We start from the raw sequence: 57,671 nt of genomic DNA, 5'->3' as shown, positions 1-57,671 counted from the left end.
TGGCGCGTCCCTTCCTGGCCGATTCGGAGTTCGTCAACAAGGCCGCGCAAGGCCGCGCCGACGAAATCAACACCTGCATCGGCTGCAACCAGGCCTGCCTGGACCACACCTTCTCCAACAAGCGCGCCAGCTGCCTGGTGAACCCGCGCGCCTGCCACGAGACGGAACTGGTCTACGCGCCGACGGCCAAGAAACGCCGCGTGGCGGTGGTCGGCGCCGGCCCTGCCGGCTTGTCGGCGGCCACGGTGGCGGCGGAATGCGGCCATGACGTGACGCTGTTCGATTCCAGCGACAGCGTCGGGGGCCAGTTCAAGATCGCCATGCAGATTCCGGGCAAGGAGGAATTCGCCGAGACCATCCGCTACTTCCGCCGCAAGCTGGAACTGACCGGCGTGACCGTCAAGCTGGGCGTGCGCGTCACGCGCGAGCAGCTGATCGCCGACGGCTACGACGACGTGGTGGTCGCCACCGGCATCAAGGTGCGCCGTCCGCCGATCGAAGGCATCAACCATCCGAAGGTGCTGTCGTATATCGACGTCCTGCAGAACAAGGCGCCGGTCGGCAAGCGCGTGGCCATCATCGGCGCCGGCGGCATCGGCTTCGACGTCGGCGAATACCTGCTGCACGATCCGAAGCATCCGCTGCCGCTGGCGCTGGATGTCTGGGCCAAGGAATGGGGCGTGGACATGAAGGGCGACGCGCCGGGCGGCCTGACGACCGTCTCCGCGCCGGAACCCGTGCGCCAGCTGTATCTGCTGCAGCGCAAGGTGTCGAAACTGGGCGCAGGCCTGGGCAAGACCTCGGGCTGGGTGCACCGCGCGGTCCTGGCGCGCAACGGCGTGGTGATGCTGGCCGGCGTGCAGTACGACCGCATCGACGACCAGGGCCTGCACGTGACCATCGCCGGCGAACAGCGTTTGCTGTCGGTGGATAACGTGGTGGTCTGCGCGGGCCAGGACAGCCTGACCGAGTTGATGCCGTCGGAAGAGGAAGTCAAAGCCAACGCCAATTGGCCGCGTTTCCACAAGATCGGCGGCGCCGCGCTGGCCGCGGAGCTGGACGCCAAGCGCGCCATCAAGGAAGGCGCGGAGCTGGCGGTCAGCCTGTAGCGCTGCTTATCCGGCCGGCAGCTGGTCCACCATGCGGACCACTGCCTGCTCGAAGGTCTGCTTGCCGTTCATGTAGGGACGCCATTCGCTCTCCACCAGCGGTATGAGCGGGGACCAGTAGCCTTTGAACAGGCCGGCCTTGTCCGCGTAGGGCTGGTACTCCATGCCGTCGCGCCGTTTGTAGGCATCCTTCACCACACTGCCGATGGTGTAGAACTGCACCACGTGCCACAGGTCCGAATCGGGCTTGCGTTGCGTCGCCTTGAGGCGCGTTTCGATGGCCTCGTCCAGCTTCGCCGTCGATTCGACGTGCGAGATCTCGTGATACACCATCTCCAGCGACGCCAGGCCTTGATAGCTGGGGCGTCCGCCGGGGATCACGGCTTGCGTGTCGGTGTAGGCGCCCTGGCGCGTGCCGGTTTCCACCACGATGTCGACACGGATCGGCGTCAACGGGAACGGCGCTTGCAGATAGCGGGCGACGCCTTCCTGCACCTCGGCCCCGTAGCGCTCATTGAGCCGCTTCGCTTCGGCGATCCATTGCCGGTTGCTGGCGTCGTGCTGCGCCCAGATGCAGCGCGCGTACACGGGTGCCGCGCTGTCGATGGCTGCCGCCAGCTGCGGCGGCAGTTTCAGGCCGGTGGTATCGCGCCGCGTATCGGCGACGCTCAGCGCGATTTTGATGGACGCCATCTGCTCGTCGAACAGCAGGTCGCGCTTGGCGTAGTTGTCGCGATACCAGGCGACGGCGCTGCGCAGCGCCGCCATCTCGTCGGCGGAAGGCGTGGCCGTCCAGCCGATTTTTTCCAGCTGCTCCGGGCGCACGCCCAGGTTGAACAGGAAGTGGTGCAGGTTCATCAGGAACGCGCTGTGGAACTCCAGCTTGACCCGTGCCGGCGACGCGCTCGCGCCGGCAACGATGGTGGACAATGGCAGCGCCGCGGCGCAGCGCATCAATGCGCGTCTAGTGAGCATGAGAATCTCCGTTTTTTTTCAAATTGGTCAGCACGAACTCCGTCATTCCTTTGGCCAGTTCCTGCTCGCCGATGAAGATCTCCCCCGCGCGCTCGCCGCGCAGCAGTTCCGCCTCTTCGTCGCTATGGGTACGCACCACGGTCCTGATATTGGGGTTGAGCGCGCGCGCGGTCTCGATCATGGCCCGCACGTGGAAGGTGTCCGGCGTGGCGATCACCAGCATCGCGGCGCGCGCGATGTGCGCCTGGATCAGCACCGCCGGCTCGCCGGCATTGCCGGCCACCGCATGCGCTCCTTCCTTGCGCAACCGATCGACCAGTTCGCGATTCTGTTCGGCCACCACGAAGGGGACGCCGTGTTCGGTGAGCAAGGCGGCGATCCTCCGGCCCACCCGGCCATACCCGACCAGCACCACTTGTCCTGACAGATGCTCCTGCGGCACCGATGTCGGCAATTCCGCCAGCGGATCGGCGGCGCGCTCGAACTTGGCCGCCAGCGCCACGTTCTTGCCCAGCCAGCGTTCCAGCGGCTTGGTGATGCGGAACACCACCGGATTGAGCGCGATGGAGATGATGGCGCCGGCCAGTATCAGGCTTTGTCCTTCGGCCGGCATCAGGCCCAGGGACAGGCCCAGCGCCGCCAGGATGAAGGAGAATTCGCCGATCTGCGCCAGGCTGGCCGACACCATCAGCGCGGTCTTGGCCGGGTAGCGCAGCAGCAGCACCAGCAGAAAGGCGGCGACCGACTTGCCGACCACGATGATGGTCACCACCGCCAACAACTTGAGCGGCTGCTCGACCACGATCGACGGCTCGAACAGCATGCCGACCGAAACGAAGAACAGCACCGCGAACGCATCGCGCAGCGGCAGCGATTCCTCGGCGGCGCGGTGCGCCAGTTCGGATTCGCGCAGCACCATGCCGGCGAAGAAGGCGCCCAGCGCGAACGAGACGCCGAAATAGCGGGTCGACGCATAGGCGATGCCGACGGCGGCGGCGATCACGCACAGCGTGAACAGCTCGCGCGAGCCGGTGCGCGCCACCTGCCACAGGATCCAGGGGAACAGCTTGCGGCCGACCACCAGCATCAGCGCGATGAAGGCGCCCACCTGGCCCAGCGTGATCGCCAGCGTGGTCCACAGATTGACTTCGCCGGTGATCGCGACGCCGTGGCTGTCGAGCGCCGTGCCGCCCAGCGAGCCGGCCAACGCCGGCAGCAGCACCAGGACCAGCACCGTCACCAGGTCTTCCACCACCAGCCAGCCGACCGCGATGCGGCCGTTGAAGCTATCGAGGATGCCGCGCTCCTCCAGCGCCCGCAACAGCACCACCGTGCTGGCCACCGAAAGAGCGAGTCCGAATACCAGCCCGCCGCCCATGCTCCAGCCCCAGAAGTGCGCCAGCGCCATGCCGAGCGCGGTGGCGACCGCGATCTGCAACACGGCGCCCGGCAGCGCCACGCGCCGCACGGCCCACAGGTCGTCGAGGGAAAAATGCAGGCCGACGCCGAACATCATCAGCATCACGCCGATTTCGGCCAGCTGCCCGGCCAGTGCCGTATCGGCCACGAAGCCCGGCGTGGCGGGGCCGATGATGATGCCCGCAGCCAGATAACCCACCAGCGCAGGCAGCTTGAGGCGCGTTGCGAGATAGCCGAACAAAAGGCCGAAGCCCAGTGCGGCCGCGATGGTGGTGATCAGGCTGATATTGTGGGGCATGCGTGCGGGGCTCCTGCGCCAGGGTGGGTGAACCCTAGCGTAGCACAATCATGCCGGCGCGGATCGCATGGTTACAGTAGCTTGAGGATACGCTTGCCCAGTTCGCGCGCCCGCTGCGGCGTGTCGATGTTGGTGAAGGCCAGCAGCAGCGCCGACGACGCATGCGGCAGCAGCGTGCGCTCGGACAGCGCCAGCGCCGCCATGCCGTCCTGCCGCATGCGTTCGGCCAGGGCGCGGTCGGTGTGGCGGCCTTTCATGCGCAGCACCAGGTGCATGCCGCCCGGCTGCGGATCGATGCGCAGGTGCTTGCCCAGCACCGCATTCAATCCTTCCGCGGCGATCTGGCGGCGTTCGGCGTAGAGACGTCGCATGCGCTGGATATGGCGGGCGAAATGGCCTTCGTTCATGAAATCGCTGACGATGGTTTGCGTCAGCGCGGGCCCGCCGGCGGCGAAGGTATGGCAGGTCTGTTCGAAGCGCCTTACCTGCGCCTCCGGCACCACCAGATAGGCCAGCCGCACCGCAGGGAACAGCACCTTGCTGAAGGTGCCGGCGTACAGCACGCGGCCATCGTGGTCCAGGCTTTGCAGCGCCGGCAGCGGGCGGCTGGCGTAGCGGTACTCGCCGTCGTAGTCGTCTTCCACGATCCAGGCGTCGGCCTGCGTTGCCCAGTCCAGCAGCGCGAGGCGGCGCGGCAGCGACAGCGACACGCACAGCGGACATTGATGCGCCGGCGTGACGACGGCGGCCCTGGCGTGCGGCGCCGTGGCTACGCCGTGCGACACCACCAGGCCTTCCGCGTCGACCGCCACCGGGGCCAGTGTCATGCCGGCTTGTGTGAGCAGTGCGCCGGTGGCCGGGAAGCCGGGATCTTCCACCCACACGCTGTCGCCCGGTCGCAGCAGGGCGCGCACGACCAGCTCCAGCGTGTTGCGGTAGCCGGAAGTGACGAACACCTGCGACGGCGAGCAGTTGATGCCGCGCGAAAGCTGCAAGTAGGTGGCGATGGCCGCGCGCAGCGGCGCCTGGCCGGCGAAGGGCGGATAGACCATGTCGTCGGCCTGCGTGGCGCGGATCGCGCGCGCCGCCAGCCGCGCCCACACCTTGCGGGGGAAGGCGTCCAGCGCCGGCAGGCCCATTTGAAACGGCCGGTTCAGCGTTTCCTGCACCGGGGAGGGCTGTGCGCCGGCGGGCGCGCGGCGCGCGCGCATGGCCGGTTTCGATACCGCCGTCGCCGCGTGGCGCGCCAGCGTCGGCGTGACCACGGTGCCGGCCTGGCCGCGCGTTTCGACGTAGCCTTCGGCGGCCAGCAGCGAGTAGGCCGCTTCCACCGTGCCGCGCGCCAGGCCCAGCTCCAACGCCAGCGCGCGGGCCGACGGGATGCGGGCGTCCGGCAGCAGCAGGCCGTCGGCGATGGCGCTGCGGAAGCGGGTGTAGATCTGCCGGTACAGCGGTTCGGCGGCGGCGTTGTCGAGCTGGAGGAAGTCGGGCTTGGTTTTCATGGCCTAGTCGGGATGTCATTTTATGGCTCTGGAGATTATGCCATTGCAGCCATAAGATGGTGTTTTCAAAGGAGCGACCATGCATGACAAACTGAAGGATGTGGAGACGGTTGAGCAGCTGCGCGCCTGCTATCCGGTGATGAAGGAACTGCGTCCGCACCTGCAAACCGAAGAAGAATTCGTCGCGCGCGTGACGCGCATGAACCAGCGGGAAGGCTACCGCATCCTGGCCGCCTGGGAGGATGGCGAAGTGGTGGCGCTGGCCGGCTATCGCTTGGAGGAGAACCTGGTGTACGGCCGCTTCCTCTACGTCGACGACCTGGTGGCCGGCGAGAAGACGCGCGGCCAGGGCTGGGGCGCGCGGCTGCTGGAGCGCTTGACGGTGGTTGCCGATCAGGCGGAATGCGCCAAGCTGGTGCTCGATACCGGGCTGGCGAATGCACGGGCGCAGCGCTTCTACTTCCGCGAGGGGCTGATGACGGGCGCGATGCGCTTCGGCAAATTCCTGAAGGCGGGTGCGGCATGAAGATCCTGCACATCACCTGCAGCCCGCGCGGACAACAATCGGTGAGTTATCGCCTGTCCCAGCGCGTGATGGACCGGCTGCTGTCGCAGCATCCCTCCGCGCAGATCGTCACGCGCGACCTGTGGGCCGAACCGCTGCCGCATGTCGATGGCGAGTATGCGGGCGCATTGGGCGGTGCGCGGGATGGCGCGAAGCCGGCCATTGGGCGCGCCCTGTCCTCGCTGGCGTTGTCGGAGCGCCTGATCGCCGAACTGCGCGACGCCGATTGCTTGATCATCGCCACGCCGATGCACAACTTCACGGTGCCGTCGGCGCTGAAGGCCTGGCTGGATCATGTGGTGCGCATCGGCGTCACCTTCAACGTCACGCCGGAAGGCAAGATCGGCACGCTGGCCGACCGTCCGGTGTACATCGCCGTCAGCTCCGGCGGCTACCGCACCGGCGAGCGCGCCCGCCAGCCCGACTTCCTCGAACCCTATCTGCGCGCCATCCTGTCGACGATAGGCTTGAAGAACCTGAGCTTCTACTCGGTCGAGTCCACCGTCGCCGGCCCGGAAGCGGTCGAGCGGGAACTGAGCGAGCAGTTCGTGGCGGCATAGCATATCGCTGTTGAGCCGGGTCAGGTATCGTGCGCTTTTCTTGCGCTCCAGTTGGACTACAATGGACTTTCGATTCGGGAGACGATCATGACTGAGAGAACCGTGACGTTAGAGGTGCAGGTCGATGGGTATCGTAAAGCAGAGGCCGAAAAGGTTTTGCAGTCTTACGGCCTGACTATGTCGGTAGCCGTGAATGCACTGCTACGCCGCATCATTGAAGACCAAACGCTGCCCTTCGAGCTCAAAGTACCCAATGCCGAAACCCAGGCTGCCATCAGGGATTCCAGAAAGACGATGGCGGAACTGCGTTCCCACATGGATGCCGATGCTCTTGAAAAAGACAGCCCCGGCTAGGAAAGTGGTTCCCCCACGCCAGGTGGACTACAAAAAGCCCTTCTTGAAAAACTGGACCCGGCTTGAACGATCTGGGCGCTATGATTTGTCCCGATTAAAGCAGGCCATGATGTTGTTGATCGCCAATGACGAGCCCCTGGGGGCAGAGTGGCGAGAGCATGCTTTAAAGGGCGAATGGGCGGATTGTCGCGAGTGCCACATCGGTGGGATTTTCTGCTGATTTATCGGTTTGACGAATGCTCTATCAGCTTTATACGAACAGGTTCGCACGCGGAGTTGCTGGACATGTAGCCAGCGCTTGATGGCGCCGGCAAGTCCCTGAAACTTAAATTCGGCGCACCACCACGCAGCCGATCGAGTAGCCGGCGCCGAAGGAGCAGATCACGCCCAGCTGGCCGGGCGCCATGTCGTCCGAGTGCTTGTGGAAGGCGATCACCGAACCGGCCGACGAGGTGTTGGCGTAGGTGTCCAGGATCACCGGCGCTTCGCCCGGCTCGGCGTCGCGGCCCAGCACCATGCGGCTGATCAGCAGATTCATGTTCAGGTTGGCCTGGTGCAGCCAGTAGCGGTTCACCTGCGGCACTTCCAGGCCGGCGCCGGCGATGGTGGTCTTGATCATCTCGGCGGCCATCGGGCACACGTCCTTGAACACCTTGCGGCCCTGCTGGCGGAACAGTTTGTCCGGCTGGCCGATGCCGGCTTCGTCGAAGCGGTTCAGGAAGCCGAAGTTGTTGCGGATGTTGTTGGAGAAGCTGGTTTTCAGCTTGGTCTCGACGATTTCCCAGCGGTGCGAACCCTTGGCCGTGTCGGCCGCCTCGATCACCATCGCCGTGCAGGCGTCGCCGAAGATGAAGTGGCTGTCGCGGTCGCGCCAGTTCAGGTGGCCGCTGGTGATTTCAGGGTTGAGCACCAGCACCGCGCGCGCCTGGCCGCTCTGCACCGCCGCCACCGCCTGCTGGATGCCGAAGGTGGCCGACGAGCAGGCCACGTTCATGTCGAAGCCGTAGCCCTCGATGCCCAGCGCACCCTGCACCTCGACCGCCATCGCAGGATAGCCGCGCTGCATATTCGAGCAGGCCACCAGCACCATGTCGATATCGGCCGGCACGCGGCCGGCGCGGTCCAGCGCCTGGCGCGCCGCCGCCACGCAGATTTCCGCCTGCAGCGACAGTTCCTCGTCGGCGCGCTCGGGAATGCGCGACACCATGCGCAGCGGATCCAGGATGCCGGTTTTTTCCATCACATAACGCGATTTGATGCCCGACGCCTTCTCGATGAAGGCCACGCTGGACAGTTCCAGCGCCGTGACGGAGCCGTCCGCGATGGCGGCGGCATTGTCCGCGTTGAACTGTTCGGCGTAGGCATTGAAGCACTCCACCAGCTCTTCGTTGGAGATCGACTGGGCTGGCGTAAAGAGACCGGTACCGCTGATGACCGCTTGTTTCATGTTTAAACTTTCAAATTAAGCAATGGCTCATGCCAAGAATGAGGCAAATTCTACACAATGACTGCACGTTAGGCGAAAATAAAAGCGGCGCCCTTGAGGCGCCGCTGAGTTCGCTACAACAAACCCGGGGTCAAGTCTGACATTCGGACACGGGCTCTACCATAACGCACGTTAAGGTAGAGCCCGTGTCCGAATGTCAGACTTGACCCCGGGTTGCTTATTTCTTGGCCAGATCTTTCTTTACGCCGACCTGGGCCTGCACCACCGCGGTCTCGGGCTTGGCCAGTTGCACCGGCAGGCCTTTCAGGTGGTTCAGCGCCTGCGCCAGCTGGAAATCGTCGGCGCTGCCGTATTCCAGCGGCTTGCGTTTCTTTTCCAAGGCGACGATGCGCAGCTGCTCTTCCAGCTCGTCGCGCTTGCTCTTGGCGATTTCCTGGTCGCGGTCGTTCGTCAGATGCTTGTCGAGGTCGGCTTCGCGGGTGCGCAGCGCGTTCAGGCCGTCGCCGTCGGCGTTTTCATCCACCGCCAGGTCCGGCACGATGCCTTTGGCCTGGATCGAGCGGCCGTTCGGCGTGTAGTAGCGCGCCGTGGTCAGCTTGACGGCGGTGTCGGCCGTCAGCTGGCGGATGGTCTGCACCGAGCCCTTGCCGAAGGTCTGGGTGCCGATGATGTCGGCCCGCTTGTAATCCTGCAGCGCGCCAGCGACGATTTCCGAGGCCGAGGCCGAGCCGGTGTTGACCAGCACCGCCATCGGCACCAGCTTGATCGCGGCCGGCAGCTTGGCCAGCGCGTCGCTGTCGTTGCGCAGCGCGTAGTATTCGGGACGGCCGTAGAAGATCTGCTTGGAATCGGGCAGCTGGCCGTTGGTCGAGACGATGGCCGCGTCCTTGGGCAGGAAGGCCGCCGCCACGCCGATCGCGCCTTGCAGCACGCCGCCCGGGTCGTTGCGCAGGTCCAGCACCAGGCCCTTGATGTTCGGGTCCTGTTTGTACAATTCGATAATCTTGGCGGCCAGGTCGTCGACGGTCGGCTCCTGGAACTGCGAGATGCGCAGCCACACATAGCCCGGCTCGACGATCTTGCCCTTGACGCTCTTCTGGTGGATCTCTTCGCGCGTGATGTTGAACACCAGCGGCTCGGCCTCGCCCTTGCGCAGGATCGTCATGCTGACCTTGGTGTGCGGCTCGCCGCGCATCTTCTTGACCGATTCGTCTAGGCTCAGGCCCTTGACCGGCGTGTTGTCCAGGCGGGAGATCAGGTCGCCCGCCTTGATGCCGGCGCGCCAGGCCGGCGAATCCTCGATCGGCGCGACGATCTTGATGTAGCCGTCCTCGCTCTGGCCGATCTCGATGCCGAGGCCGACGAACTTGCCCTGCGAGCCTTCGCGCAGCTCGGCGTAGGCTTTCTTGTCCAGGTAGGCGGAATGCGGGTCCAGCGAGGCCACCATGCCGGAGATGGCTTCGGTCAGCAGCTTCTTGTCTTCGACTTTTTCAACGTAGTCGGACTTGATCAGGCCGAACACGTCGGCCAGCTGGCGCAGTTCCTCCAGCGGCAGCGGCGGGTCCACCGGCTTTTGCGCCATGGCGGAAAATTGCAGGGACACGGCGATACCGGCGATCACGCCCAGGCCGACCAGTCCGGAATTCTTTAATTTCTTGCCCATGTTTCACCTATCGAAGCTGTTGCCGACAGCCGTCGCCGGTGGGCCACCCCGCCGCAACGCGCTTGAGTTGAGTATAAACCTGATTCTCGGCAAACGTAGTAGCCGTCGCGAAATCATTTATACCTTTACGAGAATTTACAACGCTTGCCGTTGACATTTGAAGCACACCAGCGCCCGCTTGGCGTTGCGTCAAGTTTGCCGTTTTGTATGCAGTGTATCCTTCCTGTTCACGTCCGTAAGCAATTGTAAGAAGTCCTGTAACGGCGGGGGCCGCGGCCTAAACTGAACTCGTATTTCTCTCTACCCTGAAGTGGTTTTCGCCTGCGCCCCAAGCGCAGGCTTTTTTTTATCTACGGAGCTCCCATGCGTACTCATTTCTGTTCCACTTTGCAGCGCGTGACGGTCGCGCTGGCCCTGAGCGCGGCCTTGTTGCCGGCCTTCGCGCTGCCCGTCATGGAAATGCGCGCCGAGGATTTCCTGCCGATGGCGGCCGAGCTGAAAAAATCGCTGAACCTGAACGCCAATCAGCAAGTGCTGTGGCAGCAGACCGAAAGCAAGACCCGCAACCTGCTGCGCGAGCGCCAGTCGCGCCGCGAACGCCTGCAGGCGGCCACGCTGGAAGGCGCCAAGGGCGCCAATGTCGAGCTGCGCGACCTGGCCAAGGCGGTCGACGAGGAAACCACCGCCGGCGCGCTGGAGGAAAAGCTGATGCGCGCATGGTGGCTGACCGTCAACGATGCCTTGAATGAAACCCAGCGCCAGGCCGTGGTGCAGCTGGTCGGCGAGCAGCTGATGCGGGTGCCGGACAACGGCGCCCGCAGCGGTGGGGCGCCGCGCAAGGAAGAGGGCGGTGAGCAGCATCGCGGCGGCCGCAAGGGCGGCATGGGCGGCAGCATCGGCGGACCCGGCGGCGCCAGCATCAGCCTGCCGGGCGGCGGCGGCTGAGGGAGTCCCCTGGCTGGGGCGGGCCGGTGTGTATCGTAAAGTAAAAATCGGCCTGCTTGCCCTTTTGCCAGCAGGGCTGCCGGTAGAATGTGCAGCCTATGAGCAAACTGATTTCCTTCGCCTGCCTGGCCTTGCTGGGCGCCTCCGATATTTACGCACAAACGGACGCGGCGCCCGCCAAGCCGGCCCTGGGCCCGGACGGCAAGCCGGTGCCCCAGGTCAGCGTCAGCGGCGGCCGCGCCAGCGACATGGACGAGCGCCGCAACTCGGTGGCCGGCAAGCAGGTCTACGGCCGCGAGGAACTGGACCGTAACGGCGACAGCAACCTCGGCGACATCCTCAAGCGCCTGCCGGGCGTGACCATCGGCGGCCGACCCGGCCGTGGCGGCGACGTGCGCATGCGCGGCATGGGCAACGGCTACACCCAGGTGCTGCTGAACGGCGAACGGCCGCCGGCCGGCTTTTCGATGGAATCGCTGTCGCCCGACCAGGTCGAGCGGGTGGAAATCATGCGCGGCCCGATCGCCGAGCACAGCACGCGCGCCATCGCCGGCACCATCAACATCATCCTGCGCGACGGCTACCAGCAAAAGGACAATCAGCTCAAGTTCACCGACAGCATCGAGCAGGACCGCCATGCGCCGAATGTGTCGCTGTCGGTGCCGGGCAAGGCGGGCGGCCTGACCTGGCTGCTGACCGGTTCGGTCTTCGAGAACCGCCAGCACGACCAGAGCGCAAGCTACAACCGCGACACCCGCGCAGACGGCGTGGTGCTCAAGGACCAGAACGTCTTCGACGAAACCAAACGCAGCGCGCGCGGCATCCACCTGACGCCGCGCCTGTCCTATAAATTCGACAGCGGCGATACGCTGAACTTCCAGCCCTTCCTGATGGTCAACCGCAGCGACGGCAACGCGCGCAGCGACCTGACGCAGAATGTCGGCCTGGTGCCGCCGGCCTTGCAACAGCCGCCCGAATACAAGCTGGCGCTGACCGGCACCCATGCCGAATCGACTTTCTTTCGCGGCTTCGGCAATTGGGTGCACAAGCTGCAAGGCGGGTCCAAGCTGGACGTCAAGTTCGGCTTCGGCAGCGGCCGCAGCGACAGCGACTCGTTGCGCTTTCAGTTCGACAACGCCGGCAATCTGCTGCAACGCTACACCGACGACGCCGCCGTGCGCGACCGCAGCGCCAGCAGCGGCGGCAAGTACACCACGCCGATCGGCAAGGAACACTCGCTGGCGGCTGGCTGGGATGTCGAGCTGGGCAATCGTGCCGAGAGCAAGACTTCGCTGGACAAGAACGGCGTGTCGCAGTACGGCGATGCCGGCGACAACCTGAGCGCCGACACCCGCCGCCTGGCCGTGTTCGCGCAGGACGAGTGGGACATCAACCAGCAGTGGTCGGGCTACGCCGGCTTGCGCTGGGAAGGCATACGCACCACCAGCACGCGCGCCGGCCAGGACATCGGCAACAGCAGCAACGTGCTGAGCCCGTTGCTGCACGGCGTCTACCGCATCCCCGGGCACGACCGCGACCAGATCCGCGCCAGCCTGACCAAGAGCTACAAGGCCGCCAACATCCAGGACCTTATCGCCTTGCCGTCGCTGTCGCGCCTGAACAGCGCCACCCGGCCCGACCGCACCGGCAACCCCGACCTGAAGCCCGAACTGGCGACCGGCCTGGACTTCGCCTACGAGCACTACCTGGGCCGTGGCGGCATCATCACGGCCGACGGCTTCATCCGTGACATCAAGAACCTGATCCGCCGCGAGCTGAGCTTGCAGAACACGCCGACCGGCCCGCGCTGGGTGTCGACGCCGGCCAATATCGGCCACGCCCGCACCAGGGGCATCGAGCTGGAGGCCAAGCTGCAGTTGCAGGAACTGATCGCCGACGGCCCGGCGATCGACTTCCGCTCCAACTACAGCCGCTTCTGGTCCAGCGTGGACGGCATCCCCGGCCCCGACAACCGCCTCGACGCGCAACCGAAGCAGACCGCCAACGTCGGCCTGGACTACCGCCTGAAGCCGGTGCCGCTGACCCTGGGCGCCAGCCTGAACTGGACGCCGGCAACCGTCATCCAAAGTAGCACCGAGCAGGTGGTGAGCAGCAGCCGCAAGCGCTCGTTCGACGCCTACGGCCTGTGGAAATTCAACGCCCGCAATCAAGTCCGCATTTCCGCAAATAATTTAACGGCGGAAGACGCGCTGGGTAGTAATATCGTGACCACCAATGGCCTGGCACAACTGGCCAACACGATCAACCAGACTTACGTAGTCTGGAGCGTCAAATACGAAATGAAATTCTGACCAAGAAGGAAATGCAGTGAAACGATACTTGCTGAGCACGCTTACCCTGAGCCTGATGACCGCCTTTGCCGGCGCCGCCGTAGCCGCCGATTCTGCGCCGGTGTCCGGCATCGCCACCCAATACATCGACGCCAGCGTGCGTCCGCAAGACGACTTCTACCACTACCTGAACGGCGAGTGGCTGAAGACCACGCAGATTCCCGAAGACAAATCCAGCTGGGGGACCTTCGCCAAGCTGCGCGACGATGTGCTGCCGCAGTTGCGCGCCATCATCGAAGCGGCCGAGGCCGACAAGAGCCGCAAGGCCGGCAGCGACGCCCAGAAAATCGGCGACCTGTACGCCAGCTTCATGGACGAGAAAAAACTGGAAGCGCTGGGCGTCAAGCCGCTGGCCGGTGAACTGAACCGCATCCGCGCCATCAAGGACAAGAAAGCCTTCCCGATGCTGATCGCCCACCTGAGCGAGATCGGCGTCGGCGCGCCGTACGGCATCTACGTCAGCCAGGATGCGCGCGAATCGACCAAGTACGCGGTCGGCATCTCGCAAAGCGGCCTGGGTCTGCCGGACCGCGATTACTACCTGAAAAAAGACGACGCCAAGCTGGCCGACACGCTGGTCAAGTATGAGGCGCACGTGGCCAAGATCCTGGCGTTGGGCGGCGACAAGCAGGCCGCCGCCAGCGCCAAGGCCGTGGTCGCGCTGGAAGCCTCGCTGGCCCAGGCGCAGTGGACCAAGGTCGAGAACCGCGACCCGGTCAAGCGCTACAACAAGATGTCGATCGCCAAGCTGGCCGAGCTGGCGCCCGGCTACGACTGGCAGCACGCGCTGGCGGCGGCCGGCGTGGCGAACAAGATCGACTACGTCATCGTGAACCAGCCGAGCTACCTGGGTGGCTTTAACGCCGCGCTGGAAAAGACCGACCTGGCGACCTGGAAGTCCTACTTCGAATGGCAGCTGCTGCGCCGCGCCTCGCCTTACCTGTCGAAGGATTTCGCCGACGCCAACTTCGATTTCTACAGCACCGTGCTGACCGGCGTGGCCGTCAAGCCGCCGCGCTGGAAATCGGCGGTGAGCCTGGTGGAGGGCAGCCTGGGCGAAGTGCTGGGCAAGCTGTACGTGAGCCAGCACTTCCCGCCGGAGCGCAAGGCCCGCATGGAAGAACTGGTGAAGAATTTGCTGGCGTCGTACAAGGCCAGCGTCGATACGCTGGACTGGATGAGCCCGGAAACCAAGCAGCAAGCGCAAGCCAAGCTGGCCAAGTTCACGCCCAAGATCGGCTACCCGAACAAATGGCGCGATTACTCGTCGCTGGCCATCGTCAAGAGCGACCTGGTGGGCAACGCCATGCGCGCCTCGGTGTTCGGCCACCAGCGCATGGTCAACAAGCTGGGCAAGCCGGTCGACCGCGAAGAGTGGGGCATGACGCCGCAGACCATCAACGCCTACTACAACGCGACGATGAACGAGATCGTGTTCCCGGCGGCGATTCTGCAACCGCCGTTCTTTGACGCCAAGGCCGACGACGCCGTCAACTACGGCGCCATCGGCGCGGTGATCGGCCACGAAATCAGCCACGGCTTCGACGACAAGGGCAGCCAGTCCGACGGCGACGGCAACCTGCGCGACTGGTGGACCAAGGAAGACCGCGCCAACTTCAAGGCCAAGGCCGACGCGCTGACCAGGCAGTACGACGGCTACAGCCCGATCAAGGGCTACAACGTCAACGGTTCGCTGACCCTGGGCGAGAACATCGCCGACAACAGCGGCGTATCGATCGCCTACAAGGCCTACAAGCTGTCGCTGGGCGGCAAGGAAGCGCCGGTGATCGACGGCCTGACCGGCGACCAGCGCTTCTACATGGGCTTTGCGCAGGTATGGCGCAGCAAGACGCGCGACGCCCAGCAGATCGTGCTGATCAAGACCGATCCGCATTCGCCGGGCCAGTTCCGCGCCAACGGCACCATGGTCAACCAGCCGGGCTTCTACGAAGCCTTCGGCGTGAAGCCGGGCGACAAGATGTATGTTGCGCCGGAACAGCGCGTGATCATCTGGTAAGCGCTTAACCGCCGAAAAAACCCATAAAAAGGCCACCCAGTGTGGTCTTTTTGCTATCGTTGCAACAGCGGGGGTCAAGTCTGACATTCGGACACAAGCTCGACCGTATGCAATTACTACAGAAGAGGTCGTGTCCGAATGTCAGACTTGACCCCATTCGTTTGGAGAAAGACTTGAAAGCACATCTAACACAACGATCATGCGCGCTGGCGCTGGCGTTGCTGGCTTCGGCCGGCGTCCAGGCACAAGCACCCCAGCAAAAAATCTCGGGCGTGGACCTGGGCGATCTCAACGCCGCGATTCGCCCGCAGGACGATTTCTTCCTCAACCTGAACGGCAAGTGGCTGGACAAGACCGCCATTCCGGCCGACAAATCGAGCTGGGGTTCGTTTGAAAAACTGGACGACGACACCAAGCCGCAACTGCGCGCCATCATCGAGGCGGCCGCCGCCGATCCGAACAAGTCGCCCGGCTCCGACGCCCAGCGCATCGGCGATTTCTTCGCCAGCTATATGGACGAAGCCAAACTGGCGGAGCTGGGCCTGACCCCGCTGCGCGCCGAGCTCGACCGCGTGGCCGCGCTCAGGGACAAGAAGGAAATCCCGGCCCTGATCGCCCGCTTCAACCGCTACGGCGTGACCGCGCCCTACGGTTTCGTCATCCACCAGGACAACAAGGATTCGACCAGGTATGTGGCCGACCTGGTGCAGGACGGCCTGAGCCTGCCGGACCGCGACTACTACCTGAAAAAGTCGGACAAGAAGATGGCCGACACGCTGGCCAAGTACCAGCAGCACGTGACCAAAATGCTGACCCTGGCCGGCATCGCCAATCCGGCGGCCGACGCCAAGGCCATCGTCGCGTTGGAGACCGAGCTGGCGAAAGTCCAGTGGACCAAGGTCGAGCTGCGCGACCCGGTCAAGGCCTACAACAAGGTGGCGCTGGCCGACCTGTCCAAGCTGGCGCCGGGCTACGACTGGACCACCTGGCTCAACGACACCGGCATCGCCGGCAAGGTCGACTACGTCATCGTCAGCCAGCCCAGCTTCATCACCGGCTTCAACAAGGTGCTGAACCAGACCCCGCTGTCGACCTGGCAGGCGTGGTTCCGCTGGCAGGTGATCCACGCCAGCGCGCCCTACCTGGCGAAAGACTTCGCGCTGGAGAACTTCGCCTTCTACGGCACCGTGCTGAGCGACACCAAGGAACAGGAGCCGCGCTGGAAGCGCGCGGTCAACGCCACCGACGGCGCGCTGGGCGAGAGCCTGGGCAAGCTGTACGTGGAGCAGCATTTCCCGGCCGAGCGCAAGGCGCGCATGGAGGCGCTGGTGCGGAACCTGTTGGCGGCCTTCAAGCAAAGCATCAACACGCTGGACTGGATGGGCCCGGCCACCAAGGAACAGGCGCAGGCCAAGCTGGCCAAGTTCATGGTCAAGATCGGCTATCCGAACAAGTGGCGCGACTACTCGTCGCTGGTGGTGGTCAAGGACGACCTGGTGGGCAATGTACGCCGCTCGCGCGAGTTCGACTACAACAAGGAAGTGAACAAGCTCGGCAAGCCGGTCGACCGCGACGAATGGGGCATGACGCCGCAGACCATCAACGCCTACTACAACCCGGAGCTGAACGAGATCGTGTTCCCGGCCGCCATCCTGCAGCCGCCGTTCTTCAACGCCGACGCCGACGACGCGGTCAACTACGGCGCCATCGGCGCGGTGATCGGCCACGAGATCAGCCACGGCTTCGACGACCAGGGCGCCCAGTACGACGGCGACGGCAACCTGCGCGACTGGTGGACCAAGGCCGACCACAAGAACTTCGCCGCCAAGAGCAAGATGCTGGTCAGGCAGTACAGCGCCTTCAGCCCGGTCAAGGGCTACCACGTCAACGGCGAGCTGACCCTGGGCGAGAACATCGCCGACAACTCCGGCGCGGCGATCGCGCTCAAGGCTTACCAGATTTCGCTGAACGGCCAGCCTTCGCCGGTGATCGACGGCCTGAGCGGCGAGCAGCGCTTCTACATGGGCTTTGGCCAGGTGTGGCGCAGCAAGATCCGCGACGCCCAGCAAATCGTTTACCTTAAATCCGACCCGCATTCGCCGGACCAGTTCCGCGCCAACGGCACCGTGCGCAACCAGCCGGGTTTTTACAACGCTTTTGGCGTCAAACCGGGCGATAAAATGTATCTGGCGCCAAAAGACCGCGTCATCATGTGGTAGCCCTTTATCCCGTAGCGGCCCTGTGATATAAAGCGCAACAGGGCCAAACATCGTGGATTGGCCTTTATTCAATCAAGAGGATATTTTCGTGAAACGTCATCTCGTAAGTGCATTGACCCTGAGCCTGATCGCAGGCCTGGCGGGCGCCGCCGACAACACCACAAGTGTCGTTCCGGCCAGCGCCCAAGCAGCAAACGCCAAGCTGGTTTCCGGCATTGCGGTGGAATACATCGATCCAGCGGTACGCGCGCAGGACGACCTGTTCACCCACATGAACGGCAAATGGCTGGCCACGACTGAAATCCCGGCGGACAAAGCCAGCTGGGGCAGCTTCGCCAAGCTGCGCGACGATGTTCAGCCGCAACTGCGCGCCATCATCGAAGGCGCCGCCGCCAACAAGGCCGGCGGCCCTGATGCCCAGCGCATCGGCGACTTTTACAGCAGCTTCATGGACGAAGCCAGGCTGGAACAGCTGGGCCTGACCCCGCTGAACGCGGAACTGGCGAAGATCGCCGCCGTGAACAACAAGAAGCAGCTGCCGGCGCTGATCGCGCACCTGAACCAGATCGGCGTGACCGCGCCGTACGGCTACGGCATCCACCAGGACAACAAGGATTCGACCAAGTATGTGGTCGACATCGGCCAGGACGGCCTGGGCCTGCCGGACCGCGATTACTACCTGAAAGCGGACGACAAGAAGATGGCCGACGCGCTGGCCAAGTATGAACTGCACATCGGCAAAATGCTGACCATGGCAGGCGACCAGCACGGCGCCGTCACCGCGCACGCCATCGTGGAATTCGAAAAAGAACTGGCCAAGATCCAGTGGACCAAGGTCGAACTGCGCGACCCGGTCAAGGCCTACAACAAGGTCGACATCGCCAAGCTGGGCAAGCTCGCCCCAGGCTACGACTGGAACGCCTACCTGACCGACGCCGGCGTGTCCGGCAAGGTCAAGTACGTGATCGTCGGCCAGCCCAGCTACCTGAAGGGCATGACCGCGCTGCTGGCCAAGACCCCGCTGGACACGCTGAAGTCCTACTTCCGCTGGCAGCTGCTGCGCTCCGGCGCGCCTTACCTGAGCAAAGCCTACGTCGACGAGAACTTCGCCTTCTACGGCACGGTGCTGAGCGGCGTGACCGAACAGCGTCCACGCTGGAAGCGCGGCGTTTCCGTGACCGAAGGCGCGCTGGGCGAAGCCGTCGGTAAGATCTACGTCGAGCAGAACTTCCCGGCCGAGCGCAAGGCGCGCATGCAGGCGCTGGTCAACAACCTGCTGGCCGCCTACAAGGTCAGCATCGACCAGCTGGACTGGATGAGCCCGGTCACCAAGAAACAGGCGCAGCAAAAGCTGGCCAAGTTCACCACCAAGATCGCGTACCCGGACCACTGGCGCGATTACTCGAAGCTGACCGTCGCCAAGGACGACCTGGTGGGCAACGTGCTGCGTTCGCGCGAATTCGAGTACAACAAGGAACTGGCCAAGTTGGGCAAGCCGATCGACCGCGCAGAGTGGGGCATGACGCCGCAAACCGTCAACGCCTACTACAACCCGGAAATGAACGAGATCGTGTTCCCGGCCTCGATCCTGCAGGCACCGTTCTTCAATGCTGACGCGGACGACGCGGTCAACTACGGCGCCATCGGCGGCGTGATCGGCCACGAGATCAGCCACGGCTTCGACGACCAGGGCGCGCAGTACGACGGCGACGGCAACCTGCGTGACTGGTGGACCGCTGCCGACCACAAGAACTTCGCGGCCAAGACCAAGATGCTGGTGGAGCAGTACAACCAGTTCAGCCCGCTGCCTGGCTACCATGTCAACGGCGAACTGACCTTGGGCGAGAACATCGCCGACAACAGCGGCGTGGCGATTGCGTACAAGGCCTACAAGCTGTCGCTGGGCGGCAAGGAAGCGCCTGTCATCGACGGCCTGACCGGCGACCAGCGCTTCTACATGGGCTTTGCCCAGGTATGGCGTTTGAAGATGCGTGAAGCGCAGCAGATCGTGCAGATCAAGACCGACCCGCACTCGCCAGGCCAGTTCCGCGCCAACGGCCCGATGCGCAACCAGCCAGGCTTCTACGACGCCTTCAACGTCAAGGCGGGCGACAAGATGTACCTGGAACCAAAAGACCGCGTGATCATGTGGTAACAAGCACTTAGACGCCAAAAGGGCCGCAGCGATGCGGCCCTTTTTAATTTAGAATTGATCGATTGATTTGCGTAGGATATTGCCGACCTTCGGCAGACCTTGACGTTCATAGGTTGCGATCAGCTGGTGTGCGGTCTTGGGTGGATTTTTGAGACGCTGTCGAAGCGTTCTGATGGCCGCTATAGTCGTCTGCGGATCAAGCGAGTATTGCGCTGCAAGGAAATCGTCCGGATGTATCGCCGGAACTCCGCACGCACCGGGAAAGTCCTTGGTATTGAAGGTAACAATTGCGGTCGCTTGGCTTGCAATTGCTGCTGCTAGTACGTGCCTATCATTCGGGTCTGGCAGTGTTAGCGTATCGATCAGGTATTCAAAATTTTCAATGACGCTGTCCTTGATGGCGGTATTCATCAATTCTGCAGTTCTAATCAGGGCTTCACGGCGCAGATCCGGGCGATTCGCAGATAGTTTTCTTATCCACTCATCTTGAATGATTTGTGTCCAGCGCGCTTGATAGATGCCAGCGGCGGCCAAACTGAGCAGCAAATCGCGTAGAGGGGCGGGTAAAGTACACACGCATCCAAGACTGCCGTAGATCGATGAGCTGCCATCAATACCCCATGTTTAGCTCCTGAGCTTGCTCTACCAGTTGCTGGAGCGCGTCCTGAGAAATTTTCGTCTGTTCGTCTTTGTATTTCGCCAAGTCCGAGGTTACTAGCGTGACTTTGCCTTCCGATAGCAGTCCCATCAGATAAGGGCCTGATACGTTCAAGTACTCTGCGGCCTCGGCGAGCGTCATATCCTGCGCGATTGGAATGCTCGACATGATGACCCTCCTGTGTTCATGGAATTTAAATCAAATACCTCCAGGGACCTTGGCATCGATCAGCGATCAGCCTCTTTTTCAATTCAGAGTAAACTACGGGCTTCGAATTACAAGAAACCGGTACCCCATGCGCTTGCGTTATTCCGCACTCCTCGTTTTGCCCCTGCTGCTGGCCGCTTGCGGCGATTCGTTCACGCCTGTCGATGTCTATATGGCGAAGACGCCGGAGTGCGCCACCTGGCAAGAAGGCTCGCGCTACCAGTTGCCGCGCGGGATCAGCGTGGCGACCACGCCGCCGGTCACGCTGCCGGATGGCGGCGCCGAGTTCACCTTCGTCTACCTGGTGCCGCGCGGCGAGCGGGCCATGTTCCTGACCCGCGAGTACCACGTCACCACGCCCAAGGGCCCGGTGATCGCCAAGGCGGAACTGGTCAGCTTCTACCAGCGCGCCACCAACTCGCGGCCGGAAATCGTCGAGGCCATCCCCAAGGTGCCCGACATGTTGGTCGCCGGCGCCACCAGCGACGATACGATCTGGCGCGTGCGCCTGCGCGTGAAGGACAAGCTGCCGGAACGCTTCGACGTGGTGCCGCCAGCCTTCGAGATCGCGCTGACCAAGTACCCGATGCGCACCTTCACCTATCGCTACTTCGCCGACCGCAAGGCCTTCGGCCTGTGCAGCTGATGTGCCGCCAAGCTTGGCGGATTTCCGCATAAGCACCGCCCGGTTCATGCGGTTTTCCGCCTGAATCGCCGCGCGCCGGTTTCGCCATCCCTTATAAATCAATGACTTGAACCGCGGCCCGTGCTTGGCACGGAAGCTGCAATGTCTCCCGGTAACTACAACCACAAAGGAGACAAGCATGTCCAAGTTCCGTCTGTTATCGCTGACGCTCGCCATCGCCGCCGCTGCGTCCGGCGCGCAAGCGCAAGAAGTGGTCCGCCTCGGCAACCTCAAGTTCGCCCACTACGGCGCCGTCTCGTACATCAAGGAAATCGCGCCCAAGTGCGGCATCAAGGTGGAAGAGCACGTCTTCGCCAAGGGGCCGGACGTGATGCAAGCCATCCTGGCCGGCGAGCTCGACGTCGGCGCCACCGCTTCCGAGGCGGCCATCTCCGGCCGCGCCAACGGCGCGCCGATCTATGTGGTGGCCGGCTTCGCCAAGGGCGGCGCGCGTCTGCTCGCCCGTCCAGGCAGCAACATCAAAGCCATCAAGGATCTGAAGGGCAAGAAAGTCGGCGTCACGCGCGGCGGCATTCACGAAGTGCTGCTGATCGCCGAACTGGCCCAGGCCGGCCTGAGCGCCTCCGACCAGCCGGGCAAGGATGTGCAGCTGGTGTTCCTGGCGTTCGCCGACCTGAACCAGGCGCTGATGGGCAAGAACCTGGACGCCATCATGCAAAGCGAACCGCAATCCTCGCAGGCCATCAACAAGGGCTACGGCGTCGAAGTGATGAAGCCCTACGACACGCCGATCGGCCCGCCGGTGCGCACCATGGTGATGAGCGAGAAGTTCTACAAGGAACACCGCGCCACCGCCGCCAAGTTCATGAGCTGCTTCGTGCAGGCCACCAAGCTGTTCATCGACAACCAGCCGGTCGCCGAGAAATATGTGCGCGAAGTGATCTTCAAGAACCAGATCAGCAAGGACGATTTCGACGACGCCATCAGCAATTCGCCTTACAGCTACGACATCACCGCCGAGCACATCCAGATCACCACCGACGTGATGGCCAAGCACGGCACCGGCAAGATGCGCGCCGCGCCAATCGCCAAGGACTGGGTCAAGACCGACCTGCTGGACGCGGCCAAGAAAAGCCTCAACATTCAATAACTGCGTCCAATAAAACGGAGACACATCATGAGCAAGCAAGACTGGCGGCAATCCGCCTCGGGCGCGGTGGTGCCCATCCTTATCGTCGCCCTGTGGCAAGCCAGCGCCATGCTGGGCTGGGTCAACCCGCAGGTGCTGCCGTCGCCGGTCGCGGTGGTGCAGAAGTGGATCGAGTACCTGCTGCCGTTGACGGCCTACGATCCGTCGGCGCAATCGTGGCTGGGCTGGGCGCTGTCCGGCGAGCTGCTGGGCGACACCTTCAGCAGCATGTACCGCGTGATCGTCGGCTTCGCCGTCGGCGCCGGCCTGGCGCTGCCGCTGGGTTTGTTGATGGGTTCGAGCCAGCGCATGTATGCGTGGCTCAATCCGCTGATGCAGGTGCTGCGGCCGATTCCGCCGATCGCCTACATTCCGCTGGCGATCCTGTGGTTCGGCCTGGGCAATGCGCCGGCCGTGTTCCTGATCGCGCTGGGCGCTTTCTTCCCGGTGCTGGTCAACACCATCGCCGGCGTGCGCCAGGTGGACGGCATCTACATCCGCGCCGCCCGCAACCTGGGCGTCAGCCAGCGCACCATGTTCGTCCGCGTGATGCTGCCGGCCGCCGTGCCCTACATCCTGTCGGGCGTGCGGATCGGCATCGGCACCGCCTTCATCGTCGTGATCGTGTCGGAGATGATCGCCGTGAACAATGGCCTCGGCTTCCGCATCCTCGAAGCGCGCGAATACTTCTGGTCCGACAAAATCATCGCCGGCATGATCAGCATCGGCCTGCTGGGCCTGATCATCGACGTCGGCATGAACAAACTGAACAATCATTTGCTGCGCTGGCACCGCGGCCTGGAGAACTGACATGACCCATATCGAAGTCAAAGCCGTCAACAAGGTCTTCAAGACCGACAGCCGCGAAGTGATCGCGCTCAAGGACATCGACCTGGAAATCCCGCAGGGCCAGTTCGTCTGCCTGCTGGGGCCTTCGGGCTGCGGCAAGTCCACCTTGCTGAACGCGATCGCCGGCTTCTCGCTGCCGTCGTCCGGCACCATCACCGCCGACAGCAAGCTGGTCACCGGCCCGGGACCGGAACGCGGCATGGTGTTCCAGGAGTACGCACTGTTCCCCTGGATGACGGTGGAAAAGAACATCGCCTTCGGCCTGGAAATCAAGGGCATGCCGCAGCCGGAGATCACGGCCAAGGTCGATCAGCTGCTGGGCATGCTGTCCTTGAGCGACTTCAAGCACCGCTTCCCGAAAGACCTGTCCGGCGGCATGCGCCAGCGGGTCGCCATCGCCCGTGTGCTGGCGCTCGATTCGCCGATCATGCTGATGGATGAACCGTTCGGCGCACTCGATGCGCTGACGCGCCGCAACCTGCAGGACGAACTGCTGCGCATCTGGGCCGAGCTGAAGAAGACCATCATCTTCGTCACCCACAGCATCGAGGAAGCGATCTACCTGGCCGACCGCATCGTCGTGATGACCTACCGCCCCGGCACGGTCAAGCGCGACCTGATGGTGGACTTGCCGCGCCTGCGCGATCCGGCCTCCGCCGAATTCAACACCCTCAAGCGCGAACTGGGCCAGCTGGTGATGGAAGAGCAGCAACGCCACCACAACGACGAGATGCGCATGGCGGCGGTGGACTGAGCAGGTGCAGTAGAATCAGCGTATGCGTGCTCAAAAAAACCTGCTACTGCTGTTCGCACTCGTGTGCGCGCTGGGCGTGATTGCCGGGTCCTTCCTGGCCGGCACCTGGCGCGCGCGCGACGAACTGCGGCGGCAGGGCCAGCGCCAGCTGCAACTGATGGCGCCGGACCTGCAATCGCTGCTGCAAAAATATGAAACGCTGCCGTTTGTACTGGGCTTCCAGCCCGACCTGATCGAAGCGCTGGCGCATCCGACCGATGCGCCGGCGATCACCCGCCTCAACAGCACGCTGCAAACCATCCAGCAGCAGGCCAAGGTGGGCGCCATCTACGTGATGGACCGCGACGGCCTGACCATAGGCGCCAGCAACTGGGACCAGCCGCTGGGCTTCGTCGGCAAGAACTTTTCCTATCGCCCCTATTTCGACGCCGCGCTGCATGGCCGGGCGGGGCGCTTCTACGGCATCGGCACCAGCACCAGCGAGGCCGGCTACTTCATCGCGCAGCCGGTGTACCGCAACGGCACGGCCGGCGGCCCGGTCACCGGCGTGGTGGCGGTGAAGATCAGCCTGGCCGACTTCGAACGCACCTGGCGCAGCAGCGACGACGCCATCGTGCTGGCCGACAGCACCGGCGTCATCTTCCTCAGCAACCGCCCGGACTGGATCTACCGCAGCCTGCATGTGCTGGACGCGGCCACCGAGCGCCAACTGGCGCACACCCAGCAATACACCGGCCAGAAGATCACGCCGCTGCGCGGCCATCCCGACCTGTTCGTCACGCAATCGGTGGGGCAGCTGGGCTGGCAGCTGATGCTGTTCCCCGGCCAGCTGCGCGTGGTGCGCACCGGCATGCAGTGGGCCGCCGCGGCGGCGCTGCTGTTGGCCTGCGCGGCGGTGTCGAGCTGGGCGCTGCACCAGCGCCGCCGCCGGCTGGAAGAACGCATGGCCTCGGCCGCCGCGCTGCAAAAGGCGGCCGATGAACTGGACGACAAGATCGTCGAACGCACGCAACAACTGCGCACCACCAACCAGCATCTGGAGAGCAAGTACGCCAAGTTGCAGGAGACCGAACACCTGCTGCGCTCGACACAGAACGAGCTGGTCCAGGCCGGCAAGCTGGCGATGCTGGGCCAGATGGCGGCCGGCATCACCCACGAACTGAACCAGCCGCTGGCCGCGATCCGCGCCTTCGCCGACAACGCCCGCGTGTTCCTGGCGCGCGGGCAGGGCGCGCAGGTCGAGGGCAATCTCGGCCACATCAGCGAGGCCAGCGCGCGCATGGGCGCCATCATCGGCCAGCTGAAGGGCTTTGCGCGCAAGGATGAGACGGTGGCGTCGGTCGACCTGGCGGCCTCGGTGCGGGCCTCGGCGTTCTTGCTGGAGAGCGAGTTCCGCCGCCACGCCGTCGCGCTGGACATCGCCGCGGCCGACGGCCTGTTAGTGACCGGCAGCAGCGTGCGCATCGAACAAGTGCTGATCAACCTGCTGCGCAACGCGCTCGACGCGGTGGAGACGGCCGAGCGGCGCGAAGTGGCCATCCGCCTGGAACGCGACGGCGCCTGCGCGCTGGTCAGCATCAGCGACAGCGGCGCCGGCATACCGGATCAGGTGGTGGCGCATCTGTTCGAGCCGTTCTTCACCACCAAGCCGTCCGGCAAGGGATTGGGCCTGGGGCTGGCGATCTCGTCGTCCATCGTGCAGGCCATGAACGGCCAGCTGACGGCGCATAATCAAGCGGGCGGCGGCGCGCGCTTCGAGCTGCGCTTGCCGCTACAACAAGAGGGAGTATGACGTGCAGGCTATTTTGATCGAAGACGAAGCCGCGCTGCGCCTGGCCACCAGCCAGACGCTGGAACTGGGCGGCTTCAGCGTGCAGGCCTGCGCCAGCGCCGAGGAAGCGCTGGCGCTGCTGCGCGCCGATTATCCCGGCGTGGTCGTCACCGACGTGCGCCTGCCGGGCCGCTCCGGCCTGGAGCTGCTGGCGCAGGCCGCCGCGCTGGATGCGGAGTTGCCGGTCATCGTCGTCACCGGCCATGGCGATGTCGAGATGGCGGTCGCCGCGATGCGCGGCGGCGCCTACGACTTCATCGAGAAACCGTTCGCGGCCGAGCGCCTGCTGGAAGCGGTGCGCCGCGCCCAGGAGCGGCGCGGCCTGGTGCTGGAGAACCGCCAGCTGCGCAGCGCCCGCGCCCAGCATCCGGACGTGCCCGACCTGGTCGGCCGCTCGGCCGCCATCGAACAGCTGAAAGTCCTGATCCGCAACATCGCCCCGGCCGGCGTGGACGTGTTGATCAACGGCCAGACCGGCACCGGCAAGGAAGTGGCCGCGCGCCTGCTGCACGCCGCCAGCGGACGCAAGGGCAACTTCGTCGCCATCAACTGCGGCGCGCTGCCGGAGTCGGTGTTTGAAAGCGAGATCTTCGGCCACGAAGCGGGCGCCTTCACCGGCGCGCAAAAACGCCGCATCGGCAAGCTGGAGTACGCGCAGGGCGGCACCGTCTTCCTCGACGAAATCGAAAGCATGCCGATGGCCTTGCAGGTCAAGTTGCTGCGCGTGTTGCAGGAGCGGCGGCTGGAACGGCTGGGCGCCAACGAGACCGTCGCGCTCGATTGCACCATCGTCGCCGCCACCAAACTTGATCTATTACAGTTGAGCGCGCAGGGCCTGTTCCGCGAGGATTTGTACTACCGCATCGGCGTGGTCAGCATCGACCTGCCGCGCCTGCGCGACCGGCGCGACGACATCCCGCTGCTGTTGGCCCATTTCGCCGCCGACGCGGCGGCCCGCTACCACCGCCCGTTGCCGGACTGGAGCGCACTGCAGATGGCGCAATGGCAGGCGGCGGACTGGCCGGGCAATGTGCGCGAGCTGCGCAATTTCGCCGAGCGGCTGGTGCTGGGCATCGCCGCTGCGGCGGCGCCTGTGCTAGCGCCGGCGCCGGAGGCCGGCGGCGTGGCCTTGTCGCTGCCGCAGCAGGTCGACCATCACGAGCGCGAGCTGATCGTGCAGGCGCTGTCGGCGGTCGACGGCAACGTCGGGCTGGCGGCGGACAATCTGATGGTGCCGCGCAAGACGCTGTACGACAAGCTGAAGAAATACCAGATCGTCACCGGCCGCAAATGATCCGGGCGTAAAAAAACCGGCCGCGTGGGGCCGGTTCATTTGGAGTGGCGGGGCTTACTTGGCTGGCGTGGCCGCTGCTGGAGCCGGTACTTCGGGTTCCTTGAACTTGCCGCCGGACTTGTTGGCCATGTAGACCACGGCGCGTGCCACTTCCACGTCGTCCAGATCCGGGTTGCCGCCTTTGGCCGGCATGGCGCGCAGGCCTTCGACAGCGTGCTTGAGTACGGTATCGTAGCCTTGGGCGAGACGAGCGCTCCAGGCGCCAGCTTCGCCGAACTTCGGCGCACCGGCGACACCGGCGCCGTGGCAGGCTGCGCAGGTCGAGGTGTAGATGGCTTCGCCGGTCTGCAGCACTTTCGGTGCGCTGGAATCTTTCAGCGTAAAGCCGGCGTCGGCGACGGGGGCGATGCGGGTAGCGATTTCTTCAGGGGCCTGGCTATTGGAGCCGGTGCCGGTCAATTTGTCTGCGGTCACGTACTGCACCAGCAGGATGATGCCAATTACTGTGACTCCAAAGAAGCCGACAACAGCAGCAACGAGCTGCTTGGGCGTTCTGATGGCGGATTCGTGTTCGTTATGTGCGTCGCTCATGATTTCCTTAACAGACTAATTTCGAAGCCGGGTGGCGTGAGAAGAAATGTATCAACCAGCTGCCTTGCAAAACCTTCACCAAACGGGCGATTATAGACTCAAAAATGCCTGCATGGAAACGCAAAGATGCTCAAAACGACACTTTCCATGGACGGGGCTCGATAAAAACGGTATCCTACGGCACACTTCAGAAATTCCCCCAGCGCGGCTGTAGCTCAGTGGATAGAGTATTGGCCTCCGAAGCCAAGGGTCGTGGGTTCGATCCCCGCCAGCCGCACCAAAATTTCCCATATAAATCAGTGATTTGATTCGCCATGACCGTCCGGTCCGGCAGGGGCCTGCGCTATGTCATTCGTCCGCGTATTGTATCCAGTCAGGCAAGTGTCCCGATTTCCTTTGTGACCGGATGGTGGACGCGAAGCTCTCTGAGTTCTCGTACCTGCTTCGCAACCAATCGTTCGATCGCCAGACATCGGCCAACGAGTCGAAGCGGCGCCAGTCGTCGCCTGCCTTGATCAGTATCGCGCGCGCGCCATTGTGTAGCCGGTGGCCGCTGCCACCGGCCCGGGCGATGGGCACCGAGATCTTTGTCGCCAGATCGACAGGGTACAGAGGACTCCCATCGAGCCCAAGCACGTTCAAAAAGGCATCGAACGGCTTTTTATTCTTCAAATAGAGTTTGCGACGCTTGCAGAACAGCGCTGACGTCGTCCCGCGCTTGCTGCCACGATAGGCATCGATTTCGGCCATCTGTTTGAAGACCCGATGGTGGTAGAGGTAGCCGGATGCCGGCACACGGCAATCCACCTCGCTCATTTCCTCGTGCAGCGGGTGTTGATCGACCGTTCGATACACGTTGAAACCTTTTGGAAACGGTAGCGGCTTGCCTGCGTTATCCTTGGCGTTGGCCCAGTTAGAGAACCAGCTTTGTACCGTGCCATGCGACTTGCCGAAATACAGCGACGCCTGGCGCATGCTGCAAAACAGCCGGTCCTGCACCTTGACGTATATGCCTAAATCAGTACCGCCCAGTAGCGAGGGATCGATTTCCGGATACTTCGGATTACCGTCCTCGTCAGGAATATTCAAGCCTTCCGGGAACACGCGCGCCGTCTCGTAGCGCGCGACCTGGCTGGCGAAAGCGAAGTAGTCGAGTTTCGCGAAATCTGTCGCATGCTTGAACCCCTCCTCGATCGTGGCGTAGCAGACGTCATTGACGATCACGGGTTTGGCGTTTTGCGCCGCCAGGGCTCGACCTGCCTCTTCCCTGGCGACCTGCTGCAGCGTGACGTTCCGTTCCTGATAAAGGTTGTTGCCATTTTCGTCCAGGATATTGAATCCCGGCGAAAAATGATCTCGTGCCACCATCCTGCGAAATAGCGCCGCAATGTTGGAGGGAGTGCCGACGTTTTCCTTCTCCGCCGCATCCGACAGCGTATGGTATCGGGTTCCGTTGACAACGAAGCGTGGATACGCGTAGCGGGTTTCCCATGCCTTCGCATACCCGTCCTTCCGGTTTTGCCTGGTACGCTCTGCAAGTTTCTCCCAGCTGAGCTCCAAGTAAAGTGGTTGGCCATCCTCGATATAGTTGAATCCTGCCGGGAAAACGTCTTGCTGCGCCCAGTACCCGTACCACGCCTTGAACGTAGCGTAATCGTGGCAATAGGACGCGCTACGGTCGACCCTGAGCGCGATCGCAATCTCATCCGGATTGTGCGCGTTGAACGCGTCCGTGATTCCCGGATAGACTTTTCCATTAAACTTAACCGGTTGGCGGGCCAGTTGACTTAAGTGGTCTAGCACATGCAGCGGCATGGGCACGCCGCTGACTCCCTCGCCTCCCGAGGTCTGGTTCGTCAGGACGCCGGAGCCTTCTTTGCGGCGTCCCCAGTGGGCGATAAGCTTGCACTCCAGATCGTTCGCGTAGACTTCGGATTCGCAGGGGATCATTTGGACTAAAACCTGATCGCGCCCAACCTTCCGAATGGTATGAATCTTGTGTTTGTTAGCGCTGGTTGAGTACCCATCGGACATGTTCGACTCGGTATAGTGGAAGGTGTAACGCCGATTGCTGCCCTTGCCCACATAAAATGCCTCGCCTGCTCGATCGACATCCGGGCCTGCCGGCCGGCGCAAAATATACACATAGAACGCCACACTGTCACCAATCGCCAGCGAACGCGAATTGATCAGGTCTGGATATAAGAAAGCGGGCAATGGGCCGAAAAAGGGAACTTCCAGAAGGCATGGAACACGGTGCGCCCCATTCGTCGTATCAGCATGCGGATCACTATTACCGTCGTTCGTGCATATCGCATCTGTCATCATTCATCCTGTCGGCTTGCCCACCATAGGGAATAATACATGGCAATTCCGGATCCAGGGAGCGCAGCATTAAATAGGCAATGCCACCGGTTCCGCGAAACAGTGAAGGGTTTTCTGCCGCAAGGTGCGAAGGGCGATGGCTCCGGTAATGCAGACTCGCGCGTTTTTTCTGTGTCAGCACAGCGATCTGTTGCGCCACATACTGACGTAAATCGTCGTCCTCCAGGACTCTGGCTGCTTCCAGCAAGAAATCGAGACGGCCACTGTTTCCGCAGCAATAGATATCCCCACCACTGGACAAGGAATTCTTGGTTGACGAGATGGCGGCTTTCACGTCGGCCAACAGGCGGTCGTCTTTTAGGATTTCATATCCATATAGACGGCTCAGTCCGATTCCAGGGGAGCCATGGCACCAAGCCGTTTGGCAATGTGTCCCGCTTCCGCGCAAATCGCGCCAGTTATTTTTATTCTTGTCGAAGTAGAAATTCTCGAAGTTGACGGCGTCGTAGAAGGCGTCCCGATACTTATCGACGCATGTGATTGAATGCAGCTGCAAAAGCGAATTCGCGATGCCGGATGCGCCATGGGAAAAGCCGGTCAGCGGCTGCGAGAAATCATCCAACTTCCAGGCGGCATGGCCAGACAATCGATCCATCCGCTGGCGAGACAATAAATGCTCGCCTATCAATGTCATTGTCGTCAAAACCGCCGGCGCTTTGGTAAGGCGGTACAGCGTCGCCAGGACACTCAAGCTACCGGCGGTCCCTCTCATGAAATCCAGGAACCGGTCATTGAAAATACGCTCCGGCGTCACCAGGCTGGCCAGCATGAGGGCGGCACTTCTATAGCGGGCGAAATCGACGTTGATCAAGATGTAAATCAGGCCGGATATGCCGGTGCAGTAGGAAATGTCCAGATCGTTTGAAGACGGCTTCGCGCCCAGGGTCAAGGCAGTTTCAATTTCCTGCTCCAGTACGGAATGGACGATGGTGTCGTACTGGGGATCTCGGGTAATCCTGGCCACGGCGGAGATGAATAACGAAATGCCTGACGCGCCACAGTACAGCGACCCTCCCAGGGAACCGCAGATCAGCTCGTCGTTCGCGTCTTTTTCATAGCCGTTCCAAAAATATCTCCCATCAATATTGCATACGGAATTCTTGATTGAGTCGGCTATCGTCGCTATTTCTTCGATAAGCATCGGCTCTTGGCCTGTTTGATATCGAGACAAATGACAGGATTCGATCAGTTCTGTCTGTGCGGTTACGTCATCTTCATTCAGGTTCTGTAGCCGAGTTAGTACAAAATCATAGGGGGTTTCGGCGTAATGATTGCTGAGTATTAAATCGTTGGACTCCATCAGATACAAGGATGAGGTGTTCCCCAGCAGATACGGCGTATCCATGCGCTCGATGGCGTTCGCCTCCATCTTGATGAGACTATCTTTTGCCTCGTCGGCAAACGAAAGACTCGTTGGATTTTTTCGAAGATGGGCGTCGATCATCTCCCGCCGGGAAAATTCTGACTGCAATGCGGCTGGCGTGCAGGAATTTTCAAGTATGGTCCGGTAGGTCTGCGTCGGGCGAGCGATGATTCGAATGATCTTGTTTTGAAATACCGAAAAAGGATGGTCGTTTCCTGCAAGGAGGCCACGGTTGGCCAAAAACCAGTGACATACTCTTTCAAAACCAGAAACAATATCGCTCAAGTATTCTTCCGGCGATACTTTTCGATTCTCTAATACGGGCTGGTTTTTCGTCGCCCTGAACTGCGTTTCTTCCTGGGCAAGGCCGATGGTATCGGAATCCGTATTTTTCCAGGTCCACGCCTTGATGCCGGATTTTCTTGTTCCGTTCGCGCCGAATCCGCTGACATCGCAAACCATCGGCTTGCCGTCGCTGTCGTACCCCGGCGAGATCAAGCCGGTGCTGTAGACATTGTAGGACGCCGCGTCGGTGAAATTGAATAGACATTCCAGGTCGACCAGTACCGGATATTCTCCGCAGGCCACTATGTTTTCGAAATGAAAATCCGTTCCCATCAAGAGATAGACTATGGCCAGCAAGGATCCGCAACGCTGGTAATAGCGCTTGAGCGCAGCGATGGATGAGCAGGGACCGTGGTCGACATACTCGGCCCACGAATAGGCGCCTTGATCCAGGACTGAAAAGGTCTTCAGGTCCAGGCCGGATATGGCCAGATTCAACGATGCGACCAGGTGCATAAATGCCAAGTCGAGGCCGCCGGAGCGCGGCTTGTAGAGGATCTTCTTTCCACAGGCAAGTTGAAGTATCACTGTGCTCTTGCCATTCTGGTGAGCGTCGCCGAGGTCGCCGTGGATGTGGGCGAGGTCAGCTATCGGCTTTGATTCATTTAATGCTTGGGCAAGCAGATTTCTGTCGGCATGAAAATTACGTTCAAGCTCGTTCCGATAATTCGCATACTGTTCAATTCGCTTCTCTTTCAACGCTTGCAGCAATGGGTATTTCTTGATGATATTTTCAATTTCATTATTTTTTTGAAATTCCAGTATGTAATTTTTAATAATTGAATTTCCGACACCCTGCAACCGGCTGTGCTCTGGAAAAAGCAAGGCAGCGAGTTCAATTTTCTGGTTGTGGGAAATATAGTCTTTGTCGAACACAAATTTACTGAGCCACAACAAATTGTCGCGTAGGCTATCCCGATCAAAATTCCTCTCGGAAAGAAGGTGCGCAAACGAAGTCTCGTGCAACATCAGTATGTTGGCCAGCGCGCTGAAAGGGTTGCTCTTTGTCATGGGTCGGGTGTTGCTAATAAAATTGATGCCAAATATTACTTTTGCCGAAAAAAAGCCGCCCGGACGGGCGGCTGGACTTTATAGCGTGCTGCCGATGATGCTGAGCGCTACGCAAGCGCAATCGGCGCTCGGTGGCGACGTTTCGTAATCTTTGTTGAACGACAAAGTGGTCTTGTAGCCATGTTTCTCTGCTACACCGGCAATGGCTGCAGCCAGTTCCAATTGCATGGATTGATTCGACTTAACGGCTTCCAGGAATTTTTTCATGATGGGCTTTCGAAGGTTGCTTAATTTATTCGTCAGCGTATGAGCGCTTTCGAATCCGTTTTTTTAGATGGGTTCTGGTCTCCATCCATTTTGTCGACCAATATAGGGCGGCGAAATTACTTGAAGATATGAAGGCTATTTCACTATCGGATTCATACAATGAATCCAATAGTGGTTATCTAGCAATCGCCGTGCCAATGAGAATAGATGGGTCTATATGCGCCGGAAGGGCCGAGGTGGAGAGTTGTGCTGCACTGCGCAGTGCGACGCGAGCGGAGAAAAAGCCCCGCTTTACATGTCAATTAGAGGTCTTTACATGTAATCGCCAAGATGATCTTGTGGTGTTTGTCAACCTAGTTGTCGCGTCATCTCAAGCTGCTTGCTTTAATTTTTCTGGCACCTTGGGGGATGGCCTTAATCAGCTCGTCAGCGAGCTTGTGTCTTGCCCGGGGCGCGCTACAAGCCTGGCTTCAGCCCGGATCCAGCCGCGTTCGATTGAACTCAACGCATTGCATCATAGATGGCGGTGGCGATTACCCTGGCGCGGAGGTAATCGACTATGCCATGCCGGTTGTCGCTTTTGTTGTCGATGCTGCTATCGTTGGAGACCACCGGGGAACCTCGGTACTCGGATGGGGGAATTTCGTAGAGCGCGACCGTGTCTGCCTTGTCACGCGCATTGAACCAGCGGCCCACTCCTGCCGGCGCCTTGCGGGGGCCGGTGTCCGACGGCAGCCGGGAAGAGATCGCATTGATGCCGAGCGGCGAGCCGATCGTGATCCACGCCTTGATGTTGTTGCGTTTCGAGCGGTTCATCAAGAGGTTATAGGCGACGATGGTGCCGAGAGAGTGCGATACGATGACGCAAGGCTCTTCAAGCGGGATGGCGGTATCGACGATGGCGTTGATCTGCAGCCGCAGGCCTTTCCTGGTGAGGTAGTACCAGACGTCGCGCGTCAGCAGTTCAATCGAGCCCTGGCCGACGCCGGGCACCCGGTCAAGCAAGCGCAGCGCGGCCAGCACGACTTTCCAGTTTTGGACGTCGCGGTCGACCACCGGTTCGTTGGCCTCGACGGCAATCGCGTCGAGCGAGATGCCTTTGCTCCGTGCGATCTCAAGCACCATGGCCTGCATGAACTCCTGTTCTTCGGCTGACGGCGCAGATGCCGCGGCGCCGCGGTCAACCAGCTGGTTGAAAGCCGCACGGCCAGCCTGCTCGGTCAGCTTGAAAAGCAGATCGCCATAGTACGGGAACACGGTGTCGAAGGCGGCGGGCGGCGGCAGGCCGGCAGCGGAAAAACCGGCCAGCGCGGCCTCTTTCCAGGTGTTCCCCAGTTCGGCGGCGACTTTGCCCTCCTGCGCGCGACCGTGGACGAAAACGACTTTCATTGCAATTCTCCTCGTTCTAGCGCAGCCAGCAACGGACCTACGTCTTGCACCCGAAACGTCGTCCATTCGGCATTCAGTCGGGCGCGGCCGGCCGCAATAATCGCCGGGTGCAGGCACTCTTTGTCCAAGTACGCGTCAAGCATGCTCCAGCCCAGGGTCATCATCGGGCAAAACGGCGCGAAACCCGGCGGCCTTTGTGCCGTGCTGATGCTTATCTGGCGGGCAAGCATGGCCACGTCGAAAGGCACCGGCGCGGCCGCCAGACCATGCGCCGGCGCGATTGAATCGTAGGCATTCATCCATTCATACACCGAGCGCACACCAACGTCGCTTCCTGAGAGCGCATAGGCATAGGTGGAATAGATGCCTAGCGTCGGATCAGCGCGCTTGCTGAGACGCAGGAAGTCCGCCAACTGCTCTCCTTCTACAGCGGCCAGCCGCTGTAGCTTACCTGATGCCGCCAACGCGGCCGCCAGCGACCTGCGCTTGGCCAGCAGCGGCGGATCCAGATCAGTATCGGTCGCAAAGCGCCGGGCGTATTGCGCCGATACGTCGAACGTCAGCGACGCGACGCGCCCATCAACTAGCCGCAGTGTCCCGATATAGCCCGGCAAGACGGGAACAATGCACATCGTTCCGCCGCGGAACAGCAGCGCCGCCGAGCCGCGGTGCGGCCGCATCGCCGACAAGGAAGGATATAAACGAACGTCGGACGAGGGGCGCCCATCGTAGCCGTCGATGATTTCGCCGCTGGCGCCGCCTGACAGCAGAACCTGGTCCAGCGATCCACCGATAACGCTGTAGCCGGTACCGGTTTCGAACGCTAGCCGCCCCTGGCCGCCACCGGCGGCATGGTCGGGATGGAGGGTCAAGCCGGCCTCGCTTGCGCTGGTTTCGATTCCAGGCCGCGGAAAGGGCTGCGTCACCTGGAATGCCACGTCATCCAGCGCGACGCTCCGCAGTTTCGCCGTCTCCGCCAGCACGGCGAGACGTCTGGCCCGGGGCGTCGATCTGCGGGGGGCGCGCAGCGATCTGGCGGGTGTTGTCGGCACTGAGGCGTAGGCAAAAAATTGCGGCGTCCGCGATGTGACGAAGAAATCTGGAGCCTGCGAGAACGACGGTGTCTGCTGCTCGGCGCGCAAGGGAACCTCGGCTGACAGGCAGGTCTCGAGGTTCCAGGCCGGAATGACTGCGACGTTGGGGGCCAGACCTGCGCGCGACTCGCAGGTGTCGGAGGGCGGGCGTCGCAACACATCGACCAGCACCTTGGTGAAGAAACCTTCGCCGTTGAACTCCTTCGCGGTCTGCGACGGCTCGGTGGCATAGAATACGTCGACCTTTGATTTGCGCGCGCCAACCATGGGGCGCCGTTCCAGGGCCGGCTTGCCGGAAACCGTGCCCAGCGGGCCGAACGGGTCGACAGCGTTGCGGCAGGCATCGCTGATCAGGACGACGTTGGGCACCGTCGAGTACCAGGCATTGGCGATGGTCGGGGCTATCGCGATAGCCTCGTCTTTGTAAGTCCCGATCTCCGATAGCAGGACTTGTTCGTCGCCGCCGGATTTCACGATGCCGTGGCCGGCAAAGTAGAGGATAAGCAGGTCGAGATCGCCGCGCTCGATTAGCCGTTTCACCGCATCTTGCACCGCCCGCGCCGACACCTTTTTGCCACCAGTATCGACCAGCATTTCGATCACCGCGTTGACCCCGAACGTCGATTGCGAACTCAGCCAATCAGCAAACAGAGCGGCCCCGGATGCGGCGCCGGCAAGTCTGCGCAGCACGCCGGTGTCATCGACGCCGACTGCCACCAATCCGACATTTCGAATAGTCGCCATGTAATGATTGTTTTTGTTGAATGCAATAACGATAACTATCTCGCGTCAACGACTGGTAGTCAAGCGCCATATGTTGTGCCGCGCTGCATCGTGCCCACTGAATGAACCTTTGCGCCGGTTCTCGACCGGATTCTCCGGGGGGGGGGGCGCCAGTTCATTCGTCGATCCGGACCGCACAGGCGCGCGCCCCTACGGCCAGCCCCAGCCGCTGCAGCGCCGGGCGCTCCAGTCGCAGGCTGTCGTCGACGAATTCGCCGCGCGCCAGCGTGGCGCGGAAGTCGGCGCGCTCCAGATTGCCCACCAGACAGACGTCCCCGGCCTCGTCGGCCAGGCTGCGCACATCCACATCCACGTCCTGCGTCGCCACCACGGTGCGCAACATGGCGACCCGCGCTTCGGCGATCGGCCCGCCGTCGAAGATGTCGACGTAGGAGTCGACATCAAAGCCTTCCGCCACCAGTATGCCGAACGGCAGTTCGCCGTCCGGGTGCAACTGCCCCATCGCCCACTGGGCGTCCTTGGTCAGCAGGGAAACATACACCGGCATGCGCGGCATCAGCTCGGCGATGAAACTCTTGGAGCGCCCGCCGGTGCGTTGCTCGGCCTCGGGAAACGGCATCTTGAAAAAGCGGTGTCCGAGCGCATCCCACACCGGGCTGTTGCCTTCGTCGTCGCACAGGCCGGGGTTTTCCGCGCCCATCCTTTCCGCGAACAGCTGCGGATAGTTACGGATGAACAGCAGTCGCCCGCGCGACAGCAGTTGCGGCGCCAGCGTCGCGCCATATTCGGGCTCGATGTAAAACGAACTGAGCAAGGTATGGCCGGACAAGTCCTCGCATAAACGCAGGATGTGTTCGCGATTGCTGATGCCCAGTTCCTCGCTGCCGTGCACCAGGAATTCATTGCGATAGCAATAGAACGGACCGCTGGCGGCGGCACTGGCGACGATGCCGCTGGTGCCGACCACCCGGCCCGCGCGCAAGTCCTCCAGCACGAAGTGGTAGAGCTCGTCGCCGCTGACCGGGCCAGCGCCGGCGAAGGCCTTGAGCGAACGCTCAACGCGCTCCTCCAGCCGGTCGCGGCCGGGTTTCAGGGTGCGGATGCTGAAGGTCGCCGCCTTGGAAAATTCTACGATGACATCGAGATCGTCCAGGGTCGCCGGACGCAACAGATAGTCCAGGTGATTCATTGCGTGTCCTCTCCGCCGATGTCGGTCTCGGCTTGCGGCATGGCGTGCTGCGCGCGTTCCTCGCGCGGCGTATGGCCAAAATAATTGCGGTAGGTGGTGGAAAAATGCGAACCGGACGTAAATCCGCACACCAGCCCCACCTGCAATATCGATAGCGTGGTCTGTTTCAGCTGGCGGCGCGCATGCTTGAGCCGCAGTTCCAGATAATAGCGCGAAGGCAGGGTATCGAGATGCTGGCGGAACAGGCGCTCCAGCTGGCGGCGCGACACCCCGATCAGCTGGGCGATGTCCTCCGCCGGCAAGGGCTCGGCCAGGTTGGCGGCCATCAGTTCCAGCGCGTCCTTGAGGCGCGCCGATCCCACCGCCGGTTGCGCCGAGGAGGGCACCGGCTGGCGTTCGTCGCCGCCGCGCACCCGGTCCAGCCCCAAGCCGGCGGCCACTTCCGCCGCGAACACGTTGCCATGGCGTTTGCCCAGCCAATGCAACAACAGATCGAGTACCGCTGCGCCGGAACCGGCACTGATGCGGTTGCGGTCGATCTCGTACAGGCCCGGCGTGAAAACGGTGGCGGGGTAACGTTCCATCGCCTCCGCCTGGATGCGCCAGTCGATCGCCGCCCGATAACCATCGAGCAAACCGAGTTGTGCCAGCAACTGCGCGCCGGTGCCGCTGGCCCCCAGCACCCAGGCGCTGTCGTTGCCGAAGCGCTGCAACTGCTGCCCGAGGCTGTGGTCGGCCGGCTCGGCCAGCCGCTCGTCGATGGGCTCGCCGGCAATCAACAGCAATAAACCGGCTTGGTCGGGATGGAGCCGGGCCAGCGGCTCGGCCGCCAGCGCCAGGCCGCATTGCGTCTGCGCGGTCTCGGCGTCGGGGCTGTACTGGCGCACCCGGTACAGCGGCGCGCCCTCGACCCCGTTGGCGATGGTGAACACGGAACGCACCGCTCCCAGCGTGAACAGCGAGAAGCCGGGCAGCAAGATCAGCGAAACGAAAAAGGGATGCCCCATAGCTTATTCCCGGCGCCGTGCGCGCATCATGCCGACAGCAGCGCGCCGCTGCGCAGGGCCAGCTTGCCGGCTACTTTGCTCAGGCGCGTTCCGGGCGATACATAGCGCCGATTTTCGCGGGCGAAATAGAAGCCGTCCACCGGCGCCAACAACTGTTGCACGCTGCCGCTGACGGGGTCTATCAGGTCGATCAACGGTTCGCCGGCACGCACGGTGGCGCCGAGCTCGCGCAAATACACGACCAGTCCCGCCGACGGCGCGGCCACGGGCATGCAGCCAGCCAGCGGCGTGGGGGCGCAGGCCGGCGGCACCGCTTGCGACAGGGGGCCGGCGACGATGCCCTGCAAGCGCAGGAAGTCCAGGATCGCCGTCGCGTCGCGCGCGGCGGTGGCGTGGTCGACGTCGATAAAGCCGCGCAATTCGATGGTCACGGCCAGACAGGCCAGCGGGATGGGGAACGCCGCGCCCGCCAGCGCCGCGATATCCCACCAGATGCGGGAACACGCTTCATCAAACGGGTCGTCGCCGGATTCGGTTTCCAGCAGGGCCACGCTGGCGCCCAGCAAGCCGGCCAGCGGCGCCACCCGCTCCCACAGCGGGGTGCCGGTGTACAGGTGCAGCAGCGATTCGCAATCGCAATGCAGATCGAGCACGACATCGGCGTCGGCGGCCAGCCGCATCAATGCCAGGCGCTGGCACGCCAGCTCGTCGCCGGCGGCCAGGTCGCGCTCGCGCCCGGCCAGGCTGGCGCGGATCGCGGCGCGGATCCATTGCTGATTGGCCTGCGCGTCCGCGCCCAGTTGCGGCTGGACCGTTTGCCACACCTCCTGCGACAGATTGGGGAACAGGCGGTTGTAATTTTGTCCGGTGCGCAGGTCGAAGCGGCCCTGGCTGGTGCCCAGCAGCGTTTGCGCCAGGCCGACGGGATTGGCCGCCGGCACCAGTATCACTTCGCCCAGCAGCCCGCCTTGCCGCTCCAGTTCGGTCAACTGCCGGCGCAGATGGTGGGCGACCAGCATGCCGGGCAATTCGTCGGCATGCAGCGCGGCCTGGATATAGGCCTTGGGGCCCTTGCCCTGTTGGCCGAAGCGCAGGTAGCTCAGGCTGCGGCTGGTGCCGGCGGCGGGGGAGGGCAGCGCAATCGTGTTCAGTTCCATGGTCAGTTTGATTTCCAGGCCTGGTAGAGGGGCACCTTCAGACGCACCGGCCGGACGTCGAGCCGGGCATCGAAGATGGAGTAGTCGTTGCCATCGAGGCCGGCACTATCCCAGCCGTGGGTGCGCTCGTCGCGCCGCAGCACGAACTCGAAGCCCAGTTCGGGCGCGGGGTCGACGACCGCCACCGGCCCGGTCTGCGGCAGATCGAAGGCGATGCCGGTGACCTGGTCGCGCGGGCCATCGACCAGTTGCGTCAGCGCGCGCTGGATGGTGTTCTCGCCGAGGATATCGGTGTAGGCGGGGCGGATGTTTTCCAGCTCCGCGACAAAGCCAGGCTGGCGGAACTTGAGCTCGCCCCTGGCCTGCTTGGCCGCCAGTACCCGCCCTTGCGACTTGGCCAGATCGTAGCGGTCGCCATTGTCCAGATAGGAAATCCGCACATTGCGCACATTCACGGGCCCCGCTTCCTGCGTCGCCTCGCGCAGGTCCAGCAGCAGGGCGCCGGTGGCGCCGACAATCTCGACTTCGCTGCCGTGGATGATGGCCGCCGTATTCTCGTCCACGCCCAGGCCGATCTTGTAGCCCTTGGCCAGCATCAGCGCCAGCATGCGGCCGACCCGGCCCCGCTTGAGGAAATGCTGGTCGATGAACAGCTGCTCGCCGACGAAGCCCAGGCCGCGTTCGATCTCGCGGCCTTCGCGCATCACGCCCTTCAGCACCTGCACCGGATTGAGCGCGTCGCGGAACATCACGCTGCTCATGATGGCGGCGCCGGCGCTGGTGCCGGCGATCACCCCGCCGCGCGCCTGCAAGGCGCGCACGGCCAGCAGCACCGGCGACGCCACGCCGGCGGGATTGAGCACGTCGGCGTAGTGCTCCTGCGCTCCGCCAGTGAAAAACACGCCGCTGGCGGCGCGTATCTTGGCGACGTTGGCCGGATCGGCGGCCGCCCGCCGTGCCGAATCCAGGGTCTCGCCGGGCCAGCGCGGCGCAATCTTCAACAGTTCCACCTGGGCGCCACGCTGCCGCAATTCCTGCGCGGCGTCGGCGCCGGTCTTGTCCGGGTAGGCCGATGAGGTTGGAATGACCACGAAGCGCGCGCCCGGCCCGCCCGCCAGGTCCACCAGCCGCTGGCGCACCGCCTCGTTGTCGGAGCGGATGGCGCCGCCCATCGGCACCACGATGCCGGCGACCGGCTGGAACGCGGTCGGCGCCGCGCCTTCCCCCGCATACGCAACGGCGCTTGCCAGCTGGGCTGCGCACAGCAGCCATCTCGACACGGATTTCACGAGCCCTACCTTTCACTGCGTTGTCATTGACAGCCATGTTGCCACTGATCGTGCCGCCATAGCCAGCGGCCCGCCACGGTTTGCGCACATTGGCAATTGCATGTCGCACTGTCGGAAGTCCGCAACATCGGTTTGCTGACTTCATTGCAACAATGCGACACGGCCTTCTCACAGAGCGACTAAGGCAAGTTCGGCTGCGCGCAAGCCGGTCAACGTTGCCTACACTTGAATTGTTCCATGGTTACAACGGGGCGGCGCAAGCATCGTGCTTGGCGTCTGTCCACCCACTTTCGAGGACTGATCGCATGAAAACAGCTAGCAAGCTCAAGGCGTCTGCATTCCGCCGCTCCCGATGCACCCATGCCGTACTGCTCGCTCTTGGCGGCATGAGCCTGAATGTCGACGCGCAAACCATGCAGCGCGTGGAAATCACCGGCTCCAGTATCAAGCGCATAGAGGGCGAGGCGGCATTGCCGGTGGAAGTGATCAAGCGCGAGGATATCGACAGATCCGGCGTGACCACCGCCGCCGAGCTGCTGCAAAAAATTTCCGCCAACGTCGGTGGCCTGACCGACGGCGCCAGCGTCAGCGACGTGATGGGCGGCCAGCGCGGCTTCAACGGCGCCAACCTGCGCGGGCTCGGCGTGTCCAGCACGCTGGTGCTGCTCAACGGCCGCCGCATGGCCAACTTCGCCAGCCCCGGCGACAATTCCGGCGTCGACCTGAACAACATTCCGGCCGGCGCCATCCAGCGCGTGGAAGTGCTCAAGGACGGCGCCTCGGCCATCTATGGCACGGACGCCATGGGCGGCGTGATCAACTTCATCACCCGCAAGGATTACCAGGGCGGCGACATCAATGTGTACGCGCTGAAGACGAGCGAGGGCGGCGGCGGCAAGAGCTCCGCCTCGTTCGCCGGCGGCTACGGCGACCTGGGCACGGATCGCTTCAACGTGTTCGGCGCGCTGGACTTGCAGAAAACCGGCCGCCTGGCCAGCTCCGAACGCAAGTTCATGCAGGAATACAGCCTGCCCGATCGGCTGTCGCCACAGCTGTCGAGCACCACCTTCCCCGCCAACGTCGACCTGACCGCCGCCCAGCTGGCGCTGCTCAACAAATCGAGCTATCTGAAAGGGTCCGGCCCCGGCGGCACCTGGCAGCCGTCGCCCGGCCGGCGCGTCAATCTCGGCAAGGCGTCCTGCGTGGACGGCAGCCCCAACGTGGTGCGTCCGCTCGGCCCCGGCGGCACGGAAGGCTGCTCCTTCAACTACATGGGCGACTCGGAAGTCTATCCCAAGTCCGACAAGCAGAGCTTCATCGGGCGCGCCACCTTCCAGGTCGCCGAGTCGCACCAGCTGTTTGCCGAAGTCCTGCTGAGCAAGGCCAATACCGAGTACGCGGCCTCGCCCGCCACCTCGGGCAGCATCAACGGCGCCAGCAACGGCATCTATCTGCCGGCCGATCTGCAAGCCAAGACCGGCATCACCACCCCGGTCAATTTCCGCTTCCGCCTGACGGACGCGGGCCGCCGCACCTCCGAAGTGACCAGCAAGGCATCGCGCCTGGTGCTGGGCGCCAGCGGCCGCGTGGGCGACTGGGAATACGATACCGCCTACAACCATAGCGAGAACAAGACCAACGACCTCGATATCGATGGCTGGGTTTCGCACGGCAAGCTGCTGGCGGGGATCGCCCAAGGACTGTACAACCCGTTCGTCGCCGCCACCGACGACGCCGGCCGCAAGTTCATGAATTCGATCAAGATCAACGGCGCGGCCCGTATCGCCAAGGGCACCAGCGACAGCGTCGACGGCAAGCTGACCCGGGCGTTGCTGCCGTTGGCCGGCGGCGACCTCATGCTGGCCCTCGGCGCCGAGCTGCGCCGCGAGAAGACGGCGTTCACCTCCACCGATGCGCTGCGCACCAACGACGTGCAGGGCGACCGCTCCAGCTCCGACCAGTTGTTGGCCGACTCGGCGAACTCGCGCGACATCGCCGGCTTCTACACCGAGCTCAACGCCCCGTTCAGCAAGGAATGGGAAGGCCAGTTCGCCATCCGCCATGACCGCTACAAGGGCGTGCACGATCCGCTGACCGGCATCACCACGCCGGAACTGAAGACCACCAATCCGAAGATCGCCGTCAGCTACCGCCCCAGCAAGGCAGTGCTGGCACGCGCATCCTATGGCACCGGCTTCCGCGCGCCGTCGATCGCCGAGCTGTTCCTGCCGGTGCGCTCCGGCACCACGGCCAGCTTCGTCAAGGATCCGGTGTCGGGCGAGATCGCCCAGTTCGACCTGGACCGCTACGGCAACCCGCTGCTCAAGCCGGAAAAATCCAAGCAGTTCTCGGCCGGCCTGGTGGTCGAACCCAACAAGAACTGGAACGGCAGCCTGGACTACTGGATCATCCGCAAGACCGACATCATTTCCGAGATCGGCGAACAGACCGTCTTCGACAATCCGGTCTACTACAACGATCCCAACATCGTGGTGCGCGACGATGGCGCCGTGTCCTATCTGAAGTTCAAGAAGGAGAACCGGGGCAAGCTCAACACTTCCGGCCTGGATGTGGCGCTCAACTGGCATGGCGACGCCACCGCGGTCGGGCGCTTCGGCGCCAGCCTGGCCGGCACCCTGATCACCGAGTACGAGTTCCAGTCCGATCCCAACTCGCCGATCACCAACGGCCTCGGCGTGTTCCGCGACGACAAGGCGGTGCAGCGCTGGCGCCACCGGCTGACGCTGGACTGGACCCAGGGTCCGGCCAATCTGACCCTGAGCAACACCTTCTCCTCCAGCTATCGCGACCAGAATATCGCCGGACTGGCCGATCCGGGCTGGAACGACCGTGACGTCAAGGCCTATACGCTGTGGGACCTGACGGGCAGCTACGCGTTCACCAAGAGCTTCAAGCTGCGCGCCGGCGTGATCAATATGTTCGACACGCCGCCGCCGTTCACCAACCAGTCGCGCTACTTCGAAGTCACCTGGGACCCCACCTATGGCGACCCGCGTGGACGCTCGATGTTTGCCAACCTGCAGTACAAATTCTAGTCCTGCCTGACGCGCCCAGCCCCGCCCGGCGGGCTGGGCGCCGTCTTACTTCGCGAAGACCTCCCATATGAGCAACATACCCAGCCGCTTCAAAGTTCCCCACACCCTGATCATCCTGCTGTTCATCGCCGTGATCGTGGCCTTGCTGGTGCCGTTCGTCGCGGCCGGCTACTTCGAACCCAACGTGGCGATTTCGCTCGATTCCTACCGTGTGGCCGAGCACAACATCAGCATCGCCTGGTTCGGCAGCGGCAAGCAGATCGGCTTGTTCAACGCCCCGTTCGAAGGCATGACCTCGGGCAGCCGTGGCGGCTCGGCGATCGGCGTGATCGCCTTCATCCTGCTGGTCGGCGGCGCGTTTGGCGTGGTCAATGCCAGCGGCGCCGTCGATCGCGGCCTGTTGCGCCTGATCGCCATCACCGGCGACCACCCGCGTGTGCTGCTCGGCAGCCTGTTCGCCGCGTTTGCCGCCGGCGGCGCCGTGTTCGGCATGGGGGAGGAAACCATCGCCTTCCTGGCGCTGCTGTTGCCGCTGATACGGCGCATGGGCTATCCGCCGGAAGTGGGCGTGATGATCACCTATGTGGCGAGCCAGATCGGCTTCGGCACCTCGTGGATGAATCCGTTTGGGGTGGCGCTGGCGCAGGGCATCGCCAATGTGCCGCTGCTGTCGGGCGCGCCGCTGCGCATCGCCATGTTCGCGGTCTTTGTCAGCACCGGCATCGCCTTCACGCTGTGGTATGCCGAGCGCCATCGCGCCGCGGCGCCGCCGCAGGCGGACCAGCACGGCGATACGCCGGCGGCCGCGGCGCCGCTGACGCTGGCGGACCGGCTGATCCTCGCCGGCATCGTCGCCACCATCGTCTGGATCGTCTGGGGCGTGGTCGCTGCCGGCTACTTCATTCCCGAAATCGCCACCCAGTTCGTCGCCCTGTGCTGCTACACGGCCCTGATCGCCATCTTCGCCAAGCGCCTCAGCGCGGACGGGGCGGCCGAAGCCTTCATCGGCGGCGCCCAGCAGCTGGTGCCGGCGGTCCTGGTGATTTCCATGGCCAAGGGCATAGAATACCTGCTGGGCGGCGCCAGCCCGCACACGCCCTCGGTATTGAATACCTTTTTGCACAGCATGGGCGGCATGCTGGAAACCTGGCCGCCGCTGCTGGCGGCGCAAGGGATGCTGGTGGTGCAGACGGCGTTCACCTTCGTCATCCATTCGGGCAGTGCCCAGGCCGCGATCAACATGCCGCTGATGGCCGGCCTGTCCGATCTGGTGGGCGTGTCGCGCCAGACGGCCGTGCTGGCCTACCAGCTGGGCAACGCCATGGCGAATATGAGCGTGCCGACCGGCGCCGTGCTGATGGCCACGCTGGGCCTGGCGGGCGTGCCCTGGACGCGCTGGTTCGGCATGATCTGGCGCTTCCAGCTGCTGGTGCTGCTGATGTCCATGGGGATGGTCGGCTTCGCCGTCCTCTCCGGTTACCACTGAGGCCAGGCCATGGACCATCGCTACCTGCAATGCCACGTCCCGGTGTCCCCTGCGGCGCAGGCGCGCATCCCGGCCCTGCAAAGGATAGACCTGATCACGGTGCGCCTGCCGTATCTGCGGCCGTTTTCCACCAGCGTGCACACCTGGGCGGCCAAGGAGGCGTTGCTGTTGCGGCTGGAAGCGGACGGCGTGGTGGGCTGGGGCGAATGCGTCGCCGATCCCGACCCCTTCTATGCCAGCGAAACCACGCGGACGGTGCGCCATGTGTTCCAGCAGTTCCTGCTGCCGCTGGTCCGGCCGCGGCTAACGCTGGGCGAACTGCTGCACGCCTGGAGCCCGGTGCGTGGCCACGGCATGGCCAAGGCCATGGTGGAAAACGCCTTGCTGGACCTGATCGCGCGCCAGCAAGGCTTGCCCCTGCACCGGCTGCTGGGCCTGACCGCCCGGCCGATCCAGTCGGGCGTCGCGCTCGGCATACAGCCATCCATACCGGCGCTGCTCGATGCCGTGGCCGAGGCCATGAGCCGGCCGTATCACCGGGTCAAGCTGAAGATCATGCAGGGCAAGGATGTCGCATGGGTCGCGGCCGTGCGCGAGGCCTATCCCGGCCTGGCGCTGATGGCCGACGCCAACGGCGACTACCGGCTCGACCATGCGCCCATCCTGTGCGCGCTCGACGCCTTCAACCTGACCATGATCGAACAGCCGCTGTCCTACAGCGACATCGTCCAGCATGCGGCGCTGCAAGGCCGGCTGGCCACGCCGCTGTGCCTGGACGAATCGATCCACGATCTGGACGACGCGCGCGCGGCGCTGGCGCTGAAGGCGGCACGCATCATCAACATCAAGCAAGGGCGGGTCGGGGGCATGCTCGAATCGCTGCGCATCGCGGCGCTGTGCGAGCAGGCCGGCGTCGGCGTCTGGTCCGGCGGCATGGACGAAACCGGCATCGGCCGCGCGTTCAACATGCAGTTGCAGGCGGCGCCGGGCTTCACCCTGCCCGGCGACACGGCGGAAACCTCGCGCTACTTCAAGGAAGACATCGTCGATCAGGCGGTGGTCCTGGCCGACGATGGTTATATCGCGATGCCCGGCGGTCCGGGTATCGGCGTCACCGTGCTGGAGGAGCGGGTGAGCCGCTATACGCTGGAGCGCGAGCGTATCCGCCCGCCTACGGCTTGATGTAGGCGTAGCCTTCCAGCGCCTGCAAACGGCTGATTTCCGCCACGCCGGATGGGACGATGCTCGCTTCCGGCAGCACCTTGTCCTTGCCAATGCTGCGCGCCACCAGCGTGTTGTTGCAGACACGGAATTGCACATGGCGGGCCGCCAGTTCCTGCACCACCACCTCGTACGGATTGCCGTTCTTGTCCATCGCCCCGTCGAGCAGGAATTCGATGCCTGGTCCGAGCGCGACGACAACGATTTGCGCCTTGGGACTGGCGTCCAGGTGGTTGCGGATATTGCGCAAGCCGCCCATGGCGTTGCCGCTCTCGCTGAAGTGATACACCACTTTTTCCACGCGCGGCGCCTCGGCCTGCGCCGCCTGGGCGCACAGCAGCAGCAGCGGCAACATCAAAATACGGAACAGTTTCATTTGGGCTCCTTGCCAGTTTGCAGAGATTCTTTTTCCATCAGCAGATAAGTGCCATAGGCGTTGAGCCGGTTGGCCTGGCTGAAGGCGGGGTAGTCCTGGAACGCGGACCAGTCGGTGCGCGCATAGGCCTCATCAAAGGATAGCAGCTCCTGCACGGCATTGCCCATCTGTTCGCGCAGGTAGCGCAGATAGCGTTGGGTCAGCAGCATGTCCTGGCGCGGCGCGCGCGAGGCCGCGCCATGGCCGGGGATCACCACGGCCGGCTGCGCGTCGAGCATGCGATCGAGCGCCTGCAACCAGCGTTTGCTGTCGGCGTCGCCGACATACGGCAGGCGGCCGCTGAAGAACAGGTCGCCCGCGAACAGCGCGTGGTCTTCCTCCACCAGCAGCAGCAAGTCTTCCGCCGAGTGGGCGCCGCTGCTGTCGATCACGCGGAAGTGCAGGCCACCCAGTTCGAAGCGCCACGGCTGGCCGTCGGCGAAGTCCAGCCAGCGGTCGGCCGACACCAGTTGCGTGCGTTCATCCACCCACGGCGCCAGTTCGGCGCGGCGCTGCGCCAACCGTGCGCGCGCCAGGTCCGAGCGCAGGTAGTCGCGGCCGTTGCGGTGGGCGGCGATCACCACGCCGGGCTGGCGCAGCGCTTGCAGGCCGTAGAAATGGTCGGCGTGGTAATGCCCGACGATCACCATCTTCAGCGGCGCCGACGTCACCTGACGGATCGCCCGCAGCATGGCGGCGCCCAGCGCCGGCGTGGCCAGCGCGTCGTACACCACCACGCCGGCCGGCGTGACGACAAAGCCGGCATTCGACATGAAGCCCTGGTTTGCCCGGCTGGCCATGCCGGCTTCCCCCTGGAAGTAATAGACATGGGGGCTGACCTGGACCGGCTTGAGGACGATATCCGGCGCGGCCTCGGCCGCCAATACGGGCAGCACGGGCAGCACCGCGGCCAGCAACAGCAGTCGGCGGACGAGATTCATAAGTTTTCCTTGGGCGAGGCGAGGGCGGCGGCTTGCGCCTGTTGCAGGCGGCCTTCCAGATAGGCGCCGTAAAAGCCGGCCTGGTCCAGGCCGGGCAAGGGGGCGGCCAGCGTGCGGCCTGCGCCGCCGAGAAATAATACGGTGGGAAAGAAAGCCACATGCAGCTGGCGCAGTACTTCGGCGATGGGCTGCAACTGCCCGCCCGCGTCGACCAACCGCTCCACCATATCGCTCTCCAGTTCGCGCAGCACCAGGCGCGGATTACCTTCGCGCAGCAGCGGCGCCAGGTAGTTGCGCCGCACTTCCAGGCAATACGGGCAGTCCCGGCGCGACACCAGCAGCACCAGCACCGCCGACGGCGCCGCCAGCGCGGCCAGCTCCGCCCGCAGATCGCGCAGCGGCGGCAACAAGGGCGCGTGCGGGGCGTCGGCCACGGCGGCTCAGGCGGCCATGCCGGGATTGCCGGCCGTGCCCACCAGCGTCGGCTGGTCGGGGCGGCGCGCGCGCACCACCGGGTGGGCGCGCAGATAGGTTTCCATCACGTCCCAGATCGGCGCGCCGCTGGCGCCCTCGGCCACCGGCGCCCAGCTGGCCACCTTGTAGGTCTTGTCCGCATCGAGCAGCTTGCCGTTCAGCCGCATGTCGCTGATGCGCCGGCCGCTGGCCGCCGCCGGCGTGCAGCTGTAGCGCATGCCGCCCACGCGCACCATGTCGCCGCCCTGCTGGTAGTAGGGATCCGGGTGGAACAGGTTGTCGCACACGTCTTCCATGATGGTCTTGATGGTGGCGCCGGTCATCTCGGTCAGCGTGGTGGCCGGGTAGGTAATGGCCAGCTGGTCCATCAGGTCGCCGCGCGTGATGGGGGCGCCCGGCAGCAGCGAGGTGCCCCAGCGGAAGCCCGGCGAGAACGCCAGGTCGGCGCCCTTGACCGCCAGCAGGCCGTCGACGATCAGCTGGTCCCAGCTGCCGTTGAAATTGCCGCGCCGGTACAGCAAGCCTTCGGTGACGGCCAGCGTTTCATCCAGCCTGGCGCGGAACGGCGCCCGCACCGCGTCGATGTGCGCCTGCATGGCGCGGTCGGCCGGCAGCAGGTTGGAAAACACCGGCAGCAAACGGTACTGGTAGCCCTGGATGCGGCCGTCGCGCACGTCGAAATCCAGCACGCCGAGGAACTTGCCGTTCGAGCCGGCATTGGTCACCAGCGTCTGCCCGCCCTGGTTGGACACCACCACCGGCGTCGGCACGCCGTCGTGGGTGTGGCCGCCGAGGATGGCGTCGATGCCGACGACGCGGCTGGCCAGCTTCAGGTCGACGTCCATGCCGTTGTGCGACAGCAGCACCACCACCTTGGCGCCCTTGGCGCGCACTTCCTTGACCAGCGCCTGCAAGCGCTCCTCCTGGATGCCGAAGCTCCAGTCCGGCACCATGTGGCGCGGGTTGGCGATCGGCGTGTACGGGAAAGCCTGGCCGATCACGGCCACCGGCACGCCGTTCATTTCGCGCCAGCTGTAGGGGGCGAACACGGGATCGCCGAAATCGGCCGTCACCACGTTCTGGGCGACGAAGTCCACCTTGCCCTTGAAATCCTTCTGCACGATTTCCTGCACCCGCTGCGCGCCCAGCGTGAACTCCCAGTGCGGCGCCATGATTTCCACGCCCAGCAGCTTGGCGGCGTCGACCATGTCCTGGCCGTTGGTCCACAGCGCCGTGGCCGAGCCCTGCCAGGTGTCGCCGCCGTCGCACAGCACGGCGTGCGGCCGGCCGGCGCGCAGCTGCTGGACCAGGGTGGACAGATGGGCGAAGCCGCCGACCTTGCCGTACACCTTGGCGGCGGCGGCAAAATCGAGATAGCTAAAGGCGTGCGCGCGCGCCGTCTTCGGTGCGATCTTGAACTGCTTGAGCAAGGCGTCGCCCACCAGGTGCGGCGCCCTGCCGGCGGCCTCGCCGATGCCGAGGTTGACGCTGGGTTCGCGGAAGTACAGCGGCCGCAGCTGGGCGTGGCAATCGGTGATGTGCAGCAGGCTGACGTTGCCGAACTTCGGCACCGCATACAGCTGCTCGGCGGCGCCGGGCGTGGCGGCCAGACCATCCTTGCCGGCCAAGGCCAGGCCGCCGGCGCTGGCGATGGCCAGCATTTGCATGAATTCGCGTCGTTGCATGGGGTAGCCTGGCTCAGGTTCGGATGGATTACTGGTTGACCGGCGATTCAGGCGCCAGCAGCAGCGCCATCACATCCTGCATCTGCTTTTCCGTCAGGATGCCGGCGGCGCCGAAGCGCGGCATCGTCGAACACGCCTGGAAGGCATGCGAGTTGTAGATCTTGGCCCAGGTGTATTTCAGGTTGTCCGGCGTCGGGCCGCCGCGCAGCTTGCCGTACTGCTGCAAACTGGGGCCGATATTGCCGAAGGCGATTTCCTTCGGGTCCAGCTTATGGCAGGCGTAGCAGTTGCCGCCGGCCGTCGTCCCTTTCGGATCGGACGACTGCAGGCCGCGGCCGTTCTGCGCCACCTTTTCGCCTTCCTTCCAGTCGCCCAGGTAGTTGCCGTCGGCCGGATAGCGCACGGTGGCCGTGGCTTGCTGCTCGATCTGCTTGCGCTGCGCCGGTTTCAGCGGGCGCTGCGCGTCCTGCGAGCACAGGCGCTGCGCCTCGCTCTGCTCCAGGCGGTCGACGGTGGCTTGGTTCTTGTCGCGGAACGAAGCCTTGAACGCGGCCAGGTCGGCGCTGTCCTTGGCCGCCGGCCCGGCGGCCGGTGCGGCGCCGGAAGCCAGCATGCCCAACAGGGCGACGGTGATGTATTTGCTTTGCATGGACACTCCGTATCAGCGTTTCAAGCCCGGCGCCGCCATCGTGCCACCCTTGGCGTTGACGCCGAGATAGGTGATCAGGTCGATGGCGGTCTGGGAGTTGTACTCCAGTTGCGGGAAGCGCTGCTGGCGGAAGCAGTCGGCCATGCGCCACTGCATGGTGCGCACCGCGCCCTGGCTGACGCGGTAGGCCGGCCAGCTGGCGAAGGCGCCGCGCGCGGCGGCCGCCTGCTGCAGGTTCGGCAGGTCTTGCAGGCGGATGCGCTGGTCGTTCTTGCTGTGGCAGGAGGCGCAGGAAAAATCATGCGGGCCGGCGCGGTAGAAGAACGCTTGCTTGCCGCGCGCATACGCGGCTCTTTCCTCGGCGTGCTGCTGCGGCAGCTTGACCTGCATGTCGCGCGAGGCGGCCGACACGTAGGCGGCCAGCGCTTCCATGTCGGTGGCGCGTTCGCCCTGTTCGGAAAACGGCTTGCGCACGATGTCGGCCCGTTCGAGGCCCTGCAGCGTCACCATGCAATGCACCAGGCGCGCTTCGGCATCCATCACCTTGCCGGTGTCCTTGAAATAGCGCGGCAGCTCGGCATAGGCGCCGGCCAGCACGCCCGGCCCCTTGCCCAGGTCGCAGGCTTCCAGGCTGGCCTGCCTGGGGCCACGCTTGCCGGTCCACAGTACTTCGCCCTGGCCTTCGACCAGCTCGGCGGGGTTGCCGTCGGCCAGCATGGCGCGGTATTTGGCGATTTCATCGCTGACGCTTTGCGCCGTAGCGCTGCCTGCAACGACCAGCCCCAGCAGGCTGGCCCAGGTGACACGGGATAGTGACATGGTGGCGGCCTCAGGCTACGGTGACTTGGTCGGTACGGCTTTCGCCCCGATTGTCCTGCCAGCTGACGCTGACGCTGTCGCCCTTGGCGCCGCCCTTGAACTTGAAGGCGAGGTAAGGGTTTTGCGAGACCGACTGGCCCCACATGCATTGCAGCACCACGCGCTCGCCGTGCTTGACGGTGACGTCGGTGATGTAGTGCGCCGGCACCACGACGCCGGCCGCGTCCTTGCGGACGCCGGTCTCCATCGGATGGGCCATCAGTACTTTCACTTCCGTGACGCCGTTGGCGGCATTGGCACGGATTTTCATTGGATCTGCCATGTCTGCTCCTGTGTTGAGTCTGATTAGCCGCCGCAGCCGCCCAGCGTGACCTTGGTTTCCTTGGTCGCCGAGTACAGCTTGCCGTCGGCGGTCTTCACCACGGCCACCACGTTGGTGCTCTGGCCCATCTTCAGGCGGCTCTGCACGGCGGCGGCGGTGTCGTCCGGGATGCGGAATATGGCGGCCAGCGGGTTCGGGTTCTTTTCGACAAAGAAGTAGATCTCGCTGGTGCCGGGAATATTGGACACCACGCCCACCGGCACCACGGCGCCGTTCTCGGCGATGTCGGGCGAGGTGATGACGATGTCCTTGCTGTCGACCGGCGTGCCGCCGACGGCGGCCAGCGCATCGGCCAGGGACTTGGCGCTGAAGCCTTCACGGCCGGTGGCGGCCAGCGCTTGCTGGCTGGTCACCAGCCCACAGGCGACCAGCAGGCCAAGGGCCGAGCTGGTCTTCAATACGGTACGACGGGTCGGGTTCATGCGCTCTCCTGGTGGTTGCGGGGTGGCCCGCTCATGGTGCGCCGCCGGCCAGCCATTGAACGATGGCTTGCAGGTCGGCTTCTTTCAATTGGGGTTGCGGCGGCATGGGCATGGCGCCCCAGGCGCCGGCGCCGCCGCTGCGTATCTTGGCCTGCAAATAGGCGGCGCGGTCGGCGCGGCCCTGGTACTTGACGGCGACGTCGCGCAGGGCGGGACCGATGATCTTGTTGCTCACGCCGTGACAGCCCATGCAGCCGTTCTTGTTCAGCACCTGTTGCACATCGCCGCCGCCGGCGGCCTTGGCCGGGACCGGCGCAGCCGCGGCAACGGCGCCGGCCGGCGCCGGCACTTGTGCGGCAGGCGCGGGACGCGTGGTATCGGTGCCGCGCACGCCGCTCAGCGGACGGTTTTGCTCGGCCAGATTGCCATGCGCGTTGCGGGCGAAGTCGGGCAGGCTGGAAGTCTGCCTGGCCTCGGTCGGGCAATTCGTCATGCAGGCGGTGTTGAGCACATCGGCCTTGCCCTTGATGTCCCACAGGCCGGGCTGGCGCACCAGGCCATTGCGGTTGGGCAGGCGTTGTTGCACGGCGGCCATGTTGTCGTTGCTCAGCACGAAATCGGCCGGCACGATGCCGCCCAGGTTCAGGATGTGGGCGGTGACGGCATACACCTCGTCCGCGCTGAGCGACTTGGGCGCGTCCCACGGCATGGCGCGGTTGATGTAGTCCCACAGCGTGGACAGGTGGGCCACCTTCATCAGCGTGGTGCGCTGCGGCACGCTGCCGTTGGACAGCGCCGCCACGTGGCCGCTCTTGATATCGGCCTCGGTGGTGCCGCCGACGATGGGCGTGAACACCTCGTTCGATTCGCCAAAGCTGCCGTGGCAGCCGGCGCAGCGGTTTTCCCAGATCTGCTCGCCCTGGGCGACGCCACCGCGGCCTTTCGGCAATCCCTGGAAATCGGCGCGCACGTCGATATCCCAGGCCTTGATTTCAGCCGGCGTGGCGGCGCGGCCGATGGTCTGCCACGGCGCATCGGCGGCCTGCGCCAGCAGGCAGGCGCCCAGCAGCGCGGCGGCGAGGATAGTTTTTTTCATCAGCTTACCTGGACGTTGGAGACTTCGCCGTTCGGCGACACCTGCCACGACTGGATGGCGTTGTTGTGATAAATGGAGCGCGTGCCGCGCACGGCGCGCAGCTGGTTGAGCTTGGGCTGCACGTAACCGCTGTCGTCGATGGCGCGGCTTTGCAGCACGGCGTTGCCGCCATCCCACACCCAGTCGATATTAAAGCGCGTCAGCGCCTTGTTCTGCACCGGGCCTTCGATGCGGGCGGTGCGCCAGTTGCGCCCGCCGTCCACGCTGACATCGACCCGCTTGATGCGGCCGCGCCCCGACCAGGCCAGGCCGCTGATGTTGTAGTAGCCGCGGTCGAGCAAGGTCTGGCCGCCGGACGGCGTGGTGATCACGCTCTTGCATTCCTGGATCGAGGTGTACTGGCGATGCTGGCCGTCCGGCATCAGGTCGACGTAGTGGATGGTTTCATCCTTGGTGTCCCACGGCTGGTCGCCCACTTCGAGGCGGCGCAGATACTTGACCCAGCTGACGCCCTGCACGCCGGGCACCACCAGCCGCAGCGGATAGCCGTTTTCCGGCCGCAGCATTTCGCCGTTCTGGCCCCAGGCCACGATGGCGTCGTCGAGCGCCCGCTCGATGGCGATGGTGCGCGTCATGCTGGAACCGTCGGCGCCTTCGGCCAGCACGTAGCGGGCGCGCTTGCGGTCGATGCCGCACAGGTCGAGCAGGGTCGACAGCAGCACCCCCGTGTACTCCGAGCAGGCCAGCATGCCATGCGTGTATTGCACCGTCGGCAGCGCGACGTTGCCCCACTCGGCGCCGGTGTTGGCGCCGCATTCGATGAAGTGGATGCGCGACACCGACGGCAGGCGCATCAGGTCGTCCATGGTGAACACGCGCGCCTCGCGCACCAAGCCGTTGATCATCAAACGGTGGCCGCTGGGATCGATATCGTGCCAGCCCTGGTGGTGACGTTCAAAATGCAAGCCACTGGGCGTGATGATGCCGAACAGTCCTTGCAGTGGCGTGAAGCTGACTGACGCCTGGCGCACGCGGGTCAGGCCCGGGCTTTCGCGGCGCTGCAGATTGCTTTCCCACTTGGACGGCTGGCCGTAGGGCAGGGCGGCCACCGGCTGGCCCAGCGTCTTGCTGTGCGCCGGCAGGGTGAGGATGGCGTCCTCGCCGGCCGCGCCCTGTGCCGCCGCCGCGCCGCCCGCGGCGACGCCGGCGCCCATCGCCAGGGCCTTACCCATGAAGCTGCGGCGCGCGGTACGCGCCTGTGCGAGCTGGGCCTCACCGAGATGATGCTCGGGGGCTTGCAACAGCCTGCCGATGGTGCGTAGCACATCCGTCACGGCCGGTCTCCTTGTGTTTTTGTGGGGATAAGCTTAGCCTGTACAAGTTCTTCTACGCAAGACATTTCCTGTCTCATCCCAAAACCTGGAATATTCAACAAAGCGAGAACACCGATGAAGTTACGCGACAAGATGGTGCTGTGCATGGCCGTGGTATGTTGTGCTTTCCTGGTCGCGCTGGGGGTGGCGCTGATGGGCATGCAAAGCGCCCGCAACCAGTTCCAGCAATTCCTGGAAGTGGACCAGGCCTTGTTGCAGACCACCACCAACCTGTACGCGCAAGGCCTGCAAATGGGACAAGCGCTGCGCAACGTGGTGCTCGATCCCACCAACAAGGCCGGGCTCAAGAATATCGACGACGCCAGCAAGTCCTTCGCCGAATACATGCAGATGGCGCAAGGCCTGGTCCCGCCGCAAAGCGAGGCCGGCAAGATGTTCGCGGAGGTGGCGCAATTGCGCGAAAAACAGGCCGGCTTGCAAGCGAAGATCATGGCGCTGGCCAAGGACGACCAGCCCGCCGCGATCATGGTGTTGAACAAGGATGAAACGCCGGTCTGGCGCGTGATGCGCGGCCGTCTGCTGGACTTCCTCAAGGCCAAGAAGGACGACGTCAAGCTGACCGAAGCGAGCGTGATCGCCTCCACCCAGCGCACCATGTGGATCAGCCTGGGCCTGGCGCTGGCCACGCTGGTGGCGGCCGGCGTGGTCACCTATTTGCTGTCGGCCAATGTGATGCGCCAGCTCGGCGGTGAACCGGACTATGCGGCCGGCATCGCGCGCCGCATCGCCGCCGGCGATTTCACCGAAGAGATCCAGACCAGCGGCGGCGGCGGTCGCGACAGCCTGTTGTCGGCCATGCAGTCGATGCAGCAAAGCCTGGCCGGCATCGTGGCCCAGATCCGCAGCGGCGCCGAGACCATTTCGACGGCGTCGAGCGAAATCGCCGACGGCAACCTGGACCTGTCCAACCGCACCGAACAGCAAGCCACCTCGCTGGGCCAGACCGCCAGCGCCATGGACCAGCTGACCAGCACGGTCAAGCAGAACGCCGGCAGCGCGCGCCAGGCCAGCGGCCTGGTGGCGGCCACCGCCGCCGTCGCGGTCAAGGGCGGCAGTGTGGTGGCCGAGGTGGTGACCACCATGGGCGAGATCAACCAGTCGTCGCGCCGCATTGTCGACATCATCGGCGTCATCGACGGCATCGCCTTCCAGACCAATATCCTGGCGCTGAACGCGGCCGTCGAAGCGGCGCGGGCCGGCGAGCAGGGGCGCGGCTTTGCGGTGGTGGCGTCCGAGGTGCGCAACCTGGCCCAGCGGTCGGCCGCCGCCGCCAAGGAAATCAAGGAACTGATCGGCGTCTCCGTGCAAAGCGTGGAACAAGGCGCGCGCCTGGTCGAGCAGGCCGGCACCACGATGGACGAGATCGTGGCCAGCGTCAATCGCGTCAGCGCCATCATGGGCGAGATCGCCGACGCCAGCGAAGAACAGACGTCGGGCATCGAGCACGTCAACAACGCCATCGTCCAGATGGACCAGGTGACGCAGCAGAACGCGGCGCTGGTCGAGCAGGCCACGGCGGCGGCGCAATCGATGCAGCAGCAGGCCGCCGAGCTGGCCGGCGCCGTCAGCGTCTTCAAGCTGCGGCGCTAGCCCCCATTGTGATCCCCGCGCGACAGGCAAGCGGTCCTGTCGAGACATTTTCGTGGCCCGTCGAGACAATCGACGGCTTGTGGTGCGCTACAGCTGTTTTTGAGGTAACATGAACTGTTTGCTAACATTGTGTCGGCGGATCATGGGCGCTGGAATGGCCACCTGCCGGCTGGCATGCAAGCGATATCACGCAGTTGATGTGGACGTTGGCAACCTGGTCGCCGCGATGTGATGGCTCGCGCTGCCGAGGTTGCTGTACGTCGTAGCGCGAGACATATCACCCAAACCGCCATCTTGCAGATTCCCTGACCGGAGACACCCCATGTCGTACACCCGCTTTCAAAAGAAGTCGTTGCCTACGCTATTGTCCTCGTTGTTCCTGCTCGCCCTCGGCGGGCAAGCTGTGGCCAGCACCCTGAACCAAAACGTATCCTGGACCATCAACCGTGCCGGCACCTCCACCGTCTATCGCGTGGTGGCCTACGGCGATTCGATTTTTGCCGGCTATAACAGCTCGATCTTCAGCGCGGCCAAGTACGCGGCGCCGACCGTGGACGCGGAATACCTGTCCGCGCAGTGGAACGCCGACATCGAGAGCGTGCGCCGCGCCAAGTCCGGCGCGGTGGCCGAGGATGTGTACAACAACAAGATCGTGGCCGAGCGTTCGTATATGCAAGCCAGTAACACCCGCGTGGTGGCCTTCGAGATGTGCGGCAACGATGGTTTGCAGGCCCGTACCGCCTTCAAGAGCCAGACCGGCACCTGCGACGACAGCGTGCTGACCGCGGCGGAAAACAGCTGCCGGAAGTATGTCGGCGCGGCGATGGACTACATCAACGCCAACGCCTATTCCGGCGTCAAGCTCAAGCTGGTGTCGAACCTGCACTACCCCGGCTACAACGCCGACAACGTCCAGAGCTCCTGCAAGGACCCGTCGACCGGCAAGACCGTCAACATGCAGGAGAAATTCCTGCCTTCGCTGGTCCGCATCAACTTCGCGATGTGCGACCTGGCGCGCCAGAAGGGCTTTGCGTGCGCGGACAACTTCGCCCAGTACATGGGCGCCGACTATGACAGCAACGGCGACGGCCAGATCGACGCCGATGCGCTGCGCTATGTGGCCGGCGAGAGCCAGTCCAGCTATCAGACCCGGATCACCACCACCTTGCGCTCGACCGTGCGCGACGCCAACGCGCACTTTGT

General features: G+C 63.9%; 48 protein-coding genes and 1 tRNA gene (2 of these 49 cut by a window edge). 22 read left to right on the top strand and 27 right to left on the bottom strand.

The features are described 5' to 3' along the window. On the top strand, positions 1-1,109 hold the 3' portion of the coding sequence (locus tag AC1RMD_RS01285; RefSeq protein WP_492922893.1) for an oxidoreductase. Its footprint begins 937 nt before the window's first position; 1,109 of the gene's 2,046 nt are visible here — the last part of the coding sequence; its start codon lies off the left edge, out of view; the stop codon is at positions 1,107-1,109. A gap of 6 nt (positions 1,110-1,115) precedes the next feature. On the opposite strand, the gene AC1RMD_RS01280 is transcribed toward AC1RMD_RS01285, so the two are convergent. From AC1RMD_RS01280 to pdxR, 3 genes are all read right to left on the bottom strand, one after another. Then, complete coding sequence (locus AC1RMD_RS01280) at positions 1,116-2,084, bottom strand: hypothetical protein (RefSeq protein WP_492922891.1); 969 nt, start codon at positions 2,082-2,084, stop codon at positions 1,116-1,118. After that, entirely contained in the window at positions 2,074-3,801 is a 1,728-nt protein-coding gene (locus AC1RMD_RS01275; RefSeq protein ID WP_492922889.1) for a cation:proton antiporter domain-containing protein, read from the bottom strand. Before AC1RMD_RS01275 ends, AC1RMD_RS01280 begins: the two co-directional genes overlap by 11 nt. Positions 3,802-3,872: 71 nt before the next feature. Beyond that, complete coding sequence (pdxR, locus tag AC1RMD_RS01270) at positions 3,873-5,303, bottom strand: MocR-like pyridoxine biosynthesis transcription factor PdxR (protein WP_492922887.1); 1,431 nt, start codon at positions 5,301-5,303, stop codon at positions 3,873-3,875. 79 nt (positions 5,304-5,382) lie between these two features. Between pdxR and AC1RMD_RS01265 the strand changes: the two genes are divergently transcribed. From AC1RMD_RS01265 to AC1RMD_RS01250, 4 genes are all read left to right on the top strand, one after another. Further along, the gene (locus tag AC1RMD_RS01265) at positions 5,383-5,829 is read left to right on the top strand and encodes a GNAT family N-acetyltransferase (RefSeq protein WP_492922885.1); all 447 of its coding nucleotides are present in this window, start codon (positions 5,383-5,385) and stop codon (positions 5,827-5,829) included. Continuing rightward, positions 5,826-6,428: an FMN-dependent NADH-azoreductase gene (locus AC1RMD_RS01260; protein WP_492922883.1), complete on the top strand. Its 603-nt coding sequence runs from the start codon at positions 5,826-5,828 to the stop codon at positions 6,426-6,428. Before AC1RMD_RS01265 ends, AC1RMD_RS01260 begins: the two co-directional genes overlap by 4 nt. Before the next feature lie 87 nt (positions 6,429-6,515). After that, positions 6,516-6,782 (top strand): type II toxin-antitoxin system RelB/DinJ family antitoxin, encoded by a 267-nt coding sequence (locus AC1RMD_RS01255; RefSeq protein WP_492922881.1) that lies wholly within the window; start codon positions 6,516-6,518, stop codon positions 6,780-6,782. Next, positions 6,682-7,002: a type II toxin-antitoxin system YafQ family toxin gene (locus tag AC1RMD_RS01250; RefSeq protein ID WP_492922879.1), complete on the top strand. Its 321-nt coding sequence runs from the start codon at positions 6,682-6,684 to the stop codon at positions 7,000-7,002. The genes AC1RMD_RS01255 and AC1RMD_RS01250 overlap by 101 nt, the downstream gene beginning before the upstream one ends. Positions 7,003-7,107: 105 nt before the next feature. Here the strand turns inward: AC1RMD_RS01250 and AC1RMD_RS01245 are convergent, their stop codons facing one another. Continuing rightward, positions 7,108-8,229 (bottom strand): beta-ketoacyl-ACP synthase III, encoded by a 1,122-nt coding sequence (locus AC1RMD_RS01245; RefSeq protein ID WP_492922877.1) that lies wholly within the window; start codon positions 8,227-8,229, stop codon positions 7,108-7,110. 217 nt (positions 8,230-8,446) lie between these two features. Beyond that, positions 8,447-9,892 carry a S41 family peptidase gene (locus tag AC1RMD_RS01240; protein ID WP_492922875.1) on the bottom strand — a complete coding sequence of 482 codons (1,446 nt, stop codon included), beginning with the start codon at positions 9,890-9,892 and terminating at the stop codon, positions 8,447-8,449. A gap of 363 nt (positions 9,893-10,255) precedes the next feature. On the opposite strand from AC1RMD_RS01240, the gene AC1RMD_RS01235 reads away from it, so the two are divergent. From AC1RMD_RS01235 to AC1RMD_RS01215, 5 genes are all read left to right on the top strand, one after another. Beyond that, entirely contained in the window at positions 10,256-10,837 is a 582-nt protein-coding gene (locus AC1RMD_RS01235; protein ID WP_492922873.1) for a hypothetical protein, read from the top strand. Between the two features lie 98 nt (positions 10,838-10,935). Beyond that, positions 10,936-13,149, top strand: coding sequence for a TonB-dependent receptor plug domain-containing protein (locus AC1RMD_RS01230; protein ID WP_492922871.1), 2,214 nt, complete (start codon positions 10,936-10,938; stop codon positions 13,147-13,149). A 55-nt stretch (positions 13,150-13,204) separates the two neighbouring features. Beyond that, positions 13,205-15,205 carry a M13 family metallopeptidase gene (locus tag AC1RMD_RS01225; RefSeq protein WP_492923551.1) on the top strand — a complete coding sequence of 667 codons (2,001 nt, stop codon included), beginning with the start codon at positions 13,205-13,207 and terminating at the stop codon, positions 15,203-15,205. A gap of 173 nt (positions 15,206-15,378) precedes the next feature. Further along, on the top strand, positions 15,379-17,424 hold the full coding sequence (locus tag AC1RMD_RS01220) for a M13 family metallopeptidase (RefSeq protein ID WP_492922869.1): 2,046 nt from the start codon (positions 15,379-15,381) through the stop codon (positions 17,422-17,424). Positions 17,425-17,512: 88 nt separating this feature from the next. Further along, positions 17,513-19,579 carry a M13 family metallopeptidase gene (locus AC1RMD_RS01215; protein ID WP_492922867.1) on the top strand — a complete coding sequence of 689 codons (2,067 nt, stop codon included), beginning with the start codon at positions 17,513-17,515 and terminating at the stop codon, positions 19,577-19,579. Positions 19,580-19,627: 48 nt separating this feature from the next. Here AC1RMD_RS01215 and AC1RMD_RS01210 read toward each other — a convergent pair whose 3' ends face one another. Then, complete coding sequence (locus AC1RMD_RS01210; protein WP_492922864.1) at positions 19,628-20,125, bottom strand: VapC50 family PIN domain-containing toxin; 498 nt, start codon at positions 20,123-20,125, stop codon at positions 19,628-19,630. Positions 20,126-20,189: 64 nt separating this feature from the next. Continuing rightward, positions 20,190-20,405, bottom strand: coding sequence for a MerR family transcriptional regulator (locus tag AC1RMD_RS01205; RefSeq protein WP_492922862.1), 216 nt, complete (start codon positions 20,403-20,405; stop codon positions 20,190-20,192). 127 nt (positions 20,406-20,532) lie between these two features. On the opposite strand from AC1RMD_RS01205, the gene AC1RMD_RS01200 reads away from it, so the two are divergent. The 6 genes from AC1RMD_RS01200 to AC1RMD_RS01175 all read left to right on the top strand — a co-directional run bounded on the left by AC1RMD_RS01200 (position 20,533) and on the right by AC1RMD_RS01175 (position 27,007). Next, positions 20,533-21,090 carry a hypothetical protein gene (locus AC1RMD_RS01200; protein ID WP_492922860.1) on the top strand — a complete coding sequence of 186 codons (558 nt, stop codon included), beginning with the start codon at positions 20,533-20,535 and terminating at the stop codon, positions 21,088-21,090. 178 nt (positions 21,091-21,268) lie between these two features. Next, positions 21,269-22,240, top strand: coding sequence for an ABC transporter substrate-binding protein (locus AC1RMD_RS01195; RefSeq protein WP_492922858.1), 972 nt, complete (start codon positions 21,269-21,271; stop codon positions 22,238-22,240). A 27-nt stretch (positions 22,241-22,267) separates the two neighbouring features. After that, positions 22,268-23,089 carry an ABC transporter permease gene (locus AC1RMD_RS01190; RefSeq protein ID WP_492922856.1) on the top strand — a complete coding sequence of 274 codons (822 nt, stop codon included), beginning with the start codon at positions 22,268-22,270 and terminating at the stop codon, positions 23,087-23,089. A gap of 1 nt (position 23,090) precedes the next feature. Then, positions 23,091-23,882 (top strand): ABC transporter ATP-binding protein, encoded by a 792-nt coding sequence (locus AC1RMD_RS01185; protein WP_492922854.1) that lies wholly within the window; start codon positions 23,091-23,093, stop codon positions 23,880-23,882. 22 nt (positions 23,883-23,904) lie between these two features. Beyond that, positions 23,905-25,674 carry an ATP-binding protein gene (locus tag AC1RMD_RS01180; RefSeq protein WP_492922852.1) on the top strand — a complete coding sequence of 590 codons (1,770 nt, stop codon included), beginning with the start codon at positions 23,905-23,907 and terminating at the stop codon, positions 25,672-25,674. Between the two features lies 1 nt (position 25,675). Continuing rightward, entirely contained in the window at positions 25,676-27,007 is a 1,332-nt protein-coding gene (locus AC1RMD_RS01175) for a sigma-54-dependent transcriptional regulator (protein WP_492922850.1), read from the top strand. A 54-nt stretch (positions 27,008-27,061) separates the two neighbouring features. Here AC1RMD_RS01175 and AC1RMD_RS01170 read toward each other — a convergent pair whose 3' ends face one another. Then, a complete protein-coding gene (locus tag AC1RMD_RS01170; RefSeq protein ID WP_492922848.1) occupies positions 27,062-27,598 on the bottom strand; it encodes a c-type cytochrome in 537 nt (178 codons plus the stop codon). A 204-nt stretch (positions 27,599-27,802) separates the two neighbouring features. Here AC1RMD_RS01170 and AC1RMD_RS01165 point away from each other — a divergent pair. Continuing rightward, a tRNA-Arg gene (locus AC1RMD_RS01165) sits at positions 27,803-27,878 on the top strand. Between the two features lie 68 nt (positions 27,879-27,946). Here AC1RMD_RS01165 and AC1RMD_RS01160 read toward each other — a convergent pair. The 9 genes from AC1RMD_RS01160 to AC1RMD_RS01120 form a co-directional block, all read right to left on the bottom strand. Beyond that, a complete protein-coding gene (locus AC1RMD_RS01160) occupies positions 27,947-29,926 on the bottom strand; it encodes a GIY-YIG nuclease family protein (protein ID WP_492922846.1) in 1,980 nt (659 codons plus the stop codon). Beyond that, positions 29,892-32,702 (bottom strand): type 2 lanthipeptide synthetase LanM family protein, encoded by a 2,811-nt coding sequence (locus tag AC1RMD_RS01155; RefSeq protein WP_492922844.1) that lies wholly within the window; start codon positions 32,700-32,702, stop codon positions 29,892-29,894. Before AC1RMD_RS01155 ends, AC1RMD_RS01160 begins: the two co-directional genes overlap by 35 nt. Before the next feature lie 78 nt (positions 32,703-32,780). After that, the gene (locus AC1RMD_RS01150; RefSeq protein ID WP_492922842.1) at positions 32,781-32,969 is read right to left on the bottom strand and encodes a hypothetical protein; all 189 of its coding nucleotides are present in this window, start codon (positions 32,967-32,969) and stop codon (positions 32,781-32,783) included. A 501-nt stretch (positions 32,970-33,470) separates the two neighbouring features. Continuing rightward, complete coding sequence (locus tag AC1RMD_RS01145) at positions 33,471-34,358, bottom strand: hypothetical protein (RefSeq protein WP_492922840.1); 888 nt, start codon at positions 34,356-34,358, stop codon at positions 33,471-33,473. Beyond that, a complete protein-coding gene (locus AC1RMD_RS01140) occupies positions 34,355-36,196 on the bottom strand; it encodes a caspase family protein (RefSeq protein ID WP_492922838.1) in 1,842 nt (613 codons plus the stop codon). The genes AC1RMD_RS01145 and AC1RMD_RS01140 overlap by 4 nt, the downstream gene beginning before the upstream one ends. Positions 36,197-36,350: 154 nt before the next feature. After that, a complete protein-coding gene (locus AC1RMD_RS01135; protein ID WP_492922836.1) occupies positions 36,351-37,385 on the bottom strand; it encodes an arginine N-succinyltransferase in 1,035 nt (344 codons plus the stop codon). After that, on the bottom strand, positions 37,382-38,392 hold the full coding sequence (locus AC1RMD_RS01130) for a GlxA family transcriptional regulator (RefSeq protein WP_492922834.1): 1,011 nt from the start codon (positions 38,390-38,392) through the stop codon (positions 37,382-37,384). Before AC1RMD_RS01130 ends, AC1RMD_RS01135 begins: the two co-directional genes overlap by 4 nt. A gap of 26 nt (positions 38,393-38,418) precedes the next feature. After that, the gene (locus tag AC1RMD_RS01125; protein ID WP_492922832.1) at positions 38,419-39,549 is read right to left on the bottom strand and encodes a succinylglutamate desuccinylase/aspartoacylase family protein; all 1,131 of its coding nucleotides are present in this window, start codon (positions 39,547-39,549) and stop codon (positions 38,419-38,421) included. 2 nt (positions 39,550-39,551) lie between these two features. Continuing rightward, the gene (locus tag AC1RMD_RS01120; protein WP_492922830.1) at positions 39,552-40,829 is read right to left on the bottom strand and encodes a cyanophycinase; all 1,278 of its coding nucleotides are present in this window, start codon (positions 40,827-40,829) and stop codon (positions 39,552-39,554) included. Between the two features lie 314 nt (positions 40,830-41,143). On the opposite strand from AC1RMD_RS01120, the gene AC1RMD_RS01115 reads away from it, so the two are divergent. The 3 genes from AC1RMD_RS01115 to menC all read left to right on the top strand — a co-directional run bounded on the left by AC1RMD_RS01115 (position 41,144) and on the right by menC (position 46,562). Continuing rightward, positions 41,144-43,894, top strand: a complete 2,751-nt coding sequence (locus tag AC1RMD_RS01115) for a TonB-dependent receptor (protein WP_492922828.1) — start codon at positions 41,144-41,146, stop codon at positions 43,892-43,894. Between the two features lie 67 nt (positions 43,895-43,961). Beyond that, the gene (locus AC1RMD_RS01110) at positions 43,962-45,380 is read left to right on the top strand and encodes a transporter permease (RefSeq protein WP_492922826.1); all 1,419 of its coding nucleotides are present in this window, start codon (positions 43,962-43,964) and stop codon (positions 45,378-45,380) included. A 9-nt stretch (positions 45,381-45,389) separates the two neighbouring features. Then, a complete protein-coding gene (menC, locus tag AC1RMD_RS01105) occupies positions 45,390-46,562 on the top strand; it encodes an o-succinylbenzoate synthase (RefSeq protein WP_492922824.1) in 1,173 nt (390 codons plus the stop codon). Here menC and AC1RMD_RS01100 read toward each other — a convergent pair. The 10 genes from AC1RMD_RS01100 to soxC are packed head-to-tail and all read right to left on the bottom strand — an operon-like array spanning position 46,552 to position 54,818. After that, positions 46,552-46,977, bottom strand: coding sequence for a DsrE family protein (locus AC1RMD_RS01100; RefSeq protein WP_492922822.1), 426 nt, complete (start codon positions 46,975-46,977; stop codon positions 46,552-46,554). The genes menC and AC1RMD_RS01100 overlap by 11 nt on opposite strands. Further along, complete coding sequence (locus AC1RMD_RS01095; RefSeq protein ID WP_492922820.1) at positions 46,974-47,957, bottom strand: MBL fold metallo-hydrolase; 984 nt, start codon at positions 47,955-47,957, stop codon at positions 46,974-46,976. The genes AC1RMD_RS01100 and AC1RMD_RS01095 overlap by 4 nt, the downstream gene beginning before the upstream one ends. Beyond that, entirely contained in the window at positions 47,954-48,391 is a 438-nt protein-coding gene (locus AC1RMD_RS01090) for a thioredoxin domain-containing protein (RefSeq protein ID WP_492922818.1), read from the bottom strand. The genes AC1RMD_RS01095 and AC1RMD_RS01090 overlap by 4 nt, the downstream gene beginning before the upstream one ends. Before the next feature lie 6 nt (positions 48,392-48,397). Beyond that, positions 48,398-50,116 (bottom strand): thiosulfohydrolase SoxB, encoded by a 1,719-nt coding sequence (gene soxB, locus AC1RMD_RS01085; protein ID WP_492922816.1) that lies wholly within the window; start codon positions 50,114-50,116, stop codon positions 48,398-48,400. 28 nt (positions 50,117-50,144) lie between these two features. After that, positions 50,145-50,765, bottom strand: a complete 621-nt coding sequence (gene soxX, locus AC1RMD_RS01080) for a sulfur oxidation c-type cytochrome SoxX (protein WP_492922814.1) — start codon at positions 50,763-50,765, stop codon at positions 50,145-50,147. 12 nt (positions 50,766-50,777) lie between these two features. Next, complete coding sequence (gene soxA, locus AC1RMD_RS01075; RefSeq protein WP_492922812.1) at positions 50,778-51,584, bottom strand: sulfur oxidation c-type cytochrome SoxA; 807 nt, start codon at positions 51,582-51,584, stop codon at positions 50,778-50,780. 10 nt (positions 51,585-51,594) lie between these two features. Further along, on the bottom strand, positions 51,595-51,906 hold the full coding sequence (soxZ, locus tag AC1RMD_RS01070) for a thiosulfate oxidation carrier complex protein SoxZ (protein WP_492922811.1): 312 nt from the start codon (positions 51,904-51,906) through the stop codon (positions 51,595-51,597). 23 nt (positions 51,907-51,929) lie between these two features. Next, positions 51,930-52,388 carry a thiosulfate oxidation carrier protein SoxY gene (soxY, locus tag AC1RMD_RS01065; RefSeq protein WP_492922809.1) on the bottom strand — a complete coding sequence of 153 codons (459 nt, stop codon included), beginning with the start codon at positions 52,386-52,388 and terminating at the stop codon, positions 51,930-51,932. A 31-nt stretch (positions 52,389-52,419) separates the two neighbouring features. Beyond that, entirely contained in the window at positions 52,420-53,484 is a 1,065-nt protein-coding gene (locus AC1RMD_RS01060; protein ID WP_492922807.1) for a c-type cytochrome, read from the bottom strand. Then, positions 53,484-54,818, bottom strand: a complete 1,335-nt coding sequence (gene soxC, locus AC1RMD_RS01055; RefSeq protein WP_492922805.1) for a sulfite dehydrogenase — start codon at positions 54,816-54,818, stop codon at positions 53,484-53,486. Before soxC ends, AC1RMD_RS01060 begins: the two co-directional genes overlap by 1 nt. A gap of 114 nt (positions 54,819-54,932) precedes the next feature. On the opposite strand from soxC, the gene AC1RMD_RS01050 reads away from it, so the two are divergent. Further along, entirely contained in the window at positions 54,933-56,468 is a 1,536-nt protein-coding gene (locus AC1RMD_RS01050; protein WP_492922803.1) for a methyl-accepting chemotaxis protein, read from the top strand. A 322-nt stretch (positions 56,469-56,790) separates the two neighbouring features. Further along, positions 56,791-57,671 carry the 5' portion of an SGNH/GDSL hydrolase family protein gene (locus AC1RMD_RS01045; protein WP_492922801.1) on the top strand. The gene runs 214 nt beyond the window's last position, so only the first 881 of its 1,095 coding nucleotides appear in the window; its start codon is at positions 56,791-56,793; the stop codon falls past the right edge of the window.

The sequence above is a fragment of the Duganella sp. GW822-FHT06D06 genome (assembly GCF_058799615.1).
The sequence above is the reverse complement of the archived record's forward strand: the minus strand, read 5'-3'. Positions and strand labels throughout refer to the sequence as shown.

Excerpts from the sequence above, each read along its gene's own strand:
- AC1RMD_RS01280 (WP_492922891.1), bottom strand. The coding sequence starts at position 2,084 with ATGCTCACTAGACGCGCATTGATGCGCTGCGCCGCGGCGCTGCCATTG.
- AC1RMD_RS01275 (WP_492922889.1), bottom strand. The coding sequence starts at position 3,801 with ATGCCCCACAATATCAGCCTGATCACCACCATCGCGGCCGCACTGGGC.
- pdxR (WP_492922887.1), bottom strand. The coding sequence starts at position 5,303 with ATGAAAACCAAGCCCGACTTCCTCCAGCTCGACAACGCCGCCGCCGAA.
- AC1RMD_RS01265 (WP_492922885.1), top strand. The coding sequence starts at position 5,383 with ATGCATGACAAACTGAAGGATGTGGAGACGGTTGAGCAGCTGCGCGCC.
- AC1RMD_RS01260 (WP_492922883.1), top strand. The coding sequence starts at position 5,826 with ATGAAGATCCTGCACATCACCTGCAGCCCGCGCGGACAACAATCGGTG.
- AC1RMD_RS01255 (WP_492922881.1), top strand. The coding sequence starts at position 6,516 with ATGACTGAGAGAACCGTGACGTTAGAGGTGCAGGTCGATGGGTATCGT.
- AC1RMD_RS01250 (WP_492922879.1), top strand. The coding sequence starts at position 6,682 with ATGCCGAAACCCAGGCTGCCATCAGGGATTCCAGAAAGACGATGGCGG.
- AC1RMD_RS01245 (WP_492922877.1), bottom strand. The coding sequence starts at position 8,229 with ATGAAACAAGCGGTCATCAGCGGTACCGGTCTCTTTACGCCAGCCCAG.
- AC1RMD_RS01240 (WP_492922875.1), bottom strand. The coding sequence starts at position 9,892 with ATGGGCAAGAAATTAAAGAATTCCGGACTGGTCGGCCTGGGCGTGATC.
- AC1RMD_RS01235 (WP_492922873.1), top strand. The coding sequence starts at position 10,256 with ATGCGTACTCATTTCTGTTCCACTTTGCAGCGCGTGACGGTCGCGCTG.
- AC1RMD_RS01230 (WP_492922871.1), top strand. The coding sequence starts at position 10,936 with ATGAGCAAACTGATTTCCTTCGCCTGCCTGGCCTTGCTGGGCGCCTCC.
- AC1RMD_RS01225 (WP_492923551.1), top strand. The coding sequence starts at position 13,205 with ATGACCGCCTTTGCCGGCGCCGCCGTAGCCGCCGATTCTGCGCCGGTG.
- AC1RMD_RS01205 (WP_492922862.1), bottom strand. The coding sequence starts at position 20,405 with ATGTCGAGCATTCCAATCGCGCAGGATATGACGCTCGCCGAGGCCGCA.
- AC1RMD_RS01200 (WP_492922860.1), top strand. The coding sequence starts at position 20,533 with ATGCGCTTGCGTTATTCCGCACTCCTCGTTTTGCCCCTGCTGCTGGCC.
- AC1RMD_RS01195 (WP_492922858.1), top strand. The coding sequence starts at position 21,269 with ATGTCCAAGTTCCGTCTGTTATCGCTGACGCTCGCCATCGCCGCCGCT.
- AC1RMD_RS01190 (WP_492922856.1), top strand. The coding sequence starts at position 22,268 with ATGAGCAAGCAAGACTGGCGGCAATCCGCCTCGGGCGCGGTGGTGCCC.
- AC1RMD_RS01185 (WP_492922854.1), top strand. The coding sequence starts at position 23,091 with ATGACCCATATCGAAGTCAAAGCCGTCAACAAGGTCTTCAAGACCGAC.
- AC1RMD_RS01180 (WP_492922852.1), top strand. The coding sequence starts at position 23,905 with ATGCGTGCTCAAAAAAACCTGCTACTGCTGTTCGCACTCGTGTGCGCG.
- AC1RMD_RS01170 (WP_492922848.1), bottom strand. The coding sequence starts at position 27,598 with ATGAGCGACGCACATAACGAACACGAATCCGCCATCAGAACGCCCAAG.
- AC1RMD_RS01160 (WP_492922846.1), bottom strand. The coding sequence starts at position 29,926 with ATGATGACAGATGCGATATGCACGAACGACGGTAATAGTGATCCGCAT.
- AC1RMD_RS01155 (WP_492922844.1), bottom strand. The coding sequence starts at position 32,702 with ATGACAAAGAGCAACCCTTTCAGCGCGCTGGCCAACATACTGATGTTG.
- AC1RMD_RS01150 (WP_492922842.1), bottom strand. The coding sequence starts at position 32,969 with ATGAAAAAATTCCTGGAAGCCGTTAAGTCGAATCAATCCATGCAATTG.
- AC1RMD_RS01145 (WP_492922840.1), bottom strand. The coding sequence starts at position 34,358 with ATGAAAGTCGTTTTCGTCCACGGTCGCGCGCAGGAGGGCAAAGTCGCC.
- AC1RMD_RS01140 (WP_492922838.1), bottom strand. The coding sequence starts at position 36,196 with ATGGCGACTATTCGAAATGTCGGATTGGTGGCAGTCGGCGTCGATGAC.
- AC1RMD_RS01135 (WP_492922836.1), bottom strand. The coding sequence starts at position 37,385 with ATGAATCACCTGGACTATCTGTTGCGTCCGGCGACCCTGGACGATCTC.
- AC1RMD_RS01130 (WP_492922834.1), bottom strand. The coding sequence starts at position 38,392 with ATGGGGCATCCCTTTTTCGTTTCGCTGATCTTGCTGCCCGGCTTCTCG.
- AC1RMD_RS01125 (WP_492922832.1), bottom strand. The coding sequence starts at position 39,549 with ATGGAACTGAACACGATTGCGCTGCCCTCCCCCGCCGCCGGCACCAGC.
- AC1RMD_RS01115 (WP_492922828.1), top strand. The coding sequence starts at position 41,144 with ATGAAAACAGCTAGCAAGCTCAAGGCGTCTGCATTCCGCCGCTCCCGA.
- AC1RMD_RS01110 (WP_492922826.1), top strand. The coding sequence starts at position 43,962 with ATGAGCAACATACCCAGCCGCTTCAAAGTTCCCCACACCCTGATCATC.
- menC (WP_492922824.1), top strand. The coding sequence starts at position 45,390 with ATGGACCATCGCTACCTGCAATGCCACGTCCCGGTGTCCCCTGCGGCG.
- AC1RMD_RS01100 (WP_492922822.1), bottom strand. The coding sequence starts at position 46,977 with ATGAAACTGTTCCGTATTTTGATGTTGCCGCTGCTGCTGCTGTGCGCC.
- AC1RMD_RS01095 (WP_492922820.1), bottom strand. The coding sequence starts at position 47,957 with ATGAATCTCGTCCGCCGACTGCTGTTGCTGGCCGCGGTGCTGCCCGTG.
- soxB (WP_492922816.1), bottom strand. The coding sequence starts at position 50,116 with ATGCAACGACGCGAATTCATGCAAATGCTGGCCATCGCCAGCGCCGGC.
- soxX (WP_492922814.1), bottom strand. The coding sequence starts at position 50,765 with ATGCAAAGCAAATACATCACCGTCGCCCTGTTGGGCATGCTGGCTTCC.
- soxA (WP_492922812.1), bottom strand. The coding sequence starts at position 51,584 with ATGTCACTATCCCGTGTCACCTGGGCCAGCCTGCTGGGGCTGGTCGTT.
- soxZ (WP_492922811.1), bottom strand. The coding sequence starts at position 51,906 with ATGGCAGATCCAATGAAAATCCGTGCCAATGCCGCCAACGGCGTCACG.
- soxY (WP_492922809.1), bottom strand. The coding sequence starts at position 52,388 with ATGAACCCGACCCGTCGTACCGTATTGAAGACCAGCTCGGCCCTTGGC.
- AC1RMD_RS01060 (WP_492922807.1), bottom strand. The coding sequence starts at position 53,484 with ATGAAAAAAACTATCCTCGCCGCCGCGCTGCTGGGCGCCTGCCTGCTG.
- AC1RMD_RS01050 (WP_492922803.1), top strand. The coding sequence starts at position 54,933 with ATGAAGTTACGCGACAAGATGGTGCTGTGCATGGCCGTGGTATGTTGT.